This window comes from Xylanibacter muris (genome assembly GCF_013166605.1).
Classification (GTDB): domain Bacteria; phylum Bacteroidota; class Bacteroidia; order Bacteroidales; family Bacteroidaceae; genus Prevotella; species Prevotella muris.
In genome coordinates this window covers 1-57,671 of the sequence record NZ_JABKKF010000013.1, presented here as the reverse complement: position 1 = coordinate 57,671, position 57,671 = coordinate 1, and the positions used below count along the sequence as shown (strand labels likewise).

Sequence of the window (57,671 nt, the reverse complement as noted above, 5' to 3'; positions counted from 1 at the left end):
GATATCCTATGTGGGGAGCTTCGGCCAACGCGTCACGTCCGGTGCCCTTGATACATACCCATGGAACAGGTGATGATGTATGTACTTTCGATAAGGTCCAGGGGGTTCTTGACGTATGGATAAAATTCAACAAGTGTAACACCACGCCTTCCGTAACACCAAATTATAAAGGTGCAGGACATGCCACATACCGTAGGTGGAGTGGCGGTACGAACGGTGTGGAGGTCGTGCTTCTCGAATTTGCGGGAAAGGGTCACTGGGTGTCCAATGATGTTGTGAAGACCGGTGAGGAGATATGGAATTTCTGCAGCCGCTATTCTCTTGTGGACCGCAATCCGAAAGTGAATGTTACCGAGCCTGTATCAGGCACTGATGTATACTATGACAATGAGGGTTCAAAGGCAGACTCCATACATCTTGCCGCTGATGTATGGAGTGATTATGGAGATATTGTTAAAGTCGCATTTTATGGTGGCAGCACTCTTATAAAAGAGCTTACAGAGCCTCCTTACGAATGCTGGTGGTTTGGAGTGGGGCGCGGACAACGTATAGTGCGTGTCGTTGCAACAGACGATAAGGGGCGTACAGGTTCGGCCCACAGCATTTTCAACCTTTTGAAGAATACGTCTGATATATCCGGTATTTCTTCCGGATGCGCTTCCGGAGAACGCAGTGTTTATGATGTTTCAGGTAAAAGCGTGTCTCCTTCATCTTCCGGTCTGAAGATAATTGTAGAAGGAGATATGACGGAGGGAAAGAAAGTAAGGAAAGTATTTGTGAGATAGTATATTACATTTTCAAAAGTTATCAGTCATAACCTGACAGATATATGATTAGCCGTGTTTGACTTGGTTTACCGGTCAAACACGGCTAATCATATATTATATCTGTTTATGTAAATGAAATCATAATTCGCTTACATTGTCCGGCCTCTGTATCCATGACAGTCGGGGGAGGTATGTCTCCGGAAACTCAGCCTGTTCTGTATAGGCCTCCGGACGATGCGGATAAAAAGAACTGCGGCGGAAAGTTTTTAACTGTAGAAATTTCTTAAGATATTTTTTATTTATTATCTTTGCATTATGATAAGCTTTACCTCAGCAATTTAAAGCAAGCTTTATTGCGTTCGGTTTGCATTATCCCTGCATATTGAAACAACTTTCGATTTTTACCACAATAATGAAAAGGCATATTGTATTAACTTATCTTATTATTACATTTCTAACAGGTGTTTATGGCCATACAGGATGGTTTATACCTTCCAACCGTTTTTCAAACAGTCAGATTACTGACATTTGTCAGGATCGGTACGGATATATATGGATAGCCACGGAATACGGTCTCAACCGTTTTGACGGTTATCATTTCACAACATATCTCCATCAGCCCGATGATACAACGTCTCTTTGCTGCAATGCGGTTTCAAAGATTTATTGTGACGATGACGGCAGTCTTTGGGTCGGCACAGTGAAAGGATTGGACCGTTTTGACTATGAGAGCAATGTTTTTTATCATTGTCGTTTTAATAATAATTTAAAACCGCGTATAAATGTTATCAGCCGCTTGCGTAACGGCCGTCTGATAGTCGGTACCGCAGGATATGGCCTGCATGTCGTGGAAAAAGACGGCCGTTTGACAGATGTGTCCGATGATTATACTGTACGTAATGAAAATGCTTTTTTCAGCCGTATGTATGAAGACATCCGCGGAAGAGTGTGGAAGAGCGGTTCGGGGAATGTCTTTACTGTAAAAGAAAAAAACGGGAAGATAAAGGAATACGTATCTTCCGTAGGTTCTCCAATTGGCTTTGTAGAGCGTAATGGAGAGGTGCTTATTGCATGTATGCGTGGATTTTTGTCATTTCCCATAGGGGGGGGTAATGTAAAAGAAACAGATATAGACATGTCTGCTATATCCGGTAAAAAGATACCTATCGTTACTGTATATAAAGACAAGGATGAAGATATATATATAGGCACCCGCGGTAACGGTTTGTTCGTTCTGCCTAATAATAGCCGTAAGATAGAGCGTGTTGAGGGAATGGATATAAACACGGCAAAGATATGGGCGATCACACAAGACCGTGACGGTAATACATGGGTCGGATGCCAGTCGAAAGGACTGTTCGTTATTCCCAACAGGCTGCCATGGTTCCGTAACTGGAGCTTTTCTGCGCAAAAAGTTAATCTCAGTTCCACGATAACGTCAGTATGTGAGGGAGACAATGGAATAATATGGTGTACGGTGCAGGGAAACGGTGTATTCGGTTTCGACAACAACGGGAAAATAGTCGCCCGTCCCGTATCCCCGTCTTCCACAGAGTTTATATTCCGTGACAGCAGACGTCAGTATTGGTTGGGAACGGATAACGGATTCTATGTTTATGATCCTGAAACAGGAAAATCCGAAATAAGGGTCAGTTTTGAGTGCAACAAGTTTAATGATATGACCGATGACGGGAAGAATATATATATATCAACATTTTCCCGTGGTTTCTGTGTGTATAACCCAAAGTCTCGCAAGTTGAAAAACTATGTTCAGGGAGCAACAGACGGCAAAGGCAGTCTGTGCAACAACTGGGTTATGTGTATGATGCCCGACCGTAAAGGGCGTGTATGGCTTGGTACGGCATCGGGAGTTTCATGTTTTAGTCCTGCCGATGAGAATTTCAAATCTCTCGGATGGTATTCGTTGCTTGACGGAATTGCGTGTCATTCTCTTTGTGAGACTCAAGACGGACGTATTCTTATAGGTACGGATGAGGGTCTGTATGTATATAATCACAATGACAATAAGGTTGTGGGAATGCCCGGTGGGGAAGTGCTTAAAGATAAGACGGTAGGATATATTGTTGAAGCGAATAACGGTGATATATGGTGTTCTACATCAATGGGTATATGGCAGTATAACAAGCGTAAGAAAAAGTTTATCGGGCATGTTAACGGCAATGGCCTTACCATGAAGGAATACGTAAATTCAGTCGGCCTGCATACTGATGACGATATTGTTTATTTTGGAAATAATGACGGGCTTACGGTGTTCAAGCCGAGTGACATAAAGGAGAATACAGGAAAGATACCGGATATATGTCTGTCGGATTTCCTTATTGCCGGAAAATCTGTAAATACAAATACCGAGTCAAACGGGCATCGTGTTGTAAGCGGCCCTCTTATGACGTCTGACCATTTCACCGTATCATATCTTGACAATACGTTCTCTCTTGAGTTTTCCTTGTTCGATTATGTCGCTCCTGGCAATATAATATACGAATACCGCGTGAATAATGATGATTGGAAAAATAACGGAGAAGGATATAATACCATTACTCTGAGTCATCTGCAGCCGGGAGAATATAATGTTGAGGTGCGTGCTCTGATTGATGGTGCTTATTCCAAAACAAAGAAAATAACTGTGGCTGTAACTCCGCCTTGGTACAAGTCTACGGCAGCATACCTTTTTTATATAATAATGTTCGCAGTTATGGTTGCTTACCTTATTTATCAGTATAATCGTAAAAAGCGCGAGCAGCTGTATGAGGAAAAGATGAAATTCCTTATCAACGCCACTCACGACATACGTTCTCCGCTTACTCTCATAATGAGTCCTTTGGCAAATCTGAAGCGGAGAGTGGGAGAGACCTTCCCCGATTCAATGCGTGATATAGCAACAATAGAACATAATTCCAAGAGGATACTCGATCTTGTGAGCCAGATTCTTGACGTGAGAAAGATTGACAAGCAGCAAATGCACCTGCATTGCCGCCGTACTGATATCGTGGCATTCATAAACGGTATATATAAAATGTTCGAATACAGCGCACAAGAGCGTAACATAAAGTTTGTATTTACCCATTTTGATGAGTCTCTCGATGTATGGATAGACAGGAATCAGTTTGACAAGGTGATTACAAACCTGCTGTCGAATGCCTTCAAGTATACATACGATAACGGTAATATCGAAATAAGGCTTACATCAGATAATACACATTTTGTAATACAGGTCATAGACAGCGGTGTGGGACTGAAGAATGAGAGCCTGAAACATATTTTCGACAGATTCTATCAGGGCGGCAATTCAAGCAGGCTGCATATACCCGGAACAGGAATAGGGCTGAACCTGTGTAAGATGATTGTTGACATGCACCATGGAACGGTTGTTGCCGAAAACAGGACTGATGCCAAGGGCAGTATCTTTACTGTACGTATACCTCTTGGCAATTCTCATTTCTCTTCAGAAGAGATAAGCCGTGAGAAAACTGTTGCCGATAATGCGGTCAAAACCCGTCCGCAGACAAAATACAGGGTGCTTGTGGTGGATGACGACCTGGAGATTGGCCGTTACATAAGTACAGAACTCGGATGCTATTATAAGTTCGGTGTATGTTCAAACGGAAAGGAAGGTCTCAAGGAACTTCTTACAAATGCGTATGATGTTGTGGTGAGCGATGTGATGATGCCGGAGATGGACGGTTTTACCATGTTGCGTATGATAAAGACAAACATAAATCTCAGTCATATTCCGGTGATAATGTTGACATCGAAGTCGGATGTGGGCAACAGACTTGAAGGGTTGGAGCGCGGAGCCGACGCTTTTCTTGCCAAACCGTTTGATATGGAGGAACTTCACATGAATATCGAGAATGTCATCAACAATATGATGAGGCTGAAGAGCAAGTTCTCCGGTGTGCAGAAACAGATGGCCAATATCGAGACAAAAGAAGTGAAGGGAAATGACGAACTGCTTATGGAGCGTATCATGAAAGTTGTGAATGAGCATATCGGTGACAGTGATTTCGGTGTTGACATGATGACAAAGGAAGTCGGTATAAGCCGTGCGCAGCTGCATCGCAAAATGAAGGAACTGGCAGGGGTTTCCGCAGGAGAGTTCATACGCAACATCAGACTTGAGCAGGCTGCCCGCCTGTTGCGTGAGCAGAAGTTGAATATCACACAGGTTGCATATACTGTGGGATTCTCGAATCTTGCACATTTCTCCACGTTATTCCGCAAGTATTTCGGGGTTCCTCCAACGGAATATACAGACAGCAAGCAGAAATAAACGGTATTGTTCCATACAATTTATTAAAAGAAACATATATATAAGTTTGTGAGACGTATAGAATAGCCCGACTCGTAAAGTTGGGCTATTTTTGTGGTCGTAACTAATTATAAAATAAACCTATTCATGAAATTTAAGTTTATCCGTATATTAATATTATTGATATGTGTTTTATCTTTGTCTCTTTTGGCTGAGAATGCTGATTCAGTGCGTCGGCCGGTGAGTGTCGATAATATGGTGTCTGTCATTCATATCAATGTCTCGCCTTCTGCATCTCATAATAAGAACGTAATGGAGCTTAATACAGCCTTATGTGAATGGAAGGCGTGTGGTAATCATTCAAGAGGTGTATAAATGAAAATCGTTGTGAAATAACCATAAAATACAAATAAAAAAATATATGAGACAAACGAGAAAACCATATCTCAGAATGGTTTTTATCTTTGCGGCATGAAAATAAAAACAATCCGTTTAAAATTTTTATTATAACTAAAAAAACCAATTATTATGAAAAAGAACCTTTTACTTAGTCTTGGTATGTTCTTTTCGGCTTCGTTTGCCTGGGCACAAGCTCCCCAGGTGATGTTCGAAGGCTTTGACTCAGAACAGACCAAAGGTGAGACAGAAGTGGGATGGTATGAGTTCATCAACAATCAGGATGGTGACGAGCGTACTATCGAGGATGGTGCAATGCACTTTTACAACACGTTGATAGACGCTTCCAACTGGCAACGTGCAATCAAGTTCAGAAACCTTCCTATTAAGGAACAAACCTCTTATCGTGTATCTTTCGACCTTTGTGGTACAAATGAGTATACGATAGACGGTGAGACAATGAAAAAAGGAACGGCCCGTGTAGCTCTTATGCAGGGACAGGAAAATGGTGACCTGGCGTTCCTTGGCAAAAATGATGAGATGTATACATACGATATTTCTTATTTCCAGGAAAAGGACGATAAGGGATTCCGTAAGTATACAATGATGTTTTATTATGCCAACAATGCCGTTCAGCAAGAGTATTATGCAAAGCATCCTGGTGAGTTGACAGAACTTGCACAAAAGTTCTTCCTGACCTTGAATATGTATACTCCGGGTGACTATTATATAGACAATGTGCTTGTTGAGGAGTCTGAAATTGCAGGAGTGAGGTTCATTGATGATAAGATTCAGGTTAGTTTCGGATATGATACCAACATAAAGGATCTTGTTAAAGCGAATGACGGACGCGTGATATTGCCGAATGACTGTATTACTCTCAGCATCAATGATGAAATAGTAGACGTATTGTCAGTCGAATTGCTCGATGACGGTTTCCTCTATATCTTCTGCGGTGATGTTTATCCGAGTGGCGAAGACGACAAGGTTGTTGTAAGCTTCAGAAATCCGGAGGGTGCAAATCAGATCCAGTATAAGGGCAACAAGCATCCTCGTGTATTTGAAGGTGATGTTGTAGTGCGTGCTTTCAACAATGAAGTAGGCCGTTATGACTACGAGGGAGACATACCTGATGTATTTTCATACGCTTATGAAACTCCGAAACTCGCTAAGGCTGTTCCTGAAAACGGTGCGTTCAATCTCCCCAACAATATTTCTGAGTTTGCGCTCACATTCAACAAAGATGCAGACTGCTCACAGATTGAGGCAACCCTTACAGGTGATAACGGAAGTTCGGAGAAGCTTGCCGCTACACCGGCAGAAGGTCTTTCTAAGGAAGTGGTGTTCAAGCGTGCCGCCACAGGTGATCTTCCTACAGGCGAATATACTCTGCATGTAACTAAGATTTTCCCGGAGAGAATGCTTGGCGAGGATATCTTCGGAGAAGAGACAATAACAATGTATATAGGTCAGGTTGAAGCTGATCCTAATGACACTGCACGTGTGGTATACAAGGACAATTTCAAGGAAAAAGGCGCTAACTACATTCCAGAAGGATGGGAAGTATGTAATGACGGTACGGTTGCTGCAACGGGTGGTGCCGGTTCCGGTCCGCGTATCTTCAATTTTAACGGTGGCGGTGATTTCGATTTCGCATTGTATGTACGTACTGGAAATAATGCAAATGGTGAGGCTGAAGACCAAGGTTATGCACAGTATGGCCAGACAGAAGAATATCTTATTACTTTGGATGAAGGTGACAAATATCAGCTGTCATTTAATGCAGCTGCATGGAAAGGCACTCCTTGGGTTAGGTGCTATGTTATAGCTCCTAACGGAGAAATTGTGATACAGAGCATCAACGAATGTCTGCCGAATCTTAACGGAAATACCGGTTCGTCTACTATGAAATCTACAAAGGTTTCTATGGAATTCAAGGCTCCGGAGACAGGTAACTATAAGATTAAATGGGTTCCATGTGCCAAGGAAGACGGCTCTTCCGCTGCTTGGCTGGAGATTATGATTGCAAACATCCGTCTTGATTACGTGCCAGCTTCTCCCGCATCACGTTATGACGGTATGCTGAAGAATGCCGTTGATGCAGCGAAGGTTTGCCGTGACAATAATAGCGGTGAGCGTTATCTTGGTGAGGCATGGACAGCTCTTGATGAGCTTATCAAGAAATATGACGGTCAGCGTTTCACAGCTCCTTCAGCTTATGAGATAGCTGTTGCCGAACTACAGGAGGCTGTAAATACATTGAATAAGCACGTGTCTCTTATCAATACTTATGACGGACTGATTTCCGGTGACAACAGTGCACAGGCTTTGGTTGACAAGTATGCTGAATCTAAGTTCAATGGAACAGACTATTATCTGAATCTTGTTGAGGCAAACAACAAATATACAGGACGTCTCCTTACAGATGATGCTGAGCTTGAGACAGCCATTGCTGAGTTGACAAAGGTTATCAATATTTGCAAGAACATGTTTACTGAGGCTAATGTAAACGATAAGGGTATCGGTTCTCAGACAGGTACAACAGGTGTGGCAGCTCTTACAGAACGCATACGTACAGGTATTGCTGTGGCAAAGAAGCTTGGTGCGGCAGAAGATAATGAAACTCTTGTGGAGGCAGCAAAAGTTATCACAGACGATGACGATGTTGCTAATGCAGTGAAGAAAGTTGTGAAGACAGAACTTTACGGCAAGCTGAAGAATGCCGATAACGGCCTGTTCGACACTAAGGTTGACGATGTTACATTGGAAGAGTATACAGACTCATTCGATATGACAGTATTTGTGAAGAACCCGAACCTGTATCTGATTAACGACAACAAGCTTGATGCTAATCATCGTGTAACTGACGGTGACGATGTAACTGTTCCTGGATGGAGAATTTCTGTAGGTGAAGGATATGAGGTGACGGTTTCTACAGGTTGGAGTTGGACACTTGGTGAAGACAACCCATACGTAGACGGTATGATTCAGAACTGGGCAAGAGGCTTCCGTGCTGAGCAGACCATTACAGATCTTCCTGCCGGTATATATACAATTATGGGAGGTTTTGGTGAGCGCGAAGCTTCTGCTGAGGCGGAGGACAGCTACTTCTTTATCAAGACATCTGCCGATGAGGAAGACCAAAAGGTTAAGACTCCGGTTATAGGACAGACATTCCCATACAGCAACCTTGCATTTACCAATGTTGTTATCACTGATGGTAAGCTTACTCTCGGTGCTGTTGCATCCGGTGGTTCTCATGTATTCTTCAACAACATCCAGTTGTTCATGAAGAACAGTGCAGAGGGCTTCGACTATGCTGCTGCTTACGAGGAGATTCTTGATGGCATAGACGGTGTAGGTGCAAACAATGCAGAGGTTCGCAAGGTTGAACTTTATGACCTGAACGGACGCCGCATCATTACTGCTAATAAAGGCATCAACATTGTTAAGAAGTATATGAGCGACGGCTCTGTACGCACAGAAAAAGTGATTGTAAAGTAATTGAGTTTTGTTTTTGATTAATGTACCGGCGGACAGGCAATGCTTGTTCGCCGGTATTTTTTTATGCAAGGTTGATATGCTGGGCTTTTGATACGAATAGAAACAGAAAAGAGACAAATGGAAGAGAGATTTAAATGGAAAAGAGATACCTTTGTAAAAGAAACAATAACTTATCAATAACATGAAGCGTATTTTAGTATCTATTATTGCATATTTGACGCTTGCAACAGTTCCGTCATTTTGCATTGTTCAAAATCCTATGTTATGGGCAGACGTGCCTGATCCCGATGTTATAAGGGTCGGTGATTATTATTATATGGTGACCACCACCATGCATCTTATGCCAGGCGGGCCGATAATGCGTTCTAAAGATCTTACCAATTGGGAGACTGTCGGATACTTGTTTGACCGTCTTGAAGACTCACCCAAATATGACATGCGTGAGGGTACGGTATATGGCAGGGGACAGTGGGCCACTTCACTGAAATACCATAACGGAAAGTTCTATGCCCTGTTTGCACCTAACGATAATCCCGGTGGAGAGACTTATATTCTTTCGGCTTATGATGCCGCCGGGCCATGGAAGCTTGTATCACGTATGCGACACTTCCACGATGCTTCGCTATTCTTTGATGACGACGGACGTGTATACGTGTTCTATGGCACGGGACAGCTCCAGGAACTGCTTCCTGACCTCAGCGATGTCAAGCCGGACGGAGTGAACACAACACTTTTCAAGCGTGACGCGGAGGAAACAGGACTGCTTGAAGGTTCACGTGTGATAAAGCATAATGGAAAATATTATTTGCTGATGATTTCATGGCCTAACGGTGGCAAGCGCAGGCAGGTATGCTATAGGGCAGACCGTATAACCGGTCCATACGAGAAGAAAGTGATCTTGCTTGATAATTTTGCCGGTTTTCCATACGTAGGACAAGGAACAATAGTAGATGGAAAGGACGGGAACTGGAACGGTATAATATTCCAGGATCGTGGCGGAGTAGGACGTGTGCTTACCGTAATGCCTTGTCGCTGGATTGACGACTGGCCTATGCTTGGTGACGAGAAAGGAAAAGTGCCTATGGTTGTCAGCGGTGAGCCTTCGTCACTTGTAGAGTCTGATGATTTTACAGAATCAAAGCTTAAGTATTGTTGGCAATGGAATCATAATCCGGTTATGGAAGCATGGTCGCTGACTGAGCGTCCGGGATTTCTCAGACTTAAGACAAACCGTACTGTCAAGAACATTTATGAAGCCCTAAACACTGTTTCCCAGAGAATGGAGGGTCCTCGTTGTTCGGGTATTGTTAAGATGGATATATCACACATGCAGGATGGCGACCGTTGCGGACTGGCGGCCTTTAACGGACATTCCGGTATTCTGACAGTCTGCAAAGAGGGTAAGGGCTGGTATCTTACAATGTCCTCGGCGGTTGTCAATTTGTCCAATAAGGAAAAGAAAGTGAAGGGTGTTGATGAAGAGATAATTGAAAAGGTTGAGATAGACAAGCCGTTGATAGACCTTCGAATTGATGCCGACTTTACTCTTGGTAAGGATATCGCCACATTCCATTACAAGACTGTCGGAGGAGAATGGAAAACAATAGGAAAGCCATATAAGATGAGATTCGACTACAGGCGGCTGTTCATGGGCACCCGTTTCGCAATATTCAATTATGCTACAAAGAAGGCAGGCGGATATGTCGATATAGACGAGTTTGTGTATGATCGTGAGCCGAATTTTGATTCAAAGGCTGTATCTGAAAAACTTATGGAATGTACAGATGCGGCAATAACGAATGTCGGAGGGAATAAATTTCCAAGAATAGACAGTGAACGTCGCGGATGGTTCCGTCTGCATGCGCCTCAGGCAAACAGAGTACAGGTGGATATTGCCGGCAAGAAGTATGATATGCAGCGTGATGCCTCAGGCACATGGTTTGGTGTGACAGATCCCCTTGTCGTGGGATTCCATTATTATTTCCTTTTGGTAGACGGTGTGTCTGTGATAGATCCTGCTACCGACACTTTCTATGGATGTTGCCGGCAGGCAGGAGGCATAGAAGTTCCGGAGGGGCCGGAAGGTGACTATTACCGTCCGCAAGCGGGCGTGCCACAAGGGCAGGTGCGTTTGGTTCAGTATTGGTCGGAAGCGAAGAAGGAATGGCGTAGGGCTATGGTTTATACACCAGCAGAATATGAGAAAGGAAAGAAGAAATATCCGGTGCTTTATCTTCAGCATGGTATGGGTGAGGATGAGACCGGATGGTCGAAGCAAGGTCTGATGCAGAATATCTTGGATAATGCCATTGCAAAAGGTGAGGCAGTACCGATGATTGTTGTAATGGAAAGCGGAGATGTAGAGCAGCCTTTTGATTTCAAAAACGGAGGGCCTAACACTCAGGAACGCAGCCGTTACGGGGCATCGTTCTATGGAGTGATGACGCAAGACCTTATACCTTATATCGATTCGCATTTCCGTACTGTTGCCGACAGGGAACACCGTGCCATGGCCGGTTTGTCATGGGGTGGTCATCAGACATTTGACATTGTGCTTTCCAATATAGATAAGTTTGCATGGATGGGAGGATTCAGCGGAGCTATATTCGGATTGGATATAAAGAAGAATTATGATGGCTTGTTGTCCCGTCCGGAAGAGTTTAATGAGAAGATACATTATCTGTTCCTTGGTTGTGGCAGCGAGGAGAATATGGGAACCATGTCTCTTGTAAAGACATTGAAGGATGCCGGCATAAAAGTTGACAGCTATACTTCTCAGGGTACTCACCACGAATGGCTTACATGGCGCCGTTGTCTGAACAGGTTTATTCCAAATATATTTAAGAAGCAGAAGTAATAAAAAAACAGGATAAAATGAGAGTAAAACTGTTTTTATTTGCGGTGTTGCTGCCTGTGTGCACGGTTATTGGCCGGACATTCCGTATAGATAACGCTGTTATATGTCATGACAAGAATGAGCCGGTGGCTGTATTAAAGGCTATTAGCGGTCTTCAGGATGATGTCTGGAGAGTGACAGGAGCGAGACCGGAGATTACTACCGGCAAGTGCAAGGGGCTGCGGGTTGTTGTCGGCACTTATGGTGTGAGCAGGCAGATTGCCTCATTGGTTAAGTCTGGAGTGTTGAAAGAGAAAGACCTGAAAGGTAGATGGGAAAGTTATGTCATTACGGTTACCGATGAAAAGAATCCATGCCTTGTGATAGCCGGAAGCGACAGGCGCGGAACAGCTTATGGGATATATGAGATTTCCAGACAGATAGGAGTGTCGCCATGGTATTGGTGGGCAGATGTGCCTGTGCCTCATAAAAATACGGCAACGGTAGACTTTGATTATTATGCTTCCACTGAGCCTTCGGTGAAGTATCGGGGGATATTTATCAATGATGAGGACTGGGGGATGAAGCCGTGGGCTGCCGCCAACTATGAAAAAGAGCTTGGCGATATCGGTCCGCGTACTTATGCCAGAGTGTGTGAGCTGCTTCTGCGTCTTAAGGGGAATATGCTTGCTCCGGCAATGCATTCATGTACGGGTGCTTTCTATTCGCATCCGGAGAGCAAGTTGGTGGCCGATTCATTCGGAATAATCATAACCACTTCCCATTGCGAACCGCTTCTTCTCAATAATGCGGCAAAGAGTGAATGGGATTCCAAACGTGACGGAGAATGGAATTATAAGACAAACAAGGATGCTATTGTGGGCAAGTGGGAAGCCAGGCTTGGGGAAGCTTCGCAGTTTGAAAACATATATACCCTTGCCATGCGTGGAGTACATGATGAGGGAATGCGTGGAAACCTGCCTATGAATGAGCGCGTGCCTCTTATTCAGCAAGTGATAAGCGACCAGCGTGAGATGATAGGAAGGCATACGGGTAAGAGTATTCTTGATGTTCCGCAGATATTTGTTCCGTATAAGGAGACAATGGACATTTATGAGAACGGATTACGTGTTCCAGATGATGTCACGCTTGTATGGGTTGATGATAATTATGGATATATGAAGCGTGTGTCTGATGAAAATGAAAGAAAAAGAAGCGGGCGTGCCGGTGTGTATTATCATCTGTCGTATCTTGGTGCGCCTCATGACTATTTGTGGCTGAACACAACAGCACCGGTGCTTATGTATGAGGAACTGAAGAAATCATACGATACTGGTGCCGACAGATACTGGCTTCTGAATGTCGGAGATATTAAGCCGATGGAAATGGGTATGCAGACATTCTTTGACATGGCATGGGATTTTTCCTCATTCAATATTGATAATGTAAATAATCATCAGGCGGAAATGCTTGCCGGAATATTCGGTGGCAGATATAAGGAAGAGTTTCAGGAAATACTTGACGGATATTACAGGCTGGCATGGATCCGTAAGCCTGAATATATGGGATTCGAATACGAATGGGATGATGCCGCCCATACAGGATTGCGTGATACAGAGTTCTCTTTTGTAAATTATAACGATGCCCAGAAACGGTTGGCGGACTATGAAAGCCTGTCAGATCGTGTGGAGGTCATAGCCCGTTCTCTGCCTGATGGCAACACTTCTGTCAGAGAGTCTTTTTTCCAATTTTTACAGTATCCTGTGCAGGCTGCATATCAGATGAACCGCAAATTCATAATGGCTCAACTTAATCATGAGCAGCATTCGGCAGGTAATTTGGCGGAAGCCAATTGGGCCGCGCGAGCGATGGAACAGGCCTATGACAGCATAAAGGCGTTGAATTTGAGATATAATACAATGCTTGGAGGCAAATGGAAGGGGATGATGGCGGTTCCTCCGGGATATACTGCGCTTTATCATAAAAAACCGGATGTCGTTTACACTGATGGTGCGGGTGAGATATATCCGGGCGACTTGTTTAAGATTTGTAATGAGAAAATGGAACTGAGAGACTGTCATGTTGTAGACCTGTCCCGTTATTCCAAGGCTATGGACGATGTGAGGATAATAAAAGGCATAGGATATGACTGGCAGGTTCTGCAGCTTGGCGAGCCTTGTAAGACATCAGGAAATAAAAAAAGTGAGCATTTGTTTGCTGCGGAATACACATTCCCGAAGGTTGACCGTGATTCTGTCGACGTTATAATTTATACAGTTCCGTTCTGGCCTCTGCATGCCGGTCGCGGCAATGCCATAAGTGTGTCTGTTGATGGAGGTGAGAAGCAGATTTTTGATAATAAGTTCGCAGAGTATTCACGCGGATGGAAAGATCAGGTGATGCGGAATGGTGCTGAGTGCCGGATGAGATTTGCTGTGGATAAAGACCGCTTCAGTCATACCTTGTCATTCTTTGCCGGTGATTCCGGACAGATGATTCAGCGTGTGATTATAGACTGGGGAGGATTAAAACAGTCGTATATAGGTCCTTCGGTAAAATAATCATTAAGAATGAAGAAGATGAAAAAAGTAATATTTCTATTTACGTTTCTTGTAGCGGCATTCTGCTGCGGACATGCCCAGGAGCATAAGTTGTGGTATGGTGTCCCTGCTGCACATTGGCTTGAGGCATTGCCGGTGGGCAATTCACATCTTGGAGCTATGGTTTATGGTGGGACGGATGTGGAGGAAATCCAGTTGAATGAAGAGACATTCTGGTCTGGCTCTCCTTATAATAACAACAGTATAGACGCAAAGGAACATTTACAGGAAGTCAGGAATCTCATATTTGAAGGTAATGAGAGAGAGGCGCATAGGCTCATAGACAAGTATTTCGTGAAAGGGCCGCATGGAATGCGCTATCTTTCATTGGGAAGTCTGAAGCTGGCAATGGGACATAATAATGTCAGTGATTATTATCGTGATTTGAATTTGGGTGATGCCACATCTACGGTACGTTATCTGTGTGACGGTGTGAAGTATGAGAGAACGGTATTTGCCTCTCTTTCGGATGATGTGATAATTGTCAGACTGAATGCCGGTGGTAAGGGACGGCTTAATTTCCGGCTTTCTCATGCTTGTCCGTTGAAAAATAAGGTTTCTGTAGAGGATAATGAACTGACTGCTATAATAGATAATGTAGAACAGGAGGGTATTTCGGGGGGACTTACAGCCGAACTTAAGGTCGTTGTAGAAAGTGATGGAACTGTTGCTGCTGGTAATGACTGTATTGATGTCAAGTCAGGAACCGTAGCGACGCTTTATATCGTTGCCGCAACCAATTTTGTTAATTATAAGGATATAACAGGAAATCCTTCTTTAAGGAACCAAAAAGTGTTGGAGGCGGTAAAGGGAAAGTCATACAGGCAATTGCTGTCAAGGCATGTCGGTAAATATCGTAATCAGTATGACCGCGTGTCGTTGACTTTGGATAAGTCTGCAAGTTCATCGTTTGCTACAGACAGACGTCTTGCCGCTTTTTCCGATGGTACGGATATGGATTTTGTTTCCCTTATGATGCAATATGGACGTTATCTGCTTATATCATCTTCGCAGTATGGCGGACAGCCAGCAAATCTTCAAGGAGTGTGGAATAATAAGATGAACGCTCCTTGGGATTCCAAGTATACAATCAACATCAATACAGAGATGAACTATTGGATTGCAGACATAGGTAATATCGGAGAGACTGCGGAACCGTTGTTCTCAATGTTGAAGGACCTTAGCAAGACAGGTGTGGAGACTGCGCGCGGAATGTATGGGTGCGGTGGATGGATGGCTCATCATAATACAGACCTGTGGCGTGTATCCGGGGTGGTAGACGGTACGACATGGGGGATGTTTCCTACTGGCGGAGCCTGGTTGTCTACACATATATGGCAGCATTATCTGTTTACTGGCGACAAAAGGTTTCTTGCCGAAAATTATGAGGTGATGAAAGGTGCTGCAGACTTTCTTGTTGATTATTTGCAGCGTCATCCTAAATATGGATGGCTTGTAACAGTGCCGACAGTATCTCCTGAACACGGACCGGAGGGTAAGGGTACAACGGTGACATCGGGCGCTACGATGGATAATCAGATTGTATTTGACGTTCTTAATAATGTGCTTTGTGCGATGGATGTTCTTGGAAAAGAAGACCGTGATTATGAGGACAGGTTGCGTAATGCCATAAGTCAGCTGCCTCCGATGCAAATCGGACGTCACGGACAGTTGCAGGAATGGTTGCAGGATGCAGACAATCCTAAGGATGAACACCGTCATATATCTCATTTGTATGGTCTGTATCCTTCCAATCAGATATCGCCTTACACTAATCCGGAATTGTTTACTGCTGCGGCAAATACGTTGAAGCAGCGTGGAGACATGGCCACAGGATGGAGTCTCGGATGGAAGATAAATTTCTGGGCACGTATGCTTGACGGTAATCATGCTTTCCGTATAATAAGGAATATGCTTCATATTCTGCCGGACGACAGTAAGGTCAAAGAGTATCCCGACGGCCGTACTTATCCGAATTTGTTTGATGCTCATCCGCCTTTCCAGATAGATGGCAATTTCGGCTGTGCGGCAGGTATATGCGAGATGCTTGTGCAGAGTCATGACGGTGCTGTTCATCTTCTGCCGGCCTTGCCTGATGAATGGAAAAACGGTGAGGTGAAAGGACTGTTGACACGTGGAGGTTTTGAGGTTGATGTTAAATGGTCGGAAGGAAAGCTGGACAAGGCTGTCGTGCGTTCAAAGATTGGCGGCACATTACGTTTACGTTCTTATGTACCGTTGAAGATGAAAGGGCTTCGCGAAGCAAATGGAGACTGTGCCAATCCTTTGTTGTGTAAGGCCGGTATAAAGAAGCCGTTGAAGTCGGGAGAGTTGAAGGATTTCAGGTGCCTGCCGGTTCGTAAAGTATATGAATATGATATAGATACCAAGGCCGGACATACGTATACGGCATATTCCATGAAATGATTTATATGATGTAATATGAAAAAGATTTGCTGTATTTCTTTTTGGGGATTGTTTTTTTCCTTATGTGTAAGTGCAGGCTGCCGTATGGAAGAATGCAAGCTGCCATGCCGTTTGCTGAACGGATTTACAGAATGGGATTATTCAGTATGTCTGCCGGACAGTTATGATAAGAACAAGGATAGGAGGTATCCGGTTCTTTATCTGCTCCATGGTGGAGGATGTCCTCACACGCAGTGGGAAGAGCATGGTGGACTGACGGCTTTGGTTGATGAATTGGTGAATGATGGTGATATGGAGGAAATGATAATAGTATGTCCTGAAGCCAACAAGCATCGCATGAGCTGGATGAATGATAAGTTATGGACTTATGAAGATTTCTTTTTCATGGAGTTTATGCCATATATAGAGAAGACATACCGTGTGCGTGCCGACAAATATTCACGCTCTATCGGTGGTTTTTCAATGGGCGGTGGCGGAGCTGTTGTTTACGGATTACATCATCCGGAGTTGTTCCGTGTTGTCTATAATATGACAGGATATCTTCGCAGGCAACATCTTGATTTTCTCAAGAATGATCCGTTAGGTGAATGGCGTCAGCAGGCAGTGGAGCGTAATAATCCTATTCGTACTGTAATTGAAGGTTCAAAGAATGATGTTGACAGATGGAAAACTGTCAGCTGGTTTGTTGATTGCGGTAATGGCGATTTCACGTTTGATGCAAACAGAGATTTTGTGGAGGCATTGAAAGAGAGAGGAATAGTATACGACTGGAGAACAGGTTCGGGCAGTCATGATTGGAATTATTGGCGGAAAGCTCTGCGCCGTACATTGAAAGTTGTAGGAGGCGATTCAAAGCCGTCGGCATGGAATGTCCGCAGGGCGGAATATCCGCGTGTGACAAAAGACCACAGAGTCGTTTTTCGCATGAAGGCTCCGGAAGCGAAACATCTGGTTGTAGACCTTGGCCGCCGTTATGAGATGTCAAAAGACTCAGAAGGGTATTGGACCTGTGTCACGGATCCGCAGAGCGAAGGTTTTCATTATTATTTTCTTGTAGCTGACGGATTGCGTGTTGCCGATCCTAATACTGAGACATTTTTCGGATGTAGCCAGATGGCGAGCGGTATGGAGATTCCATACGCAGAGGATGTGGATAAGTTTGAATGGAAGGATGTGCCGCACGGTGATGTGCATAGGATACGATATTATTCCGATGTGGAAAAGGCATGGAGGTTTTTATATGTTTACACTCCGGCCGGATATGAAGACAACGACTCCCGCTATCCTGTACTCTATTTGCAGCATGGAGGAGGAGAGGATGAACGTGGATGGAGCAATCAAGGGCTTTGCGACATAATACTTGACAATCTGATTTCAGAGAAGAAGGCTGTACCGATGATTGTGGTCATGGCTGACGGCAATACGAAGGATTTTACTTCGGAACTGCTAAAGTGTGTCATGCCTTTGGCTGAGAAAAGATTCAGAATAATGGACGGCCGTGATAATCGTGCCTTGGCCGGATTGTCAATGGGTGGAATCCAGACATTGTCAACCGTCGTGAGGTATCCTGATAAATTTGCGTACGTCGGGGTTTTCAGTTCCGGATGGTTCCGCACATCCCAGTCTTTTATGGCTGATGCTTCCGGTGAGCCTTATTATAAAATGCTCTCCAAGCGTCCTGAATATTATAACAGTCAGTTCCGGCAGTTTTGGTTCTCTATGGGAGGAAAGGAAGACATCGCATACGATAACTGCAAGGCTATGCTTGAACGTATGGATGATATGGGTATACATTATACCTATTATGAATATCCCGGAGGTCATACATGGCCTGTATGGAGGGAGAGCCTGTGGAAATTCGCACAATTATTATTTAAATAACACGATATGAAAAAATCATTATTAATATCAGCTTTGGCTATGGCGACGACAGTTGCCGGTGCACAGAATCCTATTGTCCAAACAAGATATACGGCTGATCCTGCTCCTATGGTTTCGGGTGACAGGCTGTATCTTTATACAAGTCATGATGAGGCAGGAGCGGATTTCTTCTGGATGTATAACTGGCGTTTGTATTCAACGTCAGATATGGTAAACTGGACAGACCATGGCATGCCGTTGAGCCTGGATACATTTTCATGGGCTGATGATCGGGCATGGGCAGCGCAGTGTATAGAGCGTGACGGAAAGTATTACTGGTATATATGTGCCCATTCAAAACTTACTAATGCAATGGCTATAGGTGTTGCTGTTGGAGACAGTCCTACAGGTCCTTTCCGCGATGCTATAGGAAAACCTCTTGTGGATAACGGCACCTGGGATAATATAGACCCGACTGTGATGATAGATGATGACAGTCAGGCATGGGTGTTTTGGGGTAATCCGAATATATATTATATCCGTCTCAACCGCGATATGATTTCATACAGCGGAAAAGTGGAGAAGGTGGAACAGACCGTAGAAGGTTTTGGAGCTCCGGATATGAAACTGAGAAAAAAAGATGTGAAATATAAGGACTGTTATACAGAAGGTCCGTGGTTGATGAAGCGTGATAAGCTTTATTATCTTCTTTATGCGGCAGGAGGTGTGCCCGAGCATATAGCTTATTCTACAGCCAAGAAACCTACAGGCCCGTGGAAATATCGTGGTGAGATTATGCCGTTAAGTAAGACAGGCTCGTTTACAAATCATTGCGGTGTGGCGGACTTCAAGGGACATAGTTATTTCTTTTATCATACCGGAAAACTTCCCGGTGGCGGAGGATTCGGACGCAGTGCGGCTGTTGAGGAGTTCAAATATAATCCTGACGGCACATTCCCTATTATCAATCCCACGGATGAGGGTGTGAAGCCGGTAGGCACATTAAATCCTTTCATAAGGACAGAAGCAGAGACAATGGCATTCTCAAAAGGAGTTGAGACCGAGAATAACGATCGTACAGGAGTGTATGTGTCGGAAATAAACAATGGAGACTGGACTAAAGTGCGTGAGGTGGATTTTGGCAACAGGCAGTATGCAAAGTTCAAAGTGTGTGCGGCATCCGCATTGCAGGGAGGAAAGATAGAAGTCAGGGCTGACAGTATAGGCGGAACATTAATTGCAACTGTTGAGATACCTTCCACTGGAGGATGGGAAGAATGGAAAGAGTTTGAGGTTCCGGTAAAAAGTGTCGTTGACGGTAAGCATGATATCTATTTTGTATATAAGGGATATAAAGGGTGTAAGCTGTTTAATTTTGACTGGTGGAAATTTGAATAAAAACATATTTGAATAAAAACATATAATGTAATAAATATGAAGAAACTGTTTTTTATGTCGTTGTCTGCTGTCTGTCCTCTGTTGGGCTTCGCAGCAGAATATCTGGTGAATAGTCCTGACGGACGTATTGCTGTCACTGTTTCCGATGACGGAGGACGTGCGATGTATGAGGTAAAGTATGATGATAAGGTGTTTATAGGAAAGTCGGAACTCGGACTCGTGACAAATATAGGTGATTTCAGCCGCGACCTTATCTTAAGCAACGTTGACAGGAAAAGCATAAGCGAAAGCTATGAGCTTCGCAATATAAAGTGCAGTCATGTTGATTATTCTGCCAATGAAATGGTTTGCAGTTTTGAAAAAGACGGTAGCCGGGTTATGGCTGTGGTGTTTCGTGTCAGCAATCGTGATGTGGCTTTCCGCTATGTTGTCAATGCCCCGAAGGGAAAGTTCTGCTGTGTAGTAAAGGAAGAGAAGACCTCTTTCAGAATGCCAGTAGGCACAACCACTTTCCTTTGTCCGCAATCAAAGCCGATGACAGGTTTTGCCGGTACAGCCCCGAGTTATGAGACAAGATATACATGTGACGGGCCTATAGGAAAGAACGGATGGAGTTTTGGATATACATTCCCGTGTCTTTTCCGTAACGGTGATAACGGGTGGGTGCTTCTTTCCGAGACCGGTACGGACGGAAACTATTGCGGATGCAGACTTCTTGGAGAATCGGACGGTAATTACAGAGTGGGGTTCCCAATGGCGGAGGAATGCAATGGCTGGGGAGACACTACAGTACAGATGGCATTGCCTGGTGAGACTCCGTGGCGGACAATAACCTTAGGTGCTACGTTGGCAAATATTGTTGAAACGACTGTAGCATGGGATCTTGTAAAGCCCAAGTATACTACCGGCCATAAATATGAGTACGGTAAGGGTACCTGGTCATGGATTATCGGCATGGACTCAAGTTGTAATTTTGACGAGCAGCGCCGTTATATAGATTTTGCCGCTGCAATGGGTTATCGTTCCGTTCTCATTGATGCGCTTTGGGATGTTCAGATCGGTTATGACCGTATAGAGCAGCTTGCCGAATATGGCAGACAAAAGGGTGTTGGGCTTTATCTTTGGTATAACTCAAACGGTTCCTGGAATCATGCACCGCAGTCACCGCGCGGCATAATGAATGACCCGATAAAACGTAAGGAAGAAATGCGCTGGATGAAAAAGGCCGGGATACTTGGTATAAAGGTCGACTTCTTTGGTGGCGACAAACAAATGATGATGCAGCTCTATGAACAGATACTTACCGATGCCAATGACAACAACCTGCTTGTAATTTTCCACGGTTGCACATTGCCGCGCGGATGGGAGCGCATGTATCCCAATTATGCTGCCAGTGAGGCTGTGCTTGCAAGCGAGAATCTCCATTTCTCACAAGGATCTTGCGATACCGAGGCTCATTGCGGAACTATACATCCGTTTATCCGAAACACTGTCGGTTCGATGGATTTCGGAGGCTCTGCGCTGAATAAGTTCTATAATGCCAATAATAAAACCGGAAGCCGGCGTGTGACCACAGACGTGTATGCGCTTGCCACAGCAGTGCTTTTCCAAAGTCCTGTGCAGCATTTCGCACTTGCCCCGAACAATCTCGACGATGCTCCGACATGGGCGATAGATTTTATGAAGCAGGTGCCCACAACATGGGATGAGGTTAGATTTGTTGATGGTTATCCCGGACGTTATGTTATCATGGCACGCCGTTCTGGCGACAAGTGGTATGTTGCAGGAATAAATGCGACGGGTGAGCCGCTTAAAAAAACACTTGCATTGCCTATGTTTGATGCCGGAAAAACGGTTAATATGTATATGAATGACAAGCTTTCCAATGTGAAAGTTTCTAAGAAAAAGACAGTGAGTGTTGTCATTCCTGACAACGGTGGTGTTGTAATAACTGATTGAGACATGCCTTTATGGTATTATTACTAAACATGAACAATGATAATTAGAGAAATAATATTTACGCTTTTCACGCTGTTGCTCATGCCTGTATCTGGCATGGCACAGTCGTGGACAGCTGACAACGGAAACGGTACATATACAAACCCGCTGTTTTATGATGAGTTTTCCGACCCGGATATAATACGTGTGGGTGAGGACTTTTACCTTGCAGGAACAACGATGCATTGTCTGCCAGGACTGATAGTCTTGCATTCGAAGGATCTTGTGAATTGGGAGCTTGCAAGCTACTGTATGGAAAACTTCAATTTAGGCGACCAGTTCAGGCTTGTCAATGGCAAGGAAGCCTATGGGCAGGGGATATGGGCGCCTTGTATCCGTTATCATGACGGAAAGTTCTACGTATTTTCAAATATCAACGGATTAGGGATGCAGGTGTTTATTTCCGACAGCCCCAACGGTCCGTGGACACATAAGAACATGGGAGGAAATATCTATGATCTTAGTGTCCTGTTCGATGATGATGGAAGAGTATATGCCGTGCATAAGTATGGTTCGGTGCAGCTTACGGAGCTTAAGCCCGATCTGAGCGGTATTGTCGAGGGAAGCACCCGTGAAATAATTCCAGAAGGAAACGCCATGGGTGAAGGACATCATATATATAAAATACGTGGAAAGTATTATATCATAAGTGCGGACTACTCCCCTATGGGGCGTATGCAGTGTGCGCGTGCCGACAGAATAGAGGGACCATACGAGACGGTTACTATATGTCAGCGAGAGTCTTTCGGTACCCCTATAGGTCATTTGGTTCATAATGTTGGTCTCGGACGTCCTGTTCCTGGTGAAGGATTTAAGTTCAATATAGGCGGCCAGGGCGGCAACCGTCTCGGATGTGCCACGGTACATCAGGGTGGAATAGTGGATCTTCCGAACGGGGATTGGTGGGGGATATCCATGCTTGACTTTACATCTGTCGGGCGGACAGTGGCTCTGTCACCGGTGACATGGAAGAACGGATGGCCTTACTTTGGCCTTGACGGCAATTTGGGGCGTGTTCCCCGTACGTGGATTAAGCCCTCTGTTGGTAAGGATGAGGTTCCGCATGCGCCATATATGCGCAGTGACGATTTCAACGGAAAGAGTTTGCGTGATGTCTGGCAATGGAATCATGAGCCTGTCGCCGGGAAATGGAAACTTGCCGGAGGAAAACTGCGTTTGAACACTATGCCTGCAAAGGACTATCTGTGGGCCCGCAATACCCTTACCCAGCGCGGTATTGGTCCTGTTTCCGCTGCAACCGTGGAATTAGAGTTCTCTCATCTTAAGGATGGTGACATTGCCGGCATAGGTCTTCTCAATATGCCGTACGCATGGCTTGCTGTGGAGCGCAACGGGAATAGTTTCTTGTTGAGGATGAAGGACCAGAATGGAGATAGGGTGACAGATGGTGTTGCAGTATCCCCCAAGTCTGTGCTGTATCTTCGTGTGACAGGTGATTTTGATAATGATATTGCTCATTTCAGCTATAGTATTGATGGCCGCAACTATATAAATATAGGCGCAGAAGTGCTTATGCCTTATCAGTTGAAGACTTTTCAGGGCACACGATATTCTCTTTTTGCCTATAACAGGAAAGGAAAGAATGGAGGATATGCCGAGTTTGACAACTTCAATATAGAAGAACCGCTTGCAGACAGAAGCGGTAACTTGCCTCTTGGAAAGGTTGTCACTTTTACGAATCTTGGTAACGGTGACAGGATGCTGGCCATGAAACATGGAATAGTCCATAATGCCGGTCTCGGATCACGTGAATATGACAGTGAAGCCGTGCGCTTCCTTGTACATGACAGAGGCAATGGCCGTGTGGTGCTTGAGGCCATGAACGGTGCCGGTTTTGTTACGGTGGTTGGCGAAGGACTTTCCGCTGATGTGAGGCTTATGAAGAAAGAAACGGAAGGAAGCCTGCTCATGTGGCAGGATATGCTGAGAGGACAGTGTATGCTTATGTCTATGCATACCCGTCGTTTCATCGGTTGTTCGCCTACTACCGGAGAACCGTATTCGGCTGATAATGCCGGCGCAACCCCTGACCGTAAAAATGGAACAGTGTTCCAGGTAGAAATAATAAACTAAAACAATTGTAATTTATGAAACGACTGACTGTTTTTATTTTCCTTTTGACGAATATTATATTTGGTTTTGCCGCCGGACGGTTCATTTCTTTTTCTTCGTCTGACGGAGATGTATTGTCTTTGAATGGTGCAACCGTCGGCTGTGATGCCGGTGAGCATAAGAGCGTACGTATGGCTATGGAGAATCTTCTTGGCGATATGGAGAAAGTCACCGGGGTGCGCCCGTCTTCAACGTCCGGCATGCCTACTGTACTTATTGGCACTGTCGGGGTTAACAGCCAAATAGACAAGTGGGTTAAGCAAGGCAAACTTGCCGACTTGAAAGGAAAAAACGAGAAATATATAATAAAGACAATCGACGGCCAGCTTGTCATTGCCGGCAGCGACAAGCGCGGAACGGTATACGGAATATATGAGTTGTCTCAGCAGATAGGTGTGTCGCCATGGTATTACTGGGCAGATGTGCCTGTGGAGAGACATGCGGACCTTTATGTGATTAAAGGTGAATATACCGATGGTGAACCGGCTGTGCGTTATCGCGGTCTGTTTCTTAATGATGAGGCTCCATGCCTTACATCATGGGTGAAGAACACTTTCGGCACCAATTACGGTGATCATCGTTTCTATGAGAAAGTTTATGAACTCATTCTCCGGCTGAAGGGTAACTTCCTTTGGCCTGCAATGTGGGGATGGGCGTTTTATGCAGACGATCCGGAGAACTCGAGGCTGGCGGATGATATGGGCATAATCATCGGAACTTCACACCATGAGCCTATGGGACGCAACCATCAGGAGTGGGCCCGCAAGCGCAGGCAGTATGGCGCATGGAACTATCAGACGAACCAGAAGGTATTGGACCAATTTTTTACAGAAGGTATCGAGAGGATAAAGAATACGGATGATATAGTGACCATAGGCATGCGCGGTGACGGTGATGAGGCTATGAGTGAGGAAGCCGATACCAAATTGTTGGAACGTATCGTTGAGAACCAGCGAAAGATTATAAGCAAGGTCACGGGAAAGCCGGCGTCCAAAACTCCACAAGTGTGGGCTTTATATAAAGAGGTGTTGGATTATTATGACAAGGGCATGCGTGTGCCGGATGATGTTATAATGCTTCTATGTGACGACAATTGGGGAAATGTGCGCCGTGTGCCTAATGCCAATGAAAGAAAGCATAAGGGAGGATGGGGACTCTATTATCATGTCGACTATGTAGGTGCGCCAAGAAATTCCAAGTGGATAAACGCCACTCCTACGCAGAATATGTGGGAGCAACTTTCACTTGCACATCAGAACGGTCTCGACCGTTTATGGATACTTAATGTCGGTGATCTAAAGCCAATGGAATATCCAATAACGCTTTTTATGGATATGGCATGGAATCCGGATGTGATAAAGACTGTGTCTTATGCTGGGGAGACTGTGGCTGATGTAGCGGCGCATACACGTGAGTTTTGTCGCCGTCAGTTCGGTGAGTTACAGGCAGATGAAGCTGCACGTATCCTGAATCTTTGCTGCAAGTATAACGGACGTTCGACAGCGGAAATGCTTGATGCTACTACATATAATCTTGCTTCGGGAGAATGGAAGCGTGTGGCCGATGACTACATGCGTCTGGAGGCAGAGGCTCTGCGTCAATATATCACACTTGACAGCCGCTATCGTGACGCATACAATGAACTGATCCTTTTCCCTGTTCAGGCCATGGCAAACCTTCATCAGATGTATTATGCCCAGGCTATGAACAACAGTCTTTATAAGAATAACGACCCGGAAGCAAACTTGTGGGCAGACCGTACTGTGGCGGCTTTCCGTCGCGATTCTATGTTGTGTGCCGCTTATAATAATGATATTGCTGGTGGCAAATGGCGCGGAATGATGATTCAGAAGCATATCGGATACAAGTCTTGGGACGATAATTTCAGAGCAGACATTCTGCCTGAGGTTTATCGGATAGAGCCGGCATGCGGAGGTTTTGTATTCGAGTCCAAGAACGGATATGTGGCCATTGAGGCTGGGCATTATTTCAGCAGTAAGGCTTCTGACGGCACAGAATGGGTTTTCATACCGGATATGGGCCGTACACTTGGAGCAATGTCGCTGATGCCTTATGACAAACCGGCAGAAGGAGCCTCTCTCACATATAGGTTCCGTCTTGATAAAGCTGTTGATGATGATGCCGTGCTGCATGTTGTAGTTAAGTCTACGCTTGATTATCTCAACAAGGGCGGACTTTTATATACTGTTTCCATAGACGGTGGCAAACCGCAGACCGTGAACTTCAATTCACGGCTTAACGAGCATCCCGACAATATCTATTCAATATATTATCCCACTGTTGCACGCCGTGTAGTGGAGAGCAAGGTGTCGATAGGCAAACTTGGTGATGGTGAGCATACCATAACGTTTGCTCCAAAAGATCCGGCCATAGTGCTTGAGAAGCTGGTGGTGAATTTCGGAGGTTACAGTCCCGGATATCTGTTCGGTGAGGAGTCACCGCATTTCAGGAAATAGAGATATATAAATGTGTTTTAAAATATAACATATAGTGGTTTTAATAATTATAGCAAAGCAATGAAAAAACTGTTTTTATCGGTAGCCATGCTTTTGGCCGTTTTCGTCTTACAGGCTCAGACCGCCACATTCAAATATTTCAAGTATGACGGAAAGGATGTCCGTTTCGACAAGAAGTATGATCCGGCAAGCCAATATCTTAATCCGATTCTTGCAGGATTCTATCCTGATCCGTCGATGTGCCGTGTAGGCGACACGTATTATCTTGTGAACTCATCATTCTCGTTTTTTCCGGGTGTGCCTATTTTTACGAGCAAAGACCTTGTAAACTGGAAACAACTCGGACATGTTCTCGACCGAGAGAGCCAGCTTCCGCTTGGCAACCAGAATGTATCTGGAGGTATTTTTGCACCTGCCATTACCTATAATCCTAAGAACAAGACATTCTATATGATAACCACGAATGTCGGACGCGGCAATTTCTTTGTGAAGACCCAGGACCCGGCAAAGGGGTGGGGTGAGCCTGTTTATCTCAAGGAGGTGGGCGGCATCGATCCTTCATTTTTCTTCGACAAGGATGGAAAGGGGTATATCGTGAACAACGATGAACCTGTGGGCGGTCACGATTATGAAGGACAGCGCTCGATATTCATCCACGAGTTCGATGCAAAAACCGACAAGGTCGTGGGTGAACAGAAGGAGATTTTGCGTGGAGGCACTCATGTGGAGAAGAATCCTATATGGATAGAAGGTCCGCATCTGTTCCGTGTCGGAAAATACTACTATCTGATGTGTGCTGAAGGAGGTACTGGCGCATGGCACAGCGAAGTTATCCTTCGTGCTAAAAACCCCATGGGACCTTGGGAGGAGTTCAACGGTAATCCTATACTGACACAGCGTACGGGCCTTAATCCAGACAGGCCTGATATTGTGACAAGTGCCGGACACGCAGACATTGTGCAGACAAAAAAAGGGGATTGGTGGGCAGTGTTCCTCGGATGCCGTCCATACGAGGACGACTTCTACAATACAGGGCGTGACACATATCTGTTGCCGGTGACATGGAAAGACGGATGGCCGGTGATATTGGAAAAGAATACCGCAATACCGACAGTGAATGAGAAGGCGGATATTATTCCTGTAGACGACCAAACCATGAATACAGGCAATTTTTCCTATACAGACCGTTTTGACACTCCAAAGCTTGATATACGGTGGATGTTCCTGCGCAATCCCTCGGATTTCTACCGCATTGACAATGGTCTTGTGATTACACCTAAGCCTGTTGACATTTCGGAACGCAAGTCGCCTTCCGCTATTTTCTGCCGTCAGCAGCATACCGATTTTGCCGCAGAGACACAGGTTGATTTCAGTCCTGCAACAGAAAAAGATCTTGCCGGTTTCACTCTCTTGCAGAATGAAGACTATAATTTCACTTTTGGCAAGACCTTGCTTGGTGGCCGCAAGGCCGTGGTTCTTACCCGTGCAGAGAAAGGCCGTGTCGTTGTTGGTTCGGCATTCCTTACATCTGATGCTCCCTTACGCCTGAAGATAGAAGGCCGCGGGCGTTATTACGACTTCTATTATGCCGAGCAGGGAAAAGACTGGCAGCTTCTTGCCCGTGGTGTTGATGCGGTCAATCTCAGCACGAGCCGTTCATCAGGATTCATTGGAGCATGTATAGGTCTTTATGCAACTTCTGGGCGGTAGTTTGTTTGAATGCCGCATGAGATGTGTCCAAGGCTTTTTTCTATATTCCTCATGGGAATATCGAGCGGGAATAGCGAATCGGACGTAAGATAAAATTTTGGATGGGCATACATGGCATGACAGTTTTTATGTCATCCTGTATGCTCATTCTATATATATTGTGCCGTGGGTATAAAAAATGTCATCTTTATTGATGTTCTTTTGCCACATTTGTCTTATTCTCATTTTTTTATTTTATCTTTGCATAAATACGGCTGTAAGAAGTGGAATGCGGATATGTATTGTGGTTTGCATGACGCAGACTGTGTTTTAATTGTAGGCGGCCGGTATACAAATATAGCCTTTAATGAAAAATATAATAAGATTATGGAACTTACAGAAAGATTTTTAAACTACACGAAGTTTGATACCCAGTCTTCAGAAGAAAGCCAAAGCGTACCGAGTACCTCCAAGCAGCTGAAGTTTGCGGAATATCTGAAGAAAGAGCTTGAAAACGAAGGACTTGCCGATGTCGAGCTTGACGGGAAGGGATATATCTATGCCACTCTTAAAGGCAATACGGCAAAGGATGTGCCCACGATAGGCTTTATAAGCCATTATGACACAAGTCCGGATGCAAGCGGTGAGGGCGTCAATCCCCGTATTGTGAGGAATTATGATGGAGGTGACATCCAGCTTTCAGAGGGCATCGTGTCCTCACCGAAGAAATTTCCCGAACTTCTTCATCATGTTGGAGAGGACCTTATCGTTACAGACGGGCACACTCTTTTAGGTGCAGACGATAAGGCGGGAATAGCCGAGATTATGCAGGCTGTATGTTATCTGAGGGATCATCCGGAGATAGAGCACGGTGATGTAAGGGTGGCCTTCAATCCTGATGAGGAGATCGGAATGGGGGCGCATCATTTTGATGTCGAAAAATTCGGATGCCGTTGGGGATACACCATCGACGGAGGCGACATCGGTGAGCTTGAATATGAGAACTTCAATGCCGCATCGGCAAAGATAAATATAAGGGGAGTGAGCGTACATCCGGGATATGCCAAAGGAAAGATGGTGAACGCAAGCCGTCTTGCCGCAGAGTTTGCCACGGCAATGCCTGCCGGTGAGACTCCGGAGGCAACAACAGGCTACGAAGGCTTCTATCATCTTATAGGCATAAAGAGTGAGACGGAAAAGGCTACGCTGTCATATATTATAAGGGATCATGACCGCCGGAAGTTTGAGAACCGTAAGGCATTCATTGCCGGACTGGTGGATAGCATGAATGCCAAGTATGGTGAGGGCACATTCTCGGCAGACATCCGCGACCAGTACTATAACATGAAGGAGATGATTGAGCCGAATATGCACGTGATAGACATCGTAACCGAGGCTATGGCTGAATGCGACGTGCCGGCCAAGGTACAGCCTATACGCGGCGGAACCGATGGCGCACAGCTAAGTTTCAAGGGACTTCCATGCCCTAACATCTTTGCCGGAGGAGTGAATTTTCACGGCCCGTACGAGTTTGTGAGCATTCAGGTAATGCGGAAAGCCATGGAGGTGATAATAAAGATATGTGAGCTTACCGCAAAGAAAACGCTTTAGGATAGAGGTCGGATGTTTATGAAGTGGTTCCATAAAAGTTAGAAAATGCTTTTATGGAACCACTTTTATATTAAGGGCTTTCTTATTTGAACCGCCATACAATAAAAACCGTTTGGCTACGATGGGCGAAGAGCGGATTTTCAGCCTGTGCGAAGGTTTAACCGGTATGCCTTGCCATACATTCCTTCATACTTATAATCTTCAAGAAACCTGAACCCGCATTTCTCTGCCACGCGCTGTGAGGCAGTGTTCCGGACATCGGTAGTGATCAGCAGCGACCTGCACGTCATATTATCGCGACAAAACCCAATCAATCCTTTAAGAGCCTCGGTTGTCAGACCGCAACCCCAATAAGGATGACCAATCCAATAGCCCACCTCCCGTTCTGCGGCAGTCAGGGGATGATGTTCATTTCCGTAGGGCACAAGTCCGATGCATCCTATAGGTTCATTGGTATCTTTGAGGACCATGGCGAATGAATATGGGTTGGGTGCAAAGATATTCTTGATCACTTCACGGCTCATGCCTATAGAGTCATGGCATGGCCACAAGGCAAGGTCGCTTACTCTTCTGTCGGACGCATATTTGTATAGAGCCTCCGCGTCATCGGTTCTCCAATGGCGCAGGATCAGACGTTCTGTTTCAATCATAAATCGGGGAACAAATTGCAGAAGCCCTGCTTGTTGAACTGATAGTACATGCTGATGCGTTCCGGTGTGTCGTTTTCAATCAACAGGAGAAGTTCTTTTGCAAATTCAAGCGTTGCCGAACCGTTTGCTGTCACTATGCCTTTGTCGCTTACTGCTTGGGTGTGGACATATCCGTCGGAATTAGTGTAATTGTCACTGCCCCATAATTTCAGTTGTTCCAGACCGTTGCCTGTATGTCTGGCCGCATTTAGGAATCCATGTTTTGCCATGAACGAAGCCCCATTGCAGATTGCACCGATAATCTTGCCTTTTTCAATGGCTTTCTTGACAATGGGCACAACTTGTTCTGCCATAGGAGTGCTCCATCCGAAACCGCCGATCAGCACCAATGCCGCATAATCGTCGGGCAGTGTTTCAAACGAATAGTCTGGCAGTGTGCGAAAGCCACCGATGGATTTGACAGGTTCCAATGTCGGAGCCACAACCTTGTTGACATACTTCGGTTTTTCCTTTAAGGCATATTCATCAGAGGCGATAGCCTGTGAAAGATACACCACCTCATGTGCCGCATAATCCGGCAGGAGGATATATAGAATTTCGTTGCTCATGATTAATGTTCTTGTTTTTCTACTATATCATTGGAAATGAGTGCTTCCAATCTGATGCAAATTTACATGAAAATATTGAGATTTCCACATCGGCAGGATAAAGAAATGATTCTTTTCTTTAGATTGAAGTTATATGAAAGTTACAGAAAAGTGGGAATATTGACAGGTTTTTAGTATTTTAAAACCGGTTATTAACGACAAAAGGAACAGCATTACAGACTCCGGAATATAACAGGCTACGCTTCAGATGGAACAGGAAGTTGACTGTATTGTTTGCCGAAGGTGAATAATCCTCTTTTTCTATATTCGGAAATTGCAAGCATATAGAGTCGGTATGTGTCTCAGCAGGAATGAAAATACTGTTATGTGTAATAAAAATTCACAATGTATTCAAGCATTGTTTTCTGTGAATTTTATTGTAGGTGTAATATGTTGATATACAAAGCGTTAGCAGCTGACAAAAATATGCCGAAAATGAACATGCCATTCACGGTTGATGAATAGTCTGTTCTCTTGCAATGAATAGGCCATTCATTGAGCATGAATAGCCTATTCATCGGAAGAGGATTTTACATATATGTCGATATGTAAATAGATTTCAAAAAACACTTTGCTTTCTTAATTCAGGCTTTGCTTAGCTGGATTACTGAATTATTCTCACCTACCACCCAAATGATGTCGCCTTTGCGAAAACGGTATGACGGGTCTATTTGCGACAGATTCTCCTTGCCTTCCTCAAGTCCCACTACCATGCAGTTGTATATATCGCGGATACCGCTTTCGCTAAGAGTCTTGTCGACAAACGGACTGTTTCCCGTTATGACCATCTGATGCAGTTTCATCTCGCGGTTTTCTATGTCGGAATCATCGCTGTATATTTCTGTTTTCAGTGCCGATGCCAATGAAGACAGCTGTTCGTCGCTTCCTATGACCTGAAGTTTGTCGCCCGGAAAGACAACATCTTCTCCGGACGGTATGTTTATTCGTCGGTTTGCCCTGAGTATGCAGCTCACATGTATTCCGAATCTGTTGCGTAGCTTCAGCTCGCGCAGACGCATTCCGGCCCATGTCGATCCTGCCGGCACTTCCACGTCGGCCATGTGTATGTCTCTGTCGAGAAGATGCCCCTCGTAGAGCGGACGTCGGTGTCCGTGCACCTGTGCCTGTATGTCGCGTGAGCGCAGGTTCTGTATAAACAGTCTCTCAAGGCGTATTGAACTGTGCTTTATGCTTCGTGACAGAATCATCACTATTATGATTGCAACGGCAAATGTATATATCAGTGCATTGGCGAATCTGCTCAGGTAGTTGAACACATAGAAAATCAGTGAGCATGCGATAACCATCCTTACTATTATTGTGAATATGAGCGGAAAATGGTTGAGTCGGCTTTCGGCCCACAGTTCCTTGAACTCTTCGCTGTGGTTTTTCTTCATCACCATGGCGCGCAGAAACGGTGATATGCCGATAACGGTAATCAGGCCGCAGATGAAATTCGCCGTCCAGTGCCATCCGGTCAGCAGGTGGCGTATGAAAGGCAGGAAGAACGTGAGCATGATAAATATTACGGCTACTGAGAGAATGAAGTATATGACCGTGTTCACGCTCATCTGCGTGATAAGGCTTTTCCATTTGTTTTTTGCCGAAGCTGTTGACGGATGGCTTAGGGTTATCTTGTTGAGTACGGTTATAATCTTGTGAGGAAGATGTTTTTCCATTACTCTGTAACATGGGTTGGAAAAGCGTATCATATATGGGGTGAGGAATGTCGTTATCACCGATACTGCCACCACAACCGGATAAAGGAATTTGCTTATGACACCGAGCGACAGGCCGAGCGAGGCGATGATAAAGGCGAACTCTCCAATCTGTGCCATTGAGAATCCGCATTTCATAGCCGTCTTCAGTGACTGGCCGCTTATGAGATAGCCGAATGAACCGAATACAGCCTGGCCTATGAGAATGGTAAGCACAAGCATTATTATAGGAAAGGCATATTCGGCAAGCACCTTTGGCTCGACAAGCATTCCTACAGACACGAAGAAAATGGCCCCGAAAAGGTTTTTTACAGGTTCCACAATCTTTATTATGCGTTCGGCCTCTATTGTTTCGGCCAGAATGCTTCCCATGACGAAAGCACCGAAGGCACTGCTGAAGCCCACCTGTGTGGATATGACGGCCATGAGACAGCACAGTCCGAGAGATACGATCAGCAGTGTCTCGTCGTTGATGATGGAACGGGCACGGCGAAGGAGGAACGGAATAAGCGAAATGCCCACCACAAACCACAGGATAAGGAAAAATCCGATACGCAGGATACTGTTCAGCATCTGTCCGCCGTCGGGATTTGTGCCGCTTGCCACGGCTGACAGCATCACCATCATGACGATGGCGAGGATGTCTTCAAGTATGAGCACACTCATTACAAGACCTGCAAAGCGTTGCTGACGAAGCCCCATATCGTCGAAAGCCTTGTAAATGATGGTAGTGGAGCTCATGGCAAGCATACCTCCAAGGAATACACAGTCGGGCTGGCTCCAGCCGAACAGTTTTCCTACGGAAATGCCTGATGCCATCATACAGAATATTATTGTGCATGCGGCTATGGCGGGGGCGGCCCCCATTTTCAGTATTTTCTTGAAAGAGAAGTCTAATCCTAACGAGAACAGAAGAAACACCACGCCTATGTCGGCCCATGTCTGAACATCGGCACGGTCTACTACAGACATTGTGTAAGGCATTTGCGGACTTACAAGAAACCCTGCCACGATGTATCCCAATACAAGTGGCTGGCGTAGTTTTTTGAAAAGTAACGTCACGGAACCTGCCACGACAAGTATAAGGGCAAGGTCTTTGATTAATTCTGGTAATTCGGCCATTTTCTCAGTTGAATGTTCTTTTATTTTTCTCCTTTGACCCTTTCATTGCGATGTTTTCTTTTAATCAATACCATTGTACGGCATTGCTGTAGCTGCTGCGCTTGTCGTATTTCAGGGCGTCGGTGAGTGTTGCTGCGTTGCAGCGGAATGAGAAGTTGTAGCTTGTGTATGGGGCCAGCACCACGGAACATGACATGTTGAAGCAATGCAGGTCGCGGCTCAGTGATGCGGTTGTCATTGAAATTTTCTTGTGTTCGAAGTCATATCCCGACGAGAAGCTGATGTTCCATCCGTCGCTGATGCGCACGTTGCCGCTGAAGTTCAGCGTCTGCATGAAGGTATACGGATAGCGCATGCTCTTGTAGTTGAAGTCGCCTCCGGTGTCTTCGCGCATAGAGATTCCGTATCCGAAAGTGAGCGACCATGGCATGGAGTATGCCATGTAGCCGTCCTCGTCAGTCTCGGCCTTGCCTGCGCTTTCCTTTCTTGCGCCGCGCTGGCCTTTCTGCATGGTGTCGTCTTCGTTGGTCTCACGGTTATATCCCTCTTCCTCGTCGTCTGTACTGTTGTCTGTGTCGTTGTTCTTTGTCGAACGTTCGCCTCTCAGCCATTTCAGGAAGTTGCCGACCTTTCTGTTGTCGAGCGTATAAGAAATGTTCTGCGACATACCCTGGAAGCGTCCGAACTTACCCTGACTGTATCGTGTGGTATGGTTGCTTACCCTTGGCTTGCCGTTTTCATCCAGTTCGTATGCGTATGTGGCGAACGTGGCGTTCATGTTGAACGTATAGCTTTTGGTAAGCTTCAGGCGAAGACGTGTGTTAAGGTCGCTCCATGGACGTATGTCAGTTGCCATATTGTATGACATTGATGCTCCGAGTTCGTCAATGAGGCTTATTTTTTTTATAGAGTCGTTGCGGGTGCGTACTTTCATCTCAAGGTTGTTGGATATATCCATTGAGATACTTCCGGTCTTGCCTCTTCCCGGCACACCGTAAAGCCCGTTTGAATAAGGAGAGTATTCAACCAGCGACACGTTGCCGTTGGCATCGGTGCGCTGATAGCTGTCGTAGTATCCGTACCGGCTTGTGCTGAAGTCGGGGGCATAGTTGAAACTTACCTGTGGAGTGAACACGTGGCGTATTGCAACAATCTTGTCTCCGAAAAGTTTCCTCCAAGGCACAAACATGCCATATATCTTTGTAGATGCGCTTACACTCATCCTCCAGTCGTATATGTTGTAGAAACCGTCTATGGTATCGGTCACTTCTCTCTGTGACGTCTCGTCCCATGAGCGCATGATTTTATTGGTATACATGCGGTCGGTAAAGTTCAGCGACGGGTTGATGTTCAGGTATTTGAACAGGGTGAAGTTTCCGCTTATAGGGATGTTGTGCTGCATGCCGTTGCGCCAGTCGCGTGACAGGCTTGAGTGCAGTAGCTTGTCTTCCTTTGTGGTTATGGAGTTTGACAGGTGTCCTGTATAGCTGAGTGATATTTTCTCATACCATTTCTCTTTCCCCACCATTTTTTTCCTCTTGAACGGATACACCCTGCTGAGTGAAATGTTCAGGTCGGGCAGAGTCATGGATATCGTGGAGTTACGCATGTTCTGGTTAAGGTTCATGGTGGTGCTGAGCGTGAGGCCTATGTTTGAGAATGTGTTGCTCATGCTCACTGATGATGTGCGTGTACTTTGTGTGTAGCTTTGAGGATTGTACATGCTGGTAAGGTTGTTGCGCTCATAGCTGCTTGTGGCAAAGTTTACGCTTGCCGACAAAGAGCGGAAGGGATTGGCTTTGGCGTCCTGACGGTGGCTCCACTGTATCTTGAAACTTGTCTGTTTTGAATAGTCGGGCATGTTTTTCTCACCATTGACGGTGTTTTGGTAGCTTGCGAAGAAACTTCCGCTGAATTTGTATCGCTTGCGGTAGTTTGAGGCGGCAGACAGACCCCATGAGCCCTTGGTGTAAATCTCACCGATAAGTTTAAGGTCCATCTTGTCGCTGATAGCGAAATAATATCCTCCGTCTCTCAGATAAAATCCCCTTTCTGTCTCATCACCGTATGTAGGCATGATGAAACCGCTGGAATAGCTTTTGGAAAAAGGAAAGAATCCGTATGGTATTGCCAGTGGCAGTGGAACATCGGCCACAACAAGATATGCCGGACCGAACACCACGTCTTTGCCGGGACGCACTTTGGCGCGTGAAAGAGCTATGTAGAAGTCGGGGTGAGGTTCGTCGCAGGTCGTATAGCGTCCGTGCTGCAGAAACAGTTCGCCTTTTGAATTGCGCTTTGCCAGCTTGCTTGTCAGGAAACCGTCCTGTTGCTCTGTATATACCTCGCTGATAAGTCCCTTCTTTGTCTTGAAGTTAAAGGCTATTGTGTCGTTCTGATATGAGTCGCTTCCCATATTGAATACAGGGGTGCCTACAATATTTCCCAACGAGTCCTCGGCTCCTGTCGCGTGGACAAGACTGCTGTCGAGGTTCATGTATATCCTGTCGCTCTGAAGATTCATGTCCTGATATTTCACGTTTGCATTGCCGTAAAGATATACATATCCGGAATTTGCGTCAAATGTCAGTGAGTCGTCAGCGGTATAATGTACGGGGGAATCTATTCCGTTTTTCTTTCTCCTGTTTATGCTGTCGAGAGCCAAAGAATCGTCTATCGCCTTGTTGTGGTGATAGATGGCGAGTTGCAGGGAATCCATTCTCGTGGTGTCGGGGCCGTTGTATATCGGCACGGACAGGCTGTCGGCAGATGTTATGTTATTTGAATGGGTATTGTTTGAAAGAATACTGTCAGGAATTGTATCTGCAGGTACGGGGTCTTGTCTTAAAGTTATGGAATCGGCAGGTGTCACACTCTTTTTTTTATTTAAAGAGAGTGTTGCAGGTACCGCCGCAAACACAATCATGAAAGCGGAAATGACAAAAAATATCAGTATTTTAATTCTCACGGCTGCAAAATTACTTATAAATCACCGAATAATATGCGGCTTTGAATAATTTAACGTTTCCGTTAGCTCAAATGAGCTATGTCAAGCTTACTTAAGCATTGCATGACCAGAAAAGGTAGGATGAAATCCGATGTTTCCTTTTGTTAAGTAAAGCTTATTGTGGCTTATGCCTTATTTGATTTTTCATTTTGTAGTAATATATTAATGGTAATATGACGTCAGTAAAGTTGAAATTCAAGGAGTCTTCTGTTTCCGGTAAGGAGGGAACATTGTATATTCAGGTAATCCATGGACGGGAAGTCGCACAAGTGAATACGGGTCTTCATATCCATAAGGAAGAATGGGATTATGAAAATGGCAGTATCGTGAAAGGCTATCCTGAATCAGGTAAGCGCGCGAAGTATCTGGATATCATAAGAGGGAAAATACTGTTAGAGAAGGAACGTATGAACAGAATTGTCGAATATTATGAAAACGGTGACGGCTTGTATAAGGTTGCGGATGTAGTGAGGCGTTATAGAGAGGCGTCTTGTGGCACGGTTTCTGTTTTTGAATACATAAGGATACAGATTGCACGGCTTCAAAGACTTGGAAAGGAAAGGACGGCCGAGACTTACGGACAGATGCTAAACAGTCTTGTAAAATATAGAAAAGGAATGGATCTGTATTTTGACATGATTGACACGGATATGATGGAGCAGTATGAGATATTCATGAGAGTGAATCATCTCTGCCGCAATACCTCTTCTTTCTATATGAGAATCTTGCGGTGTGTATATAACCGTGCGGTGGAAGAGGGGATTACGGTTCAGCGCCAGCCTTTCAGGCATGTCTATACAGGTGTGGATAAGACTCCGAAGCGTGCTGTCACAATTAATGATATACGGAATATAAAGGCATTGCGGTTATTAAGGAATCCTGTTTTGGAGTTTGCGCGTGATATATTCCTTTTTTCATTCTATATGCGCGGAATGTCATTCATAGACATTGCATATTTAAGGAAAAAGGACATGTCAAACGGTTTCATCACATATAACAGAAGAAAGACGGGACAGCAGATTGTCGTAAGGCTTGAGAAGCCCATATTGGATATTATCATGAAATATACACTTTCCGGAAGTGAATATTTGCTTCCGGTCATAGAGAGGCAGGACGGGACTGAGCGTAAGCAATATCTTAATAAAATGCTTTTGGTAAACAGAAAACTTAAGATAATTGCCGGAATGGCCGGCATACAGATTCCTCTTAGCATGTATGTTGCCCGTCATTCATGGGCAAGCGTGGCGAAATCAATGGATGTGTCGCTTAGCGTCATAAGTCTTGGAATGGGGCACGATAATGAGGAAACGACCAGGATATATCTTGACTCGATACAAACAGACCAGATAGACGATGCAAATGTGAGAATATTGAAGGAATTATAGGGCGTTTTATAACTGAAATTATATATACAATCGGTTCTGTTCCGTAATTCACCCGAACATGTCGATCCATTCCTTGAACTTTATGATTCCCTCGTTTCCGAACTTTTCAAGGCTTTTTATTGCTTCCTCGGTGGTTTTCATCTTGTCGGGATGTGATTTTGAGAAGAACTTGTCTGCATAGCAGATAAGAATCTCCTCTGTTGTTTCGGGCAGAAAGTCGAGGACGGGTAGGGGCAGGTTGCGCTGCTGTATCTGACGTGCAGTGATTCCTGTGCCTGTGTGTCTTTCGCATACGCGTGCGTGGCGGTCGTAGCCGAGGCTGCGGAGCAGTTTTGCCCCGTTGTATCCGTGCAGTATGTAAGGGTCCTGGCCGTTGCAAAAAATGCCCGGAGCATTTGTGGTGAAGATGCCGATGTCGTGAAGCATCGCCCCTTCTTCCACAAAGCGGATGTCTATGTCCAGTTCGGGATGACGGGCGGCTATTTTCAAGGCAAGGCCGGCAACGTCGCGGCTGTGTCTTATCAGCAGTTTTCTCAGGAAGTTGTCTTCGGGATAATATTTGAGAATTATTTTATTATAGTCCATATATGTGGTATATATACAATAAATAATCATCCGCGTCAGATATCCTTTGAGTGGTTATTGGCGCGGATGATTGTTTTTATTCAGATATTAAAATACGGAATGTTCTGATGTCTAATCCTGTGGTCTTTCCAACCATGCTAAAGTGGTGCCGCGCCTTACCTTTGCGCCTTGCTTTGCCGCAACTTCCACAAGTTTTCCTCCTATGGCTGCAGGGATAGGCACTATCTCGCCCCATTTGGCCTGTATGTAGCAGAAGTTGTCGCCCTCTTTGTATTTCTGGCCGATAAACGGTTCGAGACATGGTGCACATTCACCGTCACCATTGAATTCGTAGAACAACTGTCCGTCTATAGGTGCTATGACAGCGTCTGCCTTTGCATGCTTGAATGCAGCAAGTTGTTCGGGTGACAGTTTTGAGCCCATTTTTGCGTCTTTGGCCTTTTGCAGGTCGGCAAGGAAATTCTTCTTTGCCATACCGCTCTTGTAGTTGCGGTATTGTTCTGGATGCATTGCAAGTTCGAAGAGTTCTTCGTTGTCCTGTCCGTAATCCCATCCGTTCTCATCCATTTCTTTCTTGAAGTCCTCGAGAGCGTTGTTGATGAGCGTATGCGGATCTTCATCGGTGAACTTGCGTCCTTGTTTTTCTGCAAGTGCAATGAATTCCGGATCCAGGTTGCCCGGCACTTTTCCGCTCTTGCCGAGTATCATTCCCCACATGGCATCGTCCATCATTACGAACCTTCCCTTGCCCTGTGTCATTGTCAGCAGGTTCATCAATGCGATATTCTTTACATATTGCGAGAATGGGGTTACCAATGGAGGATATCCTACGCGCGGCCATACGTATGCCACTTCATCGAAGAGTTTTACAAGCATGTCGTCTATGGAAAGCTCTTTCTCGCCCTTGCTCTTAAGTGTGCCGTTGATAACCTTCCTGATGCCGTCAAGGTCGGCCATCATAGAACCCATCATGCCTCCGGGAAGTCCGCAACCGAGAAGCAACGATGACATGTGTTTGTTTGCAGGGTTGATGAAGTATCCGAGCCAGTCGTCGATGAACTCCTGTGTCAGCGTGCGTGCTTTCATGTATGCGTTCATATTTATTTCCGGCACGTCGAAGCCTTCATTCTTGAGCATGCTCTGTACGGATATGATGTCCGGATGCACCTTGCCCCAGCTCAGCGGTTCTATTGCCGTATCTATGACATCGGCTCCGTTGTTGCATACTTCAAGGATAGAGGCCATTGAGAGACCCGGTCCGGAATGGCCGTGATATTGTATGAGTATGTCCGGATGCTTGGTCTTTATTTCTTTAGTCAGTGCCCCGAGCATTGCCGGCTGTCCTATTCCTGCCATATCTTTAAGGCATATTTCCTGTGCTCCTGCCTCAATAAGCTTGTCGGCTATGTTGCTGTAATATTCAACAGTGTGTACCGGTGAGTTTGTTATGCAGAGAGTGCCCTGTGGTGTCATGCCGGCTGCGGCCGCCCATTTTATGCCCGGAATAATATTCCTGACATCGTTAAGGCCGCAGAATATGCGTGTGATATCAACTCCCTGTGCATGCTTGACCTTGTACATCAATTCACGCACATCATCAGGTACGGGATACATTCTTAATGCGTTAAGACCGCGGTCAAGCATGTGGGTTTTTATTCCAACCTCATTGAACGGCTTGCAGAATGCACGTACAGCATCGTTTGGATTTTCACCGGCAAGAAGGTTTACTTGCTCGAATGCCCCGCCGTTTGTCTCCACACGTGAGAAACACCCCATTTCGATAATAACAGGAGCTATTCTCTCCAACTGGTCCTTACGTGGCTGGAATTTTCCTGAACTCTGCCACATATCCCGATAAACGAGACTGAACTGAATTTTCTTTTTCATAGCTTTACTACTTTTTGTATAACTTCCCGTTTACTGTTCTGAAAACCTTGCAGAAATGTATTGCATATCATTAAGATATTTTCTGCAGTATCATGCCCAATATCCGGACAGTCAGTCGATAATAAATATATTGCAAAGATAGGGAAAATAATTTATGATGCATACAACGTATATGATATTTTTTTTGTCTTCTTGTCTTTTTACATTATCTTTGCACTCGACAACCTGATTTCCGGCAGATGGCTATTGGTGTTCGGATGATTTTTCTTACCGTAACTTGAGATCTCTTTTGTAGCAGCCTGATTGCATCAGCATTGACTGCCGGTATTTATGTATGTGTGGAATAAACAAATCAAAATATTTTTTTATTATGAATAAGATTGGAATTTTTACTGTGGTGTTGCTGATGGCGGCAACGATGACATCGGCAAGAAAAAAACATCAGCAGACGTTTCCGGACGGTACTCCGGTGCCGGAATGGTTTTCTGACACTGCAAAAGTGGATGTCGACAAACTTGGGCGGAAATATGTTATAACAGATTACGGTGTGGTTGATGACACCGCTGTGGTGCAGACTGCAGCCATACAAGGGGTGATTGACCGTGCATTTAAAGACGGTGGTGGGGTAATAGTTATTCCAAAAGGAACTTTCCTTACCGGGTCTCTGTTTTTCCGTCAGGGAACTCACTTGCATCTGGCTGATGGCGGTCGGCTGAAAGGCAGCGATGCGATTACTCATTATGAGATTGTGAAGACGCGTCTTGAGGGACAGACCCTGAATTATTTTGCAGCCCTTATAAACGCAGACGAGGTGGATGGTTTTACTATCACCGGAAAAGGAACAATAGACGGTAACGGACGTAAGTTCTATGATGAGTTCTGGCTACGCAGAAAAGTGAATCCAAAATGTACAAATCTTGAGGCGTTGCGCCCGAGAATGGTTTATATTTCAAACTCAACGAATGTCACTGTTCAGGATGTGCGTCTTGTAAACAGTGGTTTCTGGACAAATCATCTCTATAAGTGCGGAAATGTGAAATATCTTGATTGTTATATATATGCTCCGACATCAGGTTATCCTAAGGGTCCGAGTACGGATGCTCTCGATCTTGACGGATGCCATGATGTGCTTGTACGTGGCTGTTATATTAATGTGAATGACGATGGTGTCTGCCTTAAAGGAGGTAAGGGGACGTTTGTGGACAAGGATACCACAAATGCTCCGTGTTGTAACATTATCATAGAGAACTGCAGTTACGGCATTGCCGGTGCGGGGGTCACATTCGGAAGCGAGGCATGGGACTGCAGCAATGTGATATTGCGTGACTGCAGGTTTGACGGTACGGGCAATCTTGTTTTGTTTAAGATGCGGCCGGATACTCCTCAAAGTTATCGTAATGTTTTGGTGGAAAATGTTTCCGGACGTACGAAAAACGGAATACGTGCCGCTGCATGGCGGCAGTTTCATAATCCCCAGGAGCGTGAGGACAAGCCGCGCTCAGGTGTGAAGAATGTGACCTTACGTAATGTTGATATAGAGTGCAGCAAGAGATTCTATGATGTGCGCCGTTCGGATGATTATGATGTGAGTGATGTCGTTTTCGAGAATATCAAGGCAAAGGACCCGGATGGTGATTTCGACACATCATATATACAGAACTGTACTGTAAAGAATGTGATTCTTAATGATAGTAAAAGGTTATGAAAGAAACTTTAATCACAATCGGTCACTGACTTGAGAAAAACTGATTAAATGTTGATTTCATACGTATCATGGTCTAATGGCCGGTTAGGGAAATATATAATGTAATAATATTATGCGTAAATTGAAGAATCAATGGCTAAATAAAGAAGGGTATGACTGCTTTGGTTGCAGTCCGGATAATCCTTTAGGTGTGAAGATGGAATTCTATGAGGATGGTGATGACATCGTGAGTTTCTGGAAACCGCAGACACATTATCAGGGTTGGATAGACACTTTACATGGAGGTATACAGGCTACGCTTATAGATGAGTGTGCTTCGTGGGTGGTTTTCAGAAAATTGCAGACGAGTGGTGTTACAATCAGGCTGGAAGTCAAATACAAGAAGCCTATAATGACTACCGAACCTCAGATAACCGTGCGTGCTCGTCTTAAAGAACTTCGTCGTAATGTTGCTTTTATCCATGTTGAGATACAGAACTCAAAAGGTGAGACTTGCTGTGAAGGCGAGGCTGTTTATTTCACATTTCCTCAGGATAAGGCACGTGGGATGGGCTTTAAATATTGCGATACTGAAGGCGACGAGTTGTTTGGATTCTGACTTAAATCTTACCTCCGCAAAGACAATGAAGACGTGATACAATCACGTCTTCATTGTCTTTGCGGAGGTTTCTCTTATTATAAGTTTCTGCGGTACGATTTCTTTATATACGTTCTTGTCGCCTTCTATGTTTTTCAACAGAAGGCGGCAGGCTGTTTCTCCAAGAAGATGACTTTGATCTGCTATTGCCGACATTCTCGGTGTAACGTATTCCGCATGTACGTCATCAGTGAATCCAATCAATGCCACATCGTCCGGTATTCTCAAGTGTTGTTTTTTTATTGCATTGAATGCTGCAAACGTTATGATGTCGTTGAATGCCAGAATTGCGTCAGGGCGATTTTCGCGCGTGAGCATTTCCGTGCATGCGCTTAGTGCAACATCATAGTCAATTTTATTGCAGAATACCAGTTCCCTCTCTATGGGTATGTTGTTATCCCGTAAGGCCTCAAGATAGCCATGCTTGCGTCTTTTTACCATGTCCAAATGGTTGGGCCCCCCTATGAATGCAATTCTGCGGCTGCCTGTGTCTATGAGATGTTGCGTTGCCTGTTGGGCTGCCTCGTCTCCATTGGCTGTCACTGTAGAGAAGCGGTCGGTCATACATGTGCGGCCGAAAAATACCAGTGGTATGCCAATGTCTGCAACCTCGTTGAAATGTTTATAGTCAGTGGTGTTTTGTGCAAGACATGCAATGATTCCTTCTACATGTAAGTTGATGAAGTTGTCCGTTATACGTGCTTCTGTTATACAGTCTTCATGGCTGTTTGCGCTTATTATCGAATATCCGGCTTTTCTTGCCTCGTCTTCAATACCGTCGAGCACGGCCGCATAATAGTGGGTTACAAGGTTTGGCACGATTACTCCAATCATTTTGGGAGCCTCCCGTCTCAGGCTTCGTGCAAATGGATTCGGACGGTAGTTGAGTTTTACGGCAAGTGCCTTGACTTTATCCTGCATGTCTTTACCTATCTCGGGACTGTTGCGCAAGGCCCGGCTGACAGTGGCAATGCTTACTCCAAGTTCCTTTGCCAAGTCTTTCAATGACGTACGGTGTTTTTTGTTCATGAACAGAGTGATAAGATTATTTTTTAGGTATTTTGTTTTTTTAGACGGAATACTTTTCAGTATGGTTTATGCAAAGTTAGATATTTTATGTCTAATTCGCAAACGTTTACGTTGATTTTTTAGTGTTAAGTGTATACAGGATAGCAATTTTATAATTACCTTTGCAGTACGAATTCAGAAGAGTAATGAATAGTTGATAATAAGTTAGTTAGAAAACATGAATAAGGACTGTCGTGAGACAGTCCTTATTTTTTGTATATGGCATTTTAAATCAGTATAAAATGATCGATATATGAGTTTCAGCTTGGCAAAAGACAAGTCGTTTTGTTTTTGCCACTTTGAATTATACCGGCTTATTCCGGATTAAGGGATATGTCTTTTGTTTTGTATTGATTCGGAATGGATTCTGTCAATCCTGTGTCATTTTGAAAAGCTTATTTCCACATGCTTGAATCCCATTGCTTTCATCATATTTCTGAATTGGTTTTCCGCATTGTTTTCTGCGTTTTTGATGTTGGCCTTAGTAAGGCCGTTTGCTTTCATTTTTGCGTATGCTTTGTTGTACATTGTCTCGCGGTCTGTATGTGTCCAGCGTCCTGTCTCATGAAAGACTCTTGTGCTTGCTTCATCAATGAAGTCGTTGTCAAGAAGTTCTATTGCAGGAAGAATAATCCTGACAGTGTCGTTTTGAGATGTAATCCATCCGGGTTCCACCTTGTGCATGTTTATACCCAAGCGTAATGTGCCGTAATATATTTTGGCCAGATAATCATGACCGAAGATGCCTTTGCGTGCCGTATCCACCATTTCCTCATCGGTGACGGTAAGGAATTCCCATTCTCCGATGGCTTTTATGGACTGAATCACTTCTGGTGTCATGCCAATCTTTTTATCGGTTACGATTGAAATGTCTGTTTTCCTGACTTCGTTTCCAATCATTATTACCGCTGTCACGACGGCTATTGCGGCAAGAGCAAAGCCGATGATTTTTGCATATATGATAGTTTTACTTTTCAACATTGACATTTAACTTTTTTATATCCTTCCTGAACTTTATTGTGATGTTTTTTTCGTCATAGCCCATTTGTTCAATCATGGGGATTAATACTCTTGCCGCGTTGTCGCGTGCTGTCTCAATAATATTTGTATCATTGATTCTTGCTATTATTGCTTCTTTTCCTTGTTTTTCAAATTCTGTTATTTCCGCATCTGTGAAATAGCTGCGTGTAATCGATACATATTCTTTTATTTCCTTTTGGTTTATGCGGCTGCTTGTCATTACTATTTGAGGGTCAGGCAGGATTATTGTTATATTTTTGCCATCACGCTCCACGTTTTTATCCGAAAAGTCGCTAAAGTCAATGTAAGCCTTTAATGTGGCGGTCATCGGAATCGCAATTTTCCTGTCACCGACGGGCAATTTGATATTGAAGTCTTTATTCAATACCTTTCCTTGCATCCTTATTACATCGTCATGCGTGATAATCTTATGGATATTATATTCCGTTGTGTATAGCCGTGAGCATTTCTGTATCTGCATTATAAGCATTGGCAATGTGTCTGTTTCCGATACGTGTGTGCTTTTGCCGTCATCTTTTTTATCAGAGCATGCTATTGGTATTAATGTTCCGGTTATAAATATATATATAATAATGTAATTGAGTATTTTCATATATTTTATTTTATGCCAGTTTCTGATTCCGTTTGTGGTTTCAGGTTGTTGTTTTCATTCATTATAAATGTTACAAATCGTTTTTTTTACAAAGGTATGGATAATCCTGAATAAAGTATTTGGAGGTATGAGTATTTTGTTATTCTTTATGTAAAAAGTTAATAAAATTAAATTGTCTGTTTTTTAAATGGACAGGTTAAACTTTTTATTTTGTAATTCGTCATAAAGACAGTTGCAACTAACAAGATAGTTGAATATTTTAAATTAAAAAGAAAAGATATGAAGAAAATATTTTTGGCTATGGTTGCGGTCTCTATAATAGGTGCTTCTGCAGTGGCTCAGGATAATAAGGAAAGAAACAGGGATGCCAGGTCTTCCAGGCAGATGGAGAGAGTTTCACCTTCTGAGATGATGAACAGACGTACACAGATGATAGTAAAGAGATACGGTCTTAATTCTGAACAGGAGAAGAAGCTTGCAGAGTTGAATAATAAGTATAAGGATACAATGCGGCCTGTACGTATGCAGGATGGTAAGCGTGAAGAGCGCGCAAAGCAGATGGAGGCCTATAATGCGGAACTCAAAGGAATTATGACTGATGAGCAGTATAAAAAATATTCCGAGGACAGAAACAGCAGGATGTCTCAGCGCAGAGGAGGTTTCAGACAAAATAATGGGAACAATGCTGTTCGAAGAAAGAATAGGGCATCTGGTTCTGAAAGACGAACTATGACAGAAGATAATATTAGTATGCAGAAAAGTGCGGAAGTTGCTGAATAAGCAATTTGGCTGACTGACATGCTGATTTTAAGGATAGAAATTTTCTCATAATATTAACATCATAGTGATTTAGGTTAATAGTGTCAATGGCAAGCGTGCCGACACGCCTCAATAGGTAAAGTAAAAGTCTTAATCTAAGTCTTTTTGGTAATAAGTTTTTTTAGGATAATAAAAAGTCCCAGGGATTAATTCCTTGGGACATTTTATAATATCATGCTTCCTGACGGTTGTCAATATTATCGCCTTCTGTAGGTGTCATTTCATTATCAAAATCGCTAATGCCGTTTTCAATAAGAATATTGTACCATTGCAATAGTTTTTTTATGTCACTGTTGTGTACCCGTTCACGGTCGAAGTCAGGTAATACCTTTGCAAAGTATTCTGTCAGTTCGGTGTTGCTTGCTTTTTTGTAATTAAGCGATGAGATCTTGCCTTCCTCGAGGTTCTTTAGATTGGTCAGAACTTTATGCAAGGGCACATCATCTGTCTCTGTGAACATTGCTATATCTGCCAGTGATGTTATTCTGTCTGTGGCAAATGCCGGTATACGGCGATGTGTCTTGTCAAGTGCCTCAACAATGAGGCTGTTTTTGGTTCTTGATACCAGTTTGTAGAGTCCGGGCTTGCCGGAGATTGCTAAAATTGTTTGTAACATGTGTCTTATAAAACTAATAAAAGTTTGATAATATTATTTATTTGTTTACTTAAATCTTTGTTTCCGTCGTTTATAATTACATAGTCGGCTCTTTCGACAATATCTTCCTGCGGTATTTGTTTTTTTATCCATTCAAGAGCTTTACTACGTGTTATTCCGTCTCTTTTCATTATACGTTCAATACGTATGTCGAGAGGTGCGGTAACTGCTATTACTTTGTCCACAAGTTTATCAAAACCTGATTCATATAGGATGGCGCATTCCATCCATTTGTATCCGCTCTGTATGAAATCGTCAGCTACGGCAGGATGTACGATGCTGTTTATAGCATTTGTATTTGTTTCCGACTTTAGCAAGAATGAAGTCATCACGGTTTTGTTTATTTTACCGTTGTCTGTATATGCATTGTTTCCGATTAGCTCGGTCAGCTGGCGTCGTATTTCCGGAGATTCTTTTATTATTCTCTTGGCTGCACTGTCACAGTCATAAATACTTATGCCGTGTTTTCCGATTATGTTGCATATATAGCTTTTTCCGCTTCCAATTCCTCCTGTTATTGCTATTTTCATATAACTCCTATATCAGATATTCATCGTTTAAGGTGTTCCTTCTTCAATGAGATAGTCAACTTGTTGCAAATTCAGTTTTGCACGTGATATTCCATGAGGAACGTTTTTTAAATGTATTGTACATTTTTCAGACGGATGTCGGGCAATGTCACGGTAATCTACCACAACTCTGAAATCCGACGGCCGCAGTTTTCTGAACTGGCTAACTCCTGTGACAAAGCTGACTGTTACTTTTGACGGGAATGTACGTAACGTCTTTCCTTCCGGCATGTTTATTCCTACTATAGGTATGTCGCTTATGCTTTCTTCAGTGAGGACATCGGTATAAAAACCTATTTTCACTCTGTCTGGAACCATCTTGACACCTTTCTGCTTTTGCAGGTTACAGTTTACAATAAGGGTGTCACGGAAATTTGCATAGTTGAGCGGTTCCGTATATACATAGTTTATACTGTCAAGTTTTTCTTTTGGTGCATATACGCTTATGCTGTCCGGCCAATATTTTATATGTGAAATAAAATAAAGGTGTTCTGGTATCACCCTTCCACTCCATCTTAGCGGCACACGTTTGCATAATCCGTAATTATAGTAAAAATCAAGTTTGTCCGGCTTTATAGCTGTTATTCTTGTACTTGCCGGCAGTTGCTGATATACTATACGCTGGATGTCTGCGGCAGTAAGCTGTACTACACCGTTATTACGTGAATACGGCTTGAAGTTTATTTTTAAAGTGCGCAATTCTTTGCCATACATATATCTTATTAGTGCGAGTCCTTTGTCGTGCAGTGTGAGTTTCACTGTATCTGTGGCATCGGATGTAAGTACCACGTTGTTGGGTATGTTTATAATGCGCACTGGCAATTTGAATTCTTTCTCGTATGTCTCGTTCAAGGTCATCATAAGCCAGAATATACCAGACAGTGAGAGAAAGAACAAAAAAATCAGAAATTCCTTGTTCGCAGAACTGAACAAGAAATTCCTGATAGCATTGTATATGCCTTGTTTGCCGTTCATTTATTTATTTTGTCTGAACGTTGCTTGTAGAATCTTTAAAAACGTAGCCTTTGTCAACGCGGATTACAACGCCCCTGGCTATTTCTATTTCGACAATACCGTTTACGAGGTCAATCTTTTTAACAATACCGTATATACCTCCTCCGGTCACAACCTGCATTCCTTCCTGAAGGGCATTCTGGAATTTCTGAATCTCTTTCTGTTTCTTCTGTTGCGGGCGTATCATAAAGAAATACATGATTGCAAACAGGGCAACCATCATGATAATCATACTCATTCCACCCCCTTGTGCGCTTTGCTGTGCCGCTAATACTAATGTCGTCATAAATTATTTTTCTTTTTGTTCTGAATTGATATTGCTTGAGAGCTTTATTGCTTCTCATTATTGTCATTTGCTTTTTTTCTTGGTTCAATATGTTTCATAAGTTTTCCGCTGTGCACAAGATGACGGGCTATTGTGTCGAGCATACCATTTATATAGCTTCCGCTTCTTGGTGTACTGTATAGTTTTGCAAGGTCAACGAATTCGTTTATTGTAACGCTGATCGGTATATTAGGAAATGTAACCATCTCGGCAATTGCTATCTGCATTATAATTACATCCATGTATGCCAACCGTGAGAAATCCCAATTGCGTGATGCGTCACTCATGTAGCGCTGATACTCGTTTGCATTCAGGATTGCAGCACGGAACAGTTTTCTTGCGAAGTCTTTTTCCTCCTCGCTGTCGTATTCGGAAAGCAACTCTTGGGTGGCCTTGTTCTTTTCCTCAAATCTTTTTATTGTTTTAAGGACGAACGTGTCGATGATCTCTTTGTCGTCATTCCAATACAGGCTCATGTCTTCAAGGATAGAATCAATTGATTCGTTATCCTGGATGAATGTCCTGTATATCTTACGCCAAAATTCGCGGTCGGCCGTGTAGTCATCCTCAGCTTTATCCATATACTCTTTATAGATGTTGCTTTCCGTTATTTGCGTATAAAGCTTTTTAATGAACTCCGGTTCGTCGTCCCACGTTTTCTTTTGTTTTGCAATGAAATCATTAAGCATCTTGTTTTCTTCAAGCTGCAATGCAAAACGGTTGTATATGAATTTTGTTGACGGCTGTTCAGTGCCTTCTCTCATAGCTTTTGACTGGGCAACTTCCACATGTCGTTTTCCTTCTTTGGTCAATGCTATGATAATCGACAGCATAAAGTTGTAAAGGTCATAAGCTTTTGACAGACTGAAATACAGTTCTTTTTCTGCCGTATCAATGTTCTTGTTGCCGTTTTGATAGTACGCATAGGTTAACTGGACTATCTTTATCCTTATTATTTCTCGGTTTATCATAAATTTTTTATGTAAGCTTCTGTCCGTTTTTCTTTAATTGTCGTTTGCAAAATTAGGTAAAAAAGCGTAATAATGCAAGAAAAACAACTATTAATTGAGTTTTTTTTAGACAATACTTGCATGGGTGAATTAAAAAGACTACCTTTGCACCGCTTTTTTTCAGGCACATAGGATAAAAAGAAGTTCGTGTGATGGTGAATTAGGCAATAAAAATTAAATACTTAATTTAGAGTAACACATTAAAAAATGAAAGAAATTGAAGTTTCAGGTAAGAAGCGTGTTGACCTTGGCAAGAAAGCCTCAAAGCTTCTACGTAAGGAAGGACTGGTTCCTTGCAACATTTATGGTAACAAGAAAGATGAGAACGGCAATATCGTTGCTTTCTCTTTCGTTGCTCCAATGACAGAGCTTCGCAAGGTTGTTTATACTCCTCATGTATATGTGGTAAACCTTGATATTGACGGTGAGAAACGTAAGGCTGTTATGAAAGAGTTGCAGTTCCATCCTGTAACAGATGCTCTTCTTCATGTTGACTTCTATGAAGTTACAGAAGACAAGCCTATTACAATCGGCATACCTGTTAAGCTTAACGGTCTTGCACAGGGTGTACGTGACGGTGGACGTATAAGTTTGTCTATTCGTAAGATATATGTGACGGCTCCTTACCAGGTAATTCCTGAACGTCTTGATATAGATGTTACAAACCTGATGCTCGGCAAGAGTATTAAGGTTGGTGAATTGAGTTTCGAAGGTCTTGAACTTGCAACTCCTGCTGAGGTTGTTGTTTGCTCGGTTAAGGCTACTCGTGCTTCAAGGTCTGCTGCTGCGGCTGCTGAAAAATAATCCGGCAAATACGGGCATCCTTGTTTATAAGGGGCCGGTAATGTTTTAGAGATTGAAAGTTACTAATGGATAAATTTTTAATTGTTGGCTTGGGGAATGTCGGTGACGAATACGACAGGACCCGCCACAATACAGGATTCATGGTATTGGACGCTTTTGCAAAGGCGTCCAATATTGTTTTTGAAGACAAGCGTTATGGGTTTGTCGGAGAAACCAGCATTAAAGGCCGTAAGGTTTTTCTGCTTAAGCCGTCTACTTATATGAATTTGAGTGGAAATGCCGTAAGGTATTGGATGAATAAGGAGAATGTCGATTTGTCGAGGCTTCTTGTTGTTGTAGATGATCTTGCGCTTCCACTGGGTGCGTTGAGGCTTAAGCCCGGAGGGAGCAATGCCGGTCATAACGGACTTGGAAACATCCAATCGGTACTTGGCACAGATCGTTATTGCCGTTTGCGTGTAGGAATAGGTAATGATTTCCCGCGCGGTATGCAGATAGAATGGGTGCTTGGCAAATATGATGCGGATGATTTGAATATTTTGGAGCCAAAGATTGAGGCGGCTTGCGAAATAATAAAGAGTTTTGTTCTTTGCGGTGTGGATATCACAATGAATACCTTTAATAAGAAAAAGTAGTTTTATATATGGCAAATGAGGCGAGACTGGACAAGTGGCTTTGGGCTGCAAGAATATTCAAGACCCGTTCCATTGCTGCTGACGCATGTAAGAATGGCAGGGTGACTGTGGACGGTGCAAACGCAAAGCCGTCGCGCATGGTGAAAGAAGGAGAGACGGTGAGTGTAAAAAAGTCACCGGTGACTTATTCGTTCAGAATCCTTCAGACTATAGAACAGAGAGTAGGTGCAAAACTCATTCCCCAAATCTACGAGAACGTTACTCCTCCGGAGCAGTATGAGTTGCTGGAGATGACGCGTATAAGCGGATTTATAGACAGGGCCAGGGGTACAGGGCGCCCCACAAAGAAAGAGCGCAGATCACTTGATGCGTTTATCGGTCCTTCACTCGGAGGGTTGGATGAATGGGATGATTATGATGATTGAAACTTATGGTTAATTAATCCTTTAAAGAATTTATAAGCGATGAAAAGAGTAAAAGAATTATGTAAGGCGTTTGTCTTCAGTGTTATGGCAGTTCCAATGCTGACATCGTGTGTGGATAATGACGGTAGTGGAAATGCCGGATTTTCTCATGTTATTGGAAGTGATGTATTTGCGAATACACATTCTTCAGAGTATATGTTTTACAGTATGGGCAACTGGAATATGAATATTATTTCAGGAAACGAGTTTGCCGAGTTGAGAAAGACTTCCGGTAGCGGATATGTGCTGAATACCGTCCCCGTAGTGTTTAAGGAGAATCTTACAGGTTCCAGGCGCTTTGTATCTTTTCATGTCCAGGATGTTGCGGAAAAGAAAGCTTATATGGAGTTTAGCGTATCCCAGTATGCCACACGCGGTGACGGCAGTTTTGGGAATGCACCTCTCGCTACAAAGATTGAAGGTTCGGATGGCAGTGTAGTGAATATGGGCTATGACGACTATAAGCGTCCTACATACGTAAAGATAACGAAAGATAATAACGTCTTGCATGACATAGTGTTCCGTTATCCAACTGATACGACAATGACCGCACATTCGGAAGGAAGCATTCTCCGAGGCCGTGTGAATACAGGATATCAGCCGTCCATGTTGGTTTCCGATAATGATACTGTAGGTTATGAAAGCAATGGTGCGGGGCTTGGATTTGCATATAATCTTGAATATCACAAAAAAGGCGGGGAGATACAAAGGGCTGCCATCTTGCTGAAAGAATATCCCGAAACTCCCGACAGTGAAATCAAGTTTGACAGTTTGAAATACCAGCATCGCGGAACAGACGGTACATTCTTGGAGAAACTGAAGATTGAAATGAGCGTGAACAGCAACCGTCATCAGTCTGTGGATGCTAATCAGCTGCTGTTTGGCGTCGAGCATTGCAATCCGTACGCCCTTGTGGCCCTGTTCCGTTCGGCAAGATGTTCAAACGTGTTTGCTGTGGCAAAGTCAGCGAATGGAAACTATACGGTTGAAACCGAACTGAACGGTGATAAAAGTGTCAAGGCAATGACCGTGACAGACAAGCAGGGTAAGAAGATAACTTATACTTTTACGTATTGAGTACGTTTTCTTGGAAAAGCTGCATATAAAAGCTGTTTATGGAGAATATAGCAATATTCGCATCCGGTAACGGAACAAACTGCGAGAACATTATCCGTCATTTTGAAAATAACGATAAAGTAAGAGTGACTGTGGTGGTGAGCAATAATGCGGATGCCTTTGCTCTTGTGCGTGCAAGACGTTTGGGTGTTGCAACGGTTGTTGTTACGAAGTCACAGCTTGCCGATGAGTCAGAGTTTGTTCCGTTACTTTCTGAATATGCCGTAGATTATATTGTTCTTGCCGGTTTCCTGCTTATGGTTCCCCCTTATCTTGTGAAGCGTTATGACCGAAGAATAATCAATATCCATCCTTCGTTGCTTCCTAAGTACGGTGGGAAGGGGATGTACGGGCGTAATGTTCATGAGGCTGTCCGTGCCGCCAACGATACGGAAACCGGAATAACAGTTCATTATGTAAGCAATGTGTGTGACGGTGGCGACATTATTTTTCAGGCAAAGACTCCGGTTGCCTTGACGGCCACTCCCGAAGAAATAGAGGATAGTGTTCATTTGCTTGAAAAGAAATATTTTCCGGATGTAATAGAAAAAACAATACTCGGATGATACTGAATATAATATATATAATAGCGGGTGTGGCTTTGGTCCTTTGGGGTGCAGACATACTGACAGAGGGAGCGTCTTCCCTGGCAAGGAGAATGAGGGTTCCGGAAATAGTGATAGGCCTTACGATTGTGGCTGCCGGAACATCGGCTCCTGAGTTTTTCGTCAGTTTAGTTTCCGCTTTAAAGGGCACTCCAGATCTTGCCGTAGGCAATGTTTTGGGAAGCAACATATTCAATACAATGCTGATAGTTGGAGTGTCGGCGATGGTCGCCCCGATGTCAATTGCCAAGACCACGGTAATTAAGGATATTCCTTTTGCCGTTTGTGCATCGTTTGTCCTTTTTATACTTTGTATGGATGATTTTAGCTCAATCGGTCTTTCCGGTAACCGGATAAGCCGTATTGACGGACTGATTCTTCTTTCGGGTTTTGCGGTATTTATGGGATATACCCTGAAAACGGCAAAAATATCAAAATCACAGGAAACTCCGAATGTCTCAAAAGATGAGAAGGTTTGGAAAGCCATAGCGTTTCTGTGTATCGGGCTGGCCTGTCTGGTATTCGGAAGTGATGTGTTTGTCGGTTCCGCCACGGAGCTTGCCTCGTCATTAGGAATAAGCGATGGGGTTATCGGACTTACTGTTGTTGCTGGCGGCACCTCATTGCCTGAGCTTGCCACCAGTGTCGTGGCGGCACGTAAAGGCCGGTCTGCCATAGCTATAGGAAATGTCATTGGCAGTAATGTGTTTAATCTTTTCGGCATACTTGGCGCTACGGCTGTCATTTGTCCGATGCAGATAAACGGCATAACGATGATAGATATGTCGGTTTTGCTGTTTAGTATATTGTTTGTCTGGTTTTTCTCATTCACCAAGTATACACTTGCGAGGTGGGAGGGAGCCGTGCTTACGGTAAGTTTCTTTGTTTACCTTGGTTGGCTGATTTATAACATTTAATATTCATAGGGAGTGCTTGTCTAACCTCCCTTCGTTCAGGAATGCCGGTAATGCGCTTATTAGGTGTGTTTCCGCGTATTCCGGACAATAAAAAAACAAGAAAATGAAAAAAGAAAAAGAACATGTAAGCGTACTTTTTATGCTTTTGGGTATGCTTTTCAGCGTTTGCCTTATAATGGCAAATGTTTTGGAGACAAAGCAAATGGCCTTTGGCCCAATCAGTATTACAGGCGGATTGCTGGTCTTTCCCGTTTCCTATATCATCAATGATTGTGTATGCGAGGTTTGGGGCTATAGCCGTGCAAGATTTCTTATCTGGACAGGTTTTGCATTGAATTTCATTTTTGTGATGTTCGGAGCACTGACGGATGCCATTCCGGGAGCTCCTTACTGGCATAATGACGAGGGATTCCACGCTGTGTTCGGTCTTGCTCCCCGTGTTGCGGCGGCATCATTCGTCGCGTTTATCGTAGGTTCGTTTATAAACGCATACGTAATGAGCAGGATGAAAATATCGTCTAAAGGGAGACATTTCTCGCTTCGTGCCGTTGTCAGCACGGTGTTCGGGGAGCTTGCCGATTCTGTGATATTCTTTCCTCTTGCCCTTGGAGGCGTGGTTCCGTTTGAGGTTCTGCCGGTTCTTGTCATATCACAGGTGATACTTAAAACAATGTATGAGATTATAGCCCTGCCAGTGACTATACGTGTTGTAAGGTTTATCAAGGATTATGAGAAAGAGGATGTCTATGACGACGGCATTGATTATAGTATTTTCGGTTTGAGGATGAATAAGTAGTCTGAAGTATACGGGCTGATTGTATAATGACGTTATGTAGTATAAAGAAACAATAAATATTATTGCTATGGATACAAGAAAAGAAGAAGGGCTTAATGCTTTGGGTTCAAACACACGTTATTCTATGGACTATGCTCCGGAGGTGTTGGAGACATTCATTAATAAACATCAGGAAAATGACTATTGGGTTCAGTTCAACTGCCCTGAGTTTACCTCACTTTGTCCGATTACCGGACAACCGGATTTTGCTGAAATAAAGATAATGTATCTTCCGGATGAGAGGATGGTGGAAAGTAAGAGCCTTAAGCTTTATCTTTTCAGTTTCCGTAATCATGGTGACTTTCACGAGGATTGTGTGAATATAATAATGAAGGATCTGGTGAAGCTGATGAATCCCAAGTATATAGAGGTGGTTGGGTTGTTTACACCACGTGGCGGAATAAGTATTTATCCGTTTGCCAATTACGGTCGTCCCGGCACAAAGTATGAGTTGCTCGCTGAAGAGCGTATGATGCAGCACGGTATTATCTGATGAGGCCGTCATAAATGAAGTGCACCCCAAAAGTTGGATAGAAAACGTTTGGGGTGCATTTCAGACATAGTCTATTGTTTCATGAAGATTCTGTTATTTTCTGTAATATCCTTTTGTCTGTTCCTTGAATTTCAGTACAAGTGTGTCTTGTGTAAGCTGTTTTATTTCCACAGTGTCATTTGCTTGTCTTGATTCTATGGTGTCGTTTCCGTATGCGGTTTGTGAATAAGTGAGCAGCAGTTTTCCATTGAATATACGCCATTCCTTATATATTTTCTGTCTGGGATATTCCACGGGACTCAGGTCTTCTTTTGTGCTTGCTGTCTTTATGTCTCCTATAGTGTTCATGAGGTTATCCCGTCTGAAGCGTATTCCCATTTCCTTTGGCACGAGCAATGTTTCCTTCATTGTGTCGGGAAGGTTTGCGAGTATCTTTTGTTGCGTTTTCTGTGGCAGTGATGCGATGTCGCGCATGTGTGGCATTACCTGATAGCACCATGATCCGGTCAGGTCATCAAGATTGATCAGACTTAATGCCGTTTTTTTATCGTTTGGATTTAAGTATATTGCTATGCGGTCGCCTATTTTCGGCTTTCCGAATACAGAGTTGTTTTTCCGTGCGGACATAATGTTTATCGTGTCGGGGTCTCCTCCGCTGTTAGGAAGTATTACGGCTACTGTATCCGTACATCCGTCACAGGCCAGTCCGTATAGGGTAGAGTCTCCCTTTTCGTTTTGGTGAACGTCAATGGCCGTGTTGTCATGTCGTATGTTGTTTCCTGTGTCGCTGCATGATGTCACTGCACTGGCTATTGATGCTGCAATCAATATACTTTTGAAGAGTTTTTCTGTTGTCATGTTTCTGTTTTTTATATGCAAAGATAATGCAAACCGAATGCAATGAAGCTTGCTTTAAATTGCTGAGGTGCCGCTTATCTTATGCAAAGATAATGCAAACCGAACGCAATGAAGCTTGCTTTAAATTGCTGAGGTGCCACTTATCTTATGCAAAGATAATGCAAGAATGCTAATTATTTCAATGATATTATATTTTTTTACTGGTGTTTTTGCATTCATACGGTTCATACTCTTATTGCTTTTAAAAGATTTTTTTAAAAAAATAGGTGATTCTGTGTTTTTTTTATTACCTTTGCACCCATGTTTTTAGGTTCCGTAGCTTAGCTGAATAGAGCGTCAGATTCCGGTTCTGAAGGTCGTGGGTTTGAATCCCACCGGGATCACAGAAAGAGATACCAAAAGGTGTCTCTTTTTCTTTTGAGTATCAGATAGTTACGGACTTTATGGCTCACCCGACAAACCATGGGGATTAAGCATATAGCCTTGTAAGTCTGAAAAGAAAGAACTTAATGTCTGTCACCCCTCTTAAAGCAGCCCTGAAA

The 57,671-nt window shown here is 43.9% G+C and carries 40 protein-coding genes and 1 tRNA gene (1 of these 41 running past the window's edge); 26 read left to right on the top strand and 15 right to left on the bottom strand.

Features of this window, described 5'->3' with window-relative positions; translation table 11 throughout:
- The 13 genes from HPS56_RS11565 to pepT form a co-directional block, all read left to right on the top strand.
- Nucleotides 1–785, top strand: partial view of a PHB depolymerase family esterase gene (locus tag HPS56_RS11565; protein WP_172276741.1) — the 3' portion only. 457 nt of this gene lie to the left of the window's left edge; only the last 785 of its 1,242 coding nucleotides appear in the window; the start codon falls outside the window, past its left edge; its stop codon occupies nucleotides 783–785.
- 394 nt (nucleotides 786–1,179) lie between these two features.
- On the top strand, nucleotides 1,180–5,058 hold the full coding sequence (locus HPS56_RS11560; RefSeq protein WP_172276738.1) for a hybrid sensor histidine kinase/response regulator transcription factor: 3,879 nt from the start codon (nucleotides 1,180–1,182) through the stop codon (nucleotides 5,056–5,058).
- Nucleotides 5,059–5,565: 507 nt separating this feature from the next.
- The gene (locus HPS56_RS11555) at nucleotides 5,566–8,937 is read left to right on the top strand and encodes a hypothetical protein (protein ID WP_172276735.1); all 3,372 of its coding nucleotides are present in this window, start codon (nucleotides 5,566–5,568) and stop codon (nucleotides 8,935–8,937) included.
- A 181-nt stretch (nucleotides 8,938–9,118) separates the two neighbouring features.
- Nucleotides 9,119–11,794: a family 43 glycosylhydrolase gene (locus tag HPS56_RS13410; protein ID WP_253952458.1), complete on the top strand. Its 2,676-nt coding sequence runs from the start codon at nucleotides 9,119–9,121 to the stop codon at nucleotides 11,792–11,794.
- 17 nt (nucleotides 11,795–11,811) lie between these two features.
- Nucleotides 11,812–14,334 (top strand): glycosyl hydrolase 115 family protein, encoded by a 2,523-nt coding sequence (locus HPS56_RS11545; protein ID WP_172276732.1) that lies wholly within the window; start codon nucleotides 11,812–11,814, stop codon nucleotides 14,332–14,334.
- Between the two features lie 18 nt (nucleotides 14,335–14,352).
- Complete coding sequence (locus HPS56_RS11540) at nucleotides 14,353–16,800, top strand: glycosyl hydrolase family 95 catalytic domain-containing protein (protein WP_172276729.1); 2,448 nt, start codon at nucleotides 14,353–14,355, stop codon at nucleotides 16,798–16,800.
- A gap of 84 nt (nucleotides 16,801–16,884) precedes the next feature.
- Nucleotides 16,885–18,681 (top strand): alpha/beta hydrolase-fold protein, encoded by a 1,797-nt coding sequence (locus HPS56_RS11535; RefSeq protein WP_253952457.1) that lies wholly within the window; start codon nucleotides 16,885–16,887, stop codon nucleotides 18,679–18,681.
- Between the two features lie 6 nt (nucleotides 18,682–18,687).
- Nucleotides 18,688–20,058, top strand: a complete 1,371-nt coding sequence (locus HPS56_RS11530) for a glycoside hydrolase family 43 protein (RefSeq protein ID WP_172276724.1) — start codon at nucleotides 18,688–18,690, stop codon at nucleotides 20,056–20,058.
- Between the two features lie 36 nt (nucleotides 20,059–20,094).
- The gene (locus HPS56_RS11525; RefSeq protein WP_369800311.1) at nucleotides 20,095–22,017 is read left to right on the top strand and encodes a glycoside hydrolase family 97 protein; all 1,923 of its coding nucleotides are present in this window, start codon (nucleotides 20,095–20,097) and stop codon (nucleotides 22,015–22,017) included.
- Nucleotides 22,018–22,053: 36 nt separating this feature from the next.
- On the top strand, nucleotides 22,054–24,150 hold the full coding sequence (locus HPS56_RS11520) for a glycoside hydrolase family 43 protein (RefSeq protein WP_172276722.1): 2,097 nt from the start codon (nucleotides 22,054–22,056) through the stop codon (nucleotides 24,148–24,150).
- 14 nt (nucleotides 24,151–24,164) lie between these two features.
- Nucleotides 24,165–26,666: a glycosyl hydrolase 115 family protein gene (locus HPS56_RS11515; protein ID WP_172276719.1), complete on the top strand. Its 2,502-nt coding sequence runs from the start codon at nucleotides 24,165–24,167 to the stop codon at nucleotides 26,664–26,666.
- Between the two features lie 60 nt (nucleotides 26,667–26,726).
- On the top strand, nucleotides 26,727–28,376 hold the full coding sequence (locus HPS56_RS11510; RefSeq protein WP_172276717.1) for a glycoside hydrolase family 43 protein: 1,650 nt from the start codon (nucleotides 26,727–26,729) through the stop codon (nucleotides 28,374–28,376).
- Nucleotides 28,377–28,742: 366 nt separating this feature from the next.
- On the top strand, nucleotides 28,743–29,966 hold the full coding sequence (pepT, locus tag HPS56_RS11505) for a peptidase T (RefSeq protein ID WP_172276715.1): 1,224 nt from the start codon (nucleotides 28,743–28,745) through the stop codon (nucleotides 29,964–29,966).
- Nucleotides 29,967–30,106: 140 nt separating this feature from the next.
- Here pepT and HPS56_RS11500 read toward each other — a convergent pair whose 3' ends face one another.
- The 4 genes from HPS56_RS11500 to HPS56_RS11485 all read right to left on the bottom strand — a co-directional run bounded on the left by HPS56_RS11500 (nucleotide 30,107) and on the right by HPS56_RS11485 (nucleotide 37,071).
- Nucleotides 30,107–30,616, bottom strand: coding sequence for a GNAT family N-acetyltransferase (locus HPS56_RS11500; RefSeq protein WP_172276712.1), 510 nt, complete (start codon nucleotides 30,614–30,616; stop codon nucleotides 30,107–30,109).
- Complete coding sequence (locus HPS56_RS11495; RefSeq protein WP_172276710.1) at nucleotides 30,613–31,224, bottom strand: DJ-1/PfpI family protein; 612 nt, start codon at nucleotides 31,222–31,224, stop codon at nucleotides 30,613–30,615. Before HPS56_RS11495 ends, HPS56_RS11500 begins: the two co-directional genes overlap by 4 nt.
- 623 nt (nucleotides 31,225–31,847) lie before the next feature.
- Entirely contained in the window at nucleotides 31,848–34,103 is a 2,256-nt protein-coding gene (locus HPS56_RS11490; RefSeq protein ID WP_172276708.1) for a cation:proton antiporter, read from the bottom strand.
- Nucleotides 34,104–34,167: 64 nt separating this feature from the next.
- Nucleotides 34,168–37,071 (bottom strand): putative LPS assembly protein LptD, encoded by a 2,904-nt coding sequence (locus HPS56_RS11485; RefSeq protein ID WP_285822015.1) that lies wholly within the window; start codon nucleotides 37,069–37,071, stop codon nucleotides 34,168–34,170.
- 212 nt (nucleotides 37,072–37,283) lie between these two features.
- On the opposite strand from HPS56_RS11485, the gene HPS56_RS11480 reads away from it, so the two are divergent.
- Nucleotides 37,284–38,495, top strand: a complete 1,212-nt coding sequence (locus tag HPS56_RS11480) for a site-specific integrase (RefSeq protein WP_172276706.1) — start codon at nucleotides 37,284–37,286, stop codon at nucleotides 38,493–38,495.
- 48 nt (nucleotides 38,496–38,543) lie between these two features.
- On the opposite strand, the gene HPS56_RS11475 is transcribed toward HPS56_RS11480, so the two are convergent.
- Together HPS56_RS11475 and HPS56_RS11470 are read right to left on the bottom strand one after the other, a co-directional pair.
- On the bottom strand, nucleotides 38,544–39,080 hold the full coding sequence (locus tag HPS56_RS11475) for an HD domain-containing protein (RefSeq protein ID WP_172276703.1): 537 nt from the start codon (nucleotides 39,078–39,080) through the stop codon (nucleotides 38,544–38,546).
- Nucleotides 39,081–39,191: 111 nt separating this feature from the next.
- Complete coding sequence (locus tag HPS56_RS11470) at nucleotides 39,192–40,967, bottom strand: hydroxymethylglutaryl-CoA lyase-like TIM-barrel protein (RefSeq protein WP_172276700.1); 1,776 nt, start codon at nucleotides 40,965–40,967, stop codon at nucleotides 39,192–39,194.
- 370 nt (nucleotides 40,968–41,337) lie between these two features.
- Between HPS56_RS11470 and HPS56_RS11465 the strand changes: the two genes are divergently transcribed.
- A complete protein-coding gene (locus tag HPS56_RS11465; protein WP_172276697.1) occupies nucleotides 41,338–42,672 on the top strand; it encodes a glycoside hydrolase family 28 protein in 1,335 nt (444 codons plus the stop codon).
- Between the two features lie 112 nt (nucleotides 42,673–42,784).
- Nucleotides 42,785–43,270, top strand: coding sequence for a PaaI family thioesterase (locus HPS56_RS11460; protein ID WP_172276694.1), 486 nt, complete (start codon nucleotides 42,785–42,787; stop codon nucleotides 43,268–43,270).
- Nucleotides 43,271–43,312: 42 nt separating this feature from the next.
- Here HPS56_RS11460 and HPS56_RS11455 read toward each other — a convergent pair whose 3' ends face one another.
- The 3 genes from HPS56_RS11455 to HPS56_RS11445 form a co-directional block, all read right to left on the bottom strand.
- Complete coding sequence (locus HPS56_RS11455) at nucleotides 43,313–44,338, bottom strand: LacI family DNA-binding transcriptional regulator (protein ID WP_172276691.1); 1,026 nt, start codon at nucleotides 44,336–44,338, stop codon at nucleotides 43,313–43,315.
- Nucleotides 44,339–44,758: 420 nt separating this feature from the next.
- Complete coding sequence (locus HPS56_RS11450) at nucleotides 44,759–45,358, bottom strand: DUF4230 domain-containing protein (protein WP_172276688.1); 600 nt, start codon at nucleotides 45,356–45,358, stop codon at nucleotides 44,759–44,761.
- The gene (locus HPS56_RS11445; RefSeq protein WP_172276685.1) at nucleotides 45,345–46,010 is read right to left on the bottom strand and encodes a DUF4230 domain-containing protein; all 666 of its coding nucleotides are present in this window, start codon (nucleotides 46,008–46,010) and stop codon (nucleotides 45,345–45,347) included. The genes HPS56_RS11450 and HPS56_RS11445 overlap by 14 nt, the downstream gene beginning before the upstream one ends.
- 279 nt (nucleotides 46,011–46,289) lie before the next feature.
- Between HPS56_RS11445 and HPS56_RS11440 the strand changes: the two genes are divergently transcribed.
- Nucleotides 46,290–46,790 (top strand): DUF4890 domain-containing protein, encoded by a 501-nt coding sequence (locus HPS56_RS11440; protein ID WP_172276683.1) that lies wholly within the window; start codon nucleotides 46,290–46,292, stop codon nucleotides 46,788–46,790.
- 211 nt (nucleotides 46,791–47,001) lie between these two features.
- On the opposite strand, the gene HPS56_RS11435 is transcribed toward HPS56_RS11440, so the two are convergent.
- The 5 genes from HPS56_RS11435 to nusB form a co-directional block, all read right to left on the bottom strand.
- The gene (locus HPS56_RS11435) at nucleotides 47,002–47,445 is read right to left on the bottom strand and encodes a DUF5606 family protein (RefSeq protein WP_172276681.1); all 444 of its coding nucleotides are present in this window, start codon (nucleotides 47,443–47,445) and stop codon (nucleotides 47,002–47,004) included.
- A 5-nt stretch (nucleotides 47,446–47,450) separates the two neighbouring features.
- A complete protein-coding gene (gene coaE / locus HPS56_RS11430; RefSeq protein ID WP_172276679.1) occupies nucleotides 47,451–48,014 on the bottom strand; it encodes a dephospho-CoA kinase in 564 nt (187 codons plus the stop codon).
- 27 nt (nucleotides 48,015–48,041) lie between these two features.
- Nucleotides 48,042–48,767 (bottom strand): CdaR family protein, encoded by a 726-nt coding sequence (locus HPS56_RS11425; protein WP_501981711.1) that lies wholly within the window; start codon nucleotides 48,765–48,767, stop codon nucleotides 48,042–48,044.
- A gap of 265 nt (nucleotides 48,768–49,032) precedes the next feature.
- Complete coding sequence (gene yajC / locus HPS56_RS11420; RefSeq protein WP_172276675.1) at nucleotides 49,033–49,353, bottom strand: preprotein translocase subunit YajC; 321 nt, start codon at nucleotides 49,351–49,353, stop codon at nucleotides 49,033–49,035.
- A gap of 44 nt (nucleotides 49,354–49,397) precedes the next feature.
- Complete coding sequence (nusB, locus tag HPS56_RS11415; protein ID WP_172276673.1) at nucleotides 49,398–50,363, bottom strand: transcription antitermination factor NusB; 966 nt, start codon at nucleotides 50,361–50,363, stop codon at nucleotides 49,398–49,400.
- A gap of 246 nt (nucleotides 50,364–50,609) precedes the next feature.
- On the opposite strand from nusB, the gene HPS56_RS11410 reads away from it, so the two are divergent.
- From HPS56_RS11410 to queF, 8 genes are all read left to right on the top strand, one after another.
- On the top strand, nucleotides 50,610–51,206 hold the full coding sequence (locus HPS56_RS11410) for a 50S ribosomal protein L25/general stress protein Ctc (protein ID WP_172276671.1): 597 nt from the start codon (nucleotides 50,610–50,612) through the stop codon (nucleotides 51,204–51,206).
- Between the two features lie 65 nt (nucleotides 51,207–51,271).
- Complete coding sequence (gene pth / locus HPS56_RS11405; protein ID WP_172276669.1) at nucleotides 51,272–51,841, top strand: aminoacyl-tRNA hydrolase; 570 nt, start codon at nucleotides 51,272–51,274, stop codon at nucleotides 51,839–51,841.
- Between the two features lie 8 nt (nucleotides 51,842–51,849).
- The gene (locus HPS56_RS11400) at nucleotides 51,850–52,266 is read left to right on the top strand and encodes an RNA-binding S4 domain-containing protein (protein ID WP_172276667.1); all 417 of its coding nucleotides are present in this window, start codon (nucleotides 51,850–51,852) and stop codon (nucleotides 52,264–52,266) included.
- A 39-nt stretch (nucleotides 52,267–52,305) separates the two neighbouring features.
- Entirely contained in the window at nucleotides 52,306–53,382 is a 1,077-nt protein-coding gene (locus HPS56_RS11395; protein WP_172276665.1) for a hypothetical protein, read from the top strand.
- Between the two features lie 38 nt (nucleotides 53,383–53,420).
- Nucleotides 53,421–53,987 (top strand): phosphoribosylglycinamide formyltransferase, encoded by a 567-nt coding sequence (gene purN / locus HPS56_RS11390; RefSeq protein WP_172276662.1) that lies wholly within the window; start codon nucleotides 53,421–53,423, stop codon nucleotides 53,985–53,987.
- A complete protein-coding gene (locus tag HPS56_RS11385) occupies nucleotides 53,984–54,943 on the top strand; it encodes a calcium/sodium antiporter (RefSeq protein ID WP_172276659.1) in 960 nt (319 codons plus the stop codon). The genes purN and HPS56_RS11385 overlap by 4 nt, the downstream gene beginning before the upstream one ends.
- A gap of 103 nt (nucleotides 54,944–55,046) precedes the next feature.
- The gene (locus HPS56_RS11380) at nucleotides 55,047–55,739 is read left to right on the top strand and encodes a queuosine precursor transporter (protein WP_172276656.1); all 693 of its coding nucleotides are present in this window, start codon (nucleotides 55,047–55,049) and stop codon (nucleotides 55,737–55,739) included.
- Nucleotides 55,740–55,806: 67 nt separating this feature from the next.
- On the top strand, nucleotides 55,807–56,271 hold the full coding sequence (gene queF, locus HPS56_RS11375; RefSeq protein WP_172276653.1) for a preQ(1) synthase: 465 nt from the start codon (nucleotides 55,807–55,809) through the stop codon (nucleotides 56,269–56,271).
- A 93-nt stretch (nucleotides 56,272–56,364) separates the two neighbouring features.
- Here the strand turns inward: queF and HPS56_RS11370 are convergent, their stop codons facing one another.
- A complete protein-coding gene (locus tag HPS56_RS11370) occupies nucleotides 56,365–57,129 on the bottom strand; it encodes a lipocalin family protein (RefSeq protein WP_172276650.1) in 765 nt (254 codons plus the stop codon).
- Nucleotides 57,130–57,438: 309 nt separating this feature from the next.
- On the opposite strand from HPS56_RS11370, the gene HPS56_RS11365 reads away from it, so the two are divergent.
- Nucleotides 57,439–57,512, top strand: a tRNA-Arg gene (locus HPS56_RS11365).
- Nucleotides 57,513–57,671: the final 159 nt, after the last annotated feature.

Excerpts from the sequence above, each read along its gene's own strand:
- HPS56_RS11560 (WP_172276738.1), top strand. The coding sequence starts at position 1,180 with ATGAAAAGGCATATTGTATTAACTTATCTTATTATTACATTTCTAACA.
- HPS56_RS11555 (WP_172276735.1), top strand. The coding sequence starts at position 5,566 with ATGAAAAAGAACCTTTTACTTAGTCTTGGTATGTTCTTTTCGGCTTCG.
- HPS56_RS13410 (WP_253952458.1), top strand. The coding sequence starts at position 9,119 with ATGAAGCGTATTTTAGTATCTATTATTGCATATTTGACGCTTGCAACA.
- HPS56_RS11545 (WP_172276732.1), top strand. The coding sequence starts at position 11,812 with ATGAGAGTAAAACTGTTTTTATTTGCGGTGTTGCTGCCTGTGTGCACG.
- HPS56_RS11540 (WP_172276729.1), top strand. The coding sequence starts at position 14,353 with ATGAAAAAAGTAATATTTCTATTTACGTTTCTTGTAGCGGCATTCTGC.
- HPS56_RS11535 (WP_253952457.1), top strand. The coding sequence starts at position 16,885 with ATGGAAGAATGCAAGCTGCCATGCCGTTTGCTGAACGGATTTACAGAA.
- HPS56_RS11530 (WP_172276724.1), top strand. The coding sequence starts at position 18,688 with ATGAAAAAATCATTATTAATATCAGCTTTGGCTATGGCGACGACAGTT.
- HPS56_RS11525 (WP_369800311.1), top strand. The coding sequence starts at position 20,095 with ATGAAGAAACTGTTTTTTATGTCGTTGTCTGCTGTCTGTCCTCTGTTG.
- HPS56_RS11520 (WP_172276722.1), top strand. The coding sequence starts at position 22,054 with ATGATAATTAGAGAAATAATATTTACGCTTTTCACGCTGTTGCTCATG.
- HPS56_RS11515 (WP_172276719.1), top strand. The coding sequence starts at position 24,165 with ATGAAACGACTGACTGTTTTTATTTTCCTTTTGACGAATATTATATTT.
- HPS56_RS11510 (WP_172276717.1), top strand. The coding sequence starts at position 26,727 with ATGAAAAAACTGTTTTTATCGGTAGCCATGCTTTTGGCCGTTTTCGTC.
- pepT (WP_172276715.1), top strand. The coding sequence starts at position 28,743 with ATGGAACTTACAGAAAGATTTTTAAACTACACGAAGTTTGATACCCAG.
- HPS56_RS11500 (WP_172276712.1), bottom strand. The coding sequence starts at position 30,616 with ATGATTGAAACAGAACGTCTGATCCTGCGCCATTGGAGAACCGATGAC.
- HPS56_RS11495 (WP_172276710.1), bottom strand. The coding sequence starts at position 31,224 with ATGAGCAACGAAATTCTATATATCCTCCTGCCGGATTATGCGGCACAT.
- HPS56_RS11490 (WP_172276708.1), bottom strand. The coding sequence starts at position 34,103 with ATGGCCGAATTACCAGAATTAATCAAAGACCTTGCCCTTATACTTGTC.
- HPS56_RS11480 (WP_172276706.1), top strand. The coding sequence starts at position 37,284 with ATGACGTCAGTAAAGTTGAAATTCAAGGAGTCTTCTGTTTCCGGTAAG.
- HPS56_RS11475 (WP_172276703.1), bottom strand. The coding sequence starts at position 39,080 with ATGGACTATAATAAAATAATTCTCAAATATTATCCCGAAGACAACTTC.
- HPS56_RS11470 (WP_172276700.1), bottom strand. The coding sequence starts at position 40,967 with ATGAAAAAGAAAATTCAGTTCAGTCTCGTTTATCGGGATATGTGGCAG.
- HPS56_RS11465 (WP_172276697.1), top strand. The coding sequence starts at position 41,338 with ATGAATAAGATTGGAATTTTTACTGTGGTGTTGCTGATGGCGGCAACG.
- HPS56_RS11460 (WP_172276694.1), top strand. The coding sequence starts at position 42,785 with ATGCGTAAATTGAAGAATCAATGGCTAAATAAAGAAGGGTATGACTGC.
- HPS56_RS11455 (WP_172276691.1), bottom strand. The coding sequence starts at position 44,338 with ATGAACAAAAAACACCGTACGTCATTGAAAGACTTGGCAAAGGAACTT.
- HPS56_RS11450 (WP_172276688.1), bottom strand. The coding sequence starts at position 45,358 with ATGTTGAAAAGTAAAACTATCATATATGCAAAAATCATCGGCTTTGCT.
- HPS56_RS11445 (WP_172276685.1), bottom strand. The coding sequence starts at position 46,010 with ATGAAAATACTCAATTACATTATTATATATATATTTATAACCGGAACA.
- HPS56_RS11440 (WP_172276683.1), top strand. The coding sequence starts at position 46,290 with ATGAAGAAAATATTTTTGGCTATGGTTGCGGTCTCTATAATAGGTGCT.
- HPS56_RS11435 (WP_172276681.1), bottom strand. The coding sequence starts at position 47,445 with ATGTTACAAACAATTTTAGCAATCTCCGGCAAGCCCGGACTCTACAAA.
- coaE (WP_172276679.1), bottom strand. The coding sequence starts at position 48,014 with ATGAAAATAGCAATAACAGGAGGAATTGGAAGCGGAAAAAGCTATATA.
- HPS56_RS11425 (WP_501981711.1), bottom strand. The coding sequence starts at position 48,767 with ATGTATGGCAAAGAATTGCGCACTTTAAAAATAAACTTCAAGCCGTAT.
- yajC (WP_172276675.1), bottom strand. The coding sequence starts at position 49,353 with ATGACGACATTAGTATTAGCGGCACAGCAAAGCGCACAAGGGGGTGGA.
- nusB (WP_172276673.1), bottom strand. The coding sequence starts at position 50,363 with ATGATAAACCGAGAAATAATAAGGATAAAGATAGTCCAGTTAACCTAT.
- HPS56_RS11410 (WP_172276671.1), top strand. The coding sequence starts at position 50,610 with ATGAAAGAAATTGAAGTTTCAGGTAAGAAGCGTGTTGACCTTGGCAAG.
- pth (WP_172276669.1), top strand. The coding sequence starts at position 51,272 with ATGGATAAATTTTTAATTGTTGGCTTGGGGAATGTCGGTGACGAATAC.
- HPS56_RS11400 (WP_172276667.1), top strand. The coding sequence starts at position 51,850 with ATGGCAAATGAGGCGAGACTGGACAAGTGGCTTTGGGCTGCAAGAATA.
- HPS56_RS11395 (WP_172276665.1), top strand. The coding sequence starts at position 52,306 with ATGAAAAGAGTAAAAGAATTATGTAAGGCGTTTGTCTTCAGTGTTATG.
- purN (WP_172276662.1), top strand. The coding sequence starts at position 53,421 with ATGGAGAATATAGCAATATTCGCATCCGGTAACGGAACAAACTGCGAG.
- HPS56_RS11385 (WP_172276659.1), top strand. The coding sequence starts at position 53,984 with ATGATACTGAATATAATATATATAATAGCGGGTGTGGCTTTGGTCCTT.
- HPS56_RS11380 (WP_172276656.1), top strand. The coding sequence starts at position 55,047 with ATGAAAAAAGAAAAAGAACATGTAAGCGTACTTTTTATGCTTTTGGGT.
- queF (WP_172276653.1), top strand. The coding sequence starts at position 55,807 with ATGGATACAAGAAAAGAAGAAGGGCTTAATGCTTTGGGTTCAAACACA.
- HPS56_RS11370 (WP_172276650.1), bottom strand. The coding sequence starts at position 57,129 with ATGACAACAGAAAAACTCTTCAAAAGTATATTGATTGCAGCATCAATA.